This window comes from Acidimicrobiales bacterium (assembly GCA_035316325.1).
Classification (GTDB): Bacteria; Actinomycetota; Acidimicrobiia; order Acidimicrobiales; family VFJN01; genus DASXTK01.
Genome location: DATHJB010000036.1, coordinates 1 through 57,671 on the forward strand (window position 1 = coordinate 1; position 57,671 = coordinate 57,671).

The window sequence follows — 57,671 nt, forward strand, 5'->3', positions numbered from 1 at the left end:
TCGAGCTGGATGCGCTCGCGCAGACCGGCGAGCAACGTCGGCCCGTGTCCGGCAAGGACCGGCTGCACAAGGAACTCGTACTCGTCGATCAGTCCCAGATCTGCCAACGCCAGGGGGAGCGTCACGCCACCCACCCACAGGCCCTCGCCTGGCTCCTGCTTGAGCCGCTGAACCGCTTGCCCCAAGTCGCCTCGCACCAGCTCGGCATTCCAATCGACCCCGCCCAGCGTGCTCGACACGACGTACTTCTTCGCTCGGTCGATGGTCTCGGCGAACGGGATCTCCCACTCACCCATCCAGTCAGGCCACGTGCCCGTGGCCGGCCGCCGCCACGCCGACTCCATCATCTCGTAGGTCACCCGGCCGAAAAGCAGGGCATCGGCTCGTTCCATCTCCGCGGTCCAGTAGCGCATCGACTCCTCGTCCGGGGGGAGCCCTGCCTCGTGATGGCAGCAGCCGTCGAGCGTGACGTTGATCGAGTATCGAAGTGGTCTCATCTCGTTGCTCTCCCTTGATGGCGCGCCGCGCGTTCACCGGACCGTACTCAGACCACTGCCGGCGCCATTTCTCATCGGCGCCCCGATCCCACAGAAACACTCATAGGGGTACATGTGTTCGTGTAGTCTGGTGGTCGATGAGTGAGCTTCCGGTCGTCCATCCCAGCGGGGTGATCCCACAGGCCCTCGTCGACAAGGTCGTCGCCCGGCGCGGCGGCCGGCTCCACGTGCACCCTCCGCCCGACGGGCAGCGCACCGCGTTCGTCGTGGTCGACCTCGACGAGCACTCGTGCCAGCGGGCGGAGGCCGACGACGGGCTCTACCGCCCGGTGAACGCGGTCGCCGCGGCGGTGCGTGCCGCCGGCGGGACGGTGGCCTTCGTGACCACGTCCATCACGAGTCCCGAGGCGTTGGAGGGCACGCTCGGGGTCGAGCTCGCCGCCGAGTACCACGACGCGGCGGGTCCCGGTGGCGCGGGCACGCGCCTCGCCCCGGGCCTCGACGTCCGCCCGGGCGACCTGCGGGCGGTGAAGGCCCGGGCCAGCGCCTTCTTCCCGGGCAACTGCAACCTCCACTCCCGGCTGCGGGTCCGAGGCGTCGAGTTCGTGCTGATCGGTGGTCTGGTCACCAACGTGTGCTGCGAGTCGTCGGCCCGGGACGCCCACGAGCTCGGCTACCGGGTCACGATGGTGTCCGACGCGCTGATGGGCCAGTCGTTCGGGCTGCACGAGGCCTCGCTGGCCACGTTCTTCCGCATCTTCGGCGACGTCCGACCGAGCCGGGAGGTGGTCGCCCTGTTGAGCTGATCAGGCCGGGAAGCGATAGCGGGTCTGGGTGGCGGGCTCCCTGCCGAAGGAGAGGACCTTGGTGGGGGTCACGCCGAAGACCAGGCCGCGACGGCCGTCGGCGTCGCGGAAGGCGTCGCCCTCCACGCCGAAGTCCCAGTCGAGCTTCGACTTCCAGAGCGCCGCCAGGGCGTGGAGCTGCGGCTCGTCGGTCACGGCGACGGCGGTCCCCTCGACGACCACGTCGAGGCCCGACCGGAGCCGGTTGGTGCCGGTCGTGAGGATGCAACGGGGCTCCGACCCGAGGTTCTTGGACTTCTGTTCGGCATCACCGGTGCAGAAGTAGAGCGTGCCGTCGAGCCAGATCGCCGGGAGCGGCGTGACGTGCGGTCGCCCGTCGCCGCGCACGGTCGAGAGCCAGAAGATCTCGGAGGTCGTCAGCACGTCGACCACGTCGGCCCACGGTCGTGCGACGGCGCCCGGCTCGCTGAACCCTTCGTGGAGCTCCACCTTCGGTTCGTTGTCGGCCATCGACGCCCTCCTCTATCGGTTCCACGGATCGCCCGTCACGTCATAGACCTCGCCTGGGCCCGGAACTCATCGCTCGATCCCCGCCTGTTGCCACCGTCGGGTCACTATTCGCTTGGTGTATTCACTCGATGTATAGTCCGCCGGGTGAACATTCCGTGCACGCTGTTGGGGCTGCTCGAACCGGAGCCGGTCCACGGGTACGAGCTGAAGCGGGCGTACGACCATCGCTTCGGTCAGGACAAGCCGCTCCCGTTCGGGCAGGTGTACGCCACGCTCGGTCGGCTGGAGCGCGACGGGCGGGTCGAGGCCCGGGGCACCGAGCCCGGGTCGGGGCCCGAGCGCAAGCGCTACGCCATCACCGCCGAGGGCGTGACCGCGCTGGAGCAGTGGCTCACCCGGCCCGAGCCGCCCGAGCCTCACCTGCAGTCGGTCCTGTTCACCAAGGTCGTGCTCGCACTGGTGTCCGGGCGACCCGCCGACCGGTTCCTCGACGCCCAGCGGGCCGCCCACCTGGAGCGCATGCGCGAGCTGACCGCCCAGCGCCGGGCCGGTGGCCTGGGTCACGCCCTGCTGGCCGACTATGCCCTGTTCCACCTGGAGGCCGACCTCCGCTGGATCGACATGACCGAATCCCGACTCGACCAGCTCACGGCGGAGGTCACCACATGAGTGGCGGATTGCTCGTCGCCCGGGAGGTCACCCGGTCGTTCGGGGCGACGCCGGCGCTGCGGGGGGCCGACATCGCCGTCGCCGCCGGCGAGATCGTGGCGATCATGGGTCCCAGCGGCTCCGGCAAGTCGACCCTGCTGCACTGCCTGGCCGGCATCCTCACCCCCGACGCGGGTGAGGTGTGGTTCGACGGCGACCGCGTCGACGTGATGAGCGACAAGGCCCGCACCGAGCTGCGCCGCCGGCGGTTCGGGTTCGTCTTCCAGTTCGGGCAGCTCGTCCCGGAGCTCGCCGCGGTCGAGAACGTGGCGCTGCCGCTGCTGCTGGCGGGACGTCCCCGGGCGGAGGCGCTGGCCGAGGCGGCGCCGTGGTTCGACCGCCTGCGCCTCGGTGAAGGCATCGAAGGTCGGCGGCCCGGAGAGCTGTCCGGTGGCGAGGCCCAGCGGGTGGCCCTGGCCCGGGCGCTGGTCACCCGGCCCGACGTCGTCTTCGCGGACGAGCCGACCGGCTCGCTCGACTCCCTCGCCGGCGAGCTGGTCATGGACCTGCTGGTCGACGTCGCCCGTGACCAGCAGGCGACGGTGGTGCTGGTCACCCACGAGCCGCGGGTGGCGGCCTACGCCGACCGCGAGGTGGTCGTCCGTGACGGCCGGGCCCTCGACCGGGTCGCGACGTGAGGGTGGCGGCATGATTCGGCTTGCGGGACGGCTGACGGCCGGGGGTGGACGGGAGGCGGTGGTGCGGCTGGTGCTGACCGGTGTGGGCATGGCGTTGGCGGTTGCCATGCTGCTGTTCGCCGCGGTCGGGTTCCCGGCGCTGCACGCTCATGACGTCCGCCGGGGTTGGCTGGAGACGTCGGCCGACAACGACCGGCCGGCGCAGGACGAGAGCGCCACCGACCCGCTGCTGTGGCGGCTCGCCACCGGGCGCTTCGAGGGCCACGACCTGGTGCGCGTCGACGTCGCCGCCGAAGGCCCGGATGCACCACTGCCGCCCGGCCTCGAGCGTCTGCCCGGGCCCGGCGAGATCGCGGTGTCGCCCCGGCTGGACGAGCTGCTCGACGCCACCGACCCCGCGCAGCTCGCCGACCGGTTCCCGGGTCGGATCACCGCCACCGTCGGACGTGACGCGCTGGCCTCACCCGACGACCTGGTGGCGTTCGTCGGCCATGCGCCTGCCGAGCTGCAGGACGAGACGGGCGTCGTCACGGTGCGCAGCATCGAGTCGGCCCCGGCGAGCCGGGCCGTGACCCAGGAGATGCGCGTGGTGCTGGCCGTCGGCGGGGTCGGGTTGCTCGTGCCCGTCGTCGTGTTCGTGGCGACCGCCACCCGCCTGGCCGCGGCCCGCCGCGAGCAGCGCCTCGCCGCCCTGCGCCTGGCGGGCGCCACGCACCGCCAGGTCGGAGTGGTCGCCGGGGTCGAGGCGGCCGCCGCCGCGGCCGGCGGGACGGTCGTGGGGTTCGTGGGGTTCCTGGCGCTCCGCCCGTCGGTGGCCCGCGTCCCCTTCGATGGCGCCAGCTTCTACCCGTCCGACCTGCGGCTCTCGCCCGCCTGGGCGGTCCTGGTCGCCCTGGGGGTGCCACTGCTCGCCGTGGGTGCGGCCATCGTGTCGCTGCGCCGGGTCCGCATCTCCCCGCTCGGGGTCGCCCGGCGGTCCGTGCCCTCCCGCCCGAAGGCCTGGCCGCTGCTGCTGGTCGCCGCGGGCATGGCGTTCCTGGCCCTCGTGGTCGTCTGGTCCGGGCGCTCGAACGCCGAGGACGCCGAGAGCTACGCCGTCGGCCTGGCGTTCCTGGTGCTGATCGTCGGGATCGCACTGTCGGGCCCGTGGCTCACCGCCCTGGCGGCCCGGGGCATCGCCCGGTTCGGACGCCGGGCGCCGTCGCTGCTGGCGGCCCGCCGGCTCCAGGACGACCCCGCGGCCGGCTTCCGGGCCATCAGCGGCCTCACCCTGGCGGTGTTCGTCGGCACCGTGTTCAGCGGCATCGCCGCGAGCGTCCTCGCCGACGAGCACGTCGACGCTGCCGACCTGGCACCCGGCGTGGTCGCCGCCGCGCCCCACGCCGCGCGGCCCGAGCCGCCGCCGACGGGCCCGGACGCCGGCCCGGCACCACCGGCCGTCCCTCGGCGGCCCGAGCTGGACGCCGCCCGCACCACCCAGCTCGTCCGCGACCTGGCCAGGACAGACGGTGTGGAGCGGGTCGTCGTCGCCCGGGCGTTCCCCGACGACCTCGACCTGCTCACCGCGCTCGTCCGTTCGGGCGCCGACATCGGCGCTCCCGTCCTCGTGAGCTGCACCGACGCCGAGGCGCTGGGCTTCGAGCCGTGTGCCGGCACGACGGTGGTCGAAATGACGGGCCAGCACGTCGAGCCGACCGGCTTCGTCGCCCCGATCCCGGGCGATGCGCTCGAGGACCTGCCCCCGGTCGCCGTCGCCGCGGCCACCGACGGACAGGTGGCGACCATCGAGGCGGTGCGCACCCGGTTGGAGCTGGGCGTCCCGGGCGCACAGCCGATCACCCAGCGCGACATCGACGCCGAGAGCCGCAGCCAGCTCGACACCATGCAGCGGGTCAGCAACATCGGGCTCTCGGTCACCCTGGTGATCGCCGGATGCAGCCTCGCGGTCGCCGTGGCCGGCGCCATCGTCGAGCGCAAGCAGCCCTTCGCCCTGCTGCGCCTGGCCGGCACCCGGCTCTCCGACCTGCACCGGGTCGTGCTGGCCGAGGCGGCGGCGCCGCTGCTGATGATGGCCGGGGCCAGCGTCGGCCTGGGGTTGGTGGTCGCGGCGCTGGTCATGGCGGCCGGCAGCGGCGGCGACCAGACCTTCGTCCTGCCCGGCCTCGACTACTGGTTGTCCCTGGTCGGCGGTCTCGCGGTCGCCCTGCTGGTGGTGCTCGCCACCCTCCCGCTGCTCGACCGCCTCACCGCCCTCGACGCCACCCGCTTCGAGTGACCGGCGAGAGCCGCGGAACCTGCGGCACCGACACGGCCTACGTGGCGACGTCGACCGCCAGGCCGTCGCCGGTGACCCGGAGGCGGGCGACGTGGAAGTACCGGCTGCTGGGGTAACCGACGTTGGGCTCGGAGTAGGCGTGGAACGCCACCCACGGAGCGCCCGCGGCGTCGCGGAAGACCTCGACGCCGCCCGGCCCGGCGAGCTTGTGGCCCGACCGGAGCACCCGGCCGTCGGCGGGCTTCGTGCAGGGGCCGGCGGGCCCGGCGCAGACGGCGTACGCCGCGGAGTAGGACCGTGAGCTCCAGTCGCCCCCGGCGTACAGCAGGAAGTAGCGGCCGCCCTCCCGCAGCAGGGTCGGCGCCTCGACCACGCTGTGCTCGAAGGCCCGGTCCACCGTTATTAGCGGCCGGGCGGGGACGAACGCCAGGCTCCGGCCGTCGGGCGCCAGCGCCTGCGACCAGATCGTCGGCGCCCGGCCCCCGCCCTCCGACTTCCACAGCAGCGACAGGCGCCCGTCGGCGTCGACGAACGGGCTGGGGTCGATCGATCCGCCGTACTCGTGCTGGCACACCAGGGGTGCGGTCGAGTCGTCGAGGAACGGCCCGGCCGGTGACGATGCCACCGCCCGCGAGATGCACTGGAGGTGCGACGACGCCTCCCGGGCCGTGTAGTAGAGGACGTAGTGGCCGTCCCGGGCCAGCACCGCCGGCGCCCAGGTCGCGCCGGGCGAGGCCCACGCCGGCAGGGCGGCCAGGCCGTTGCCGACCAGCTCCCAGGTCTGCAGGTCCGTCGACCGGATGACCTGGACGTCGCCGGCGCCGGCGTTGGTGGAGTAGCCGTACCAGCGGCCGTCGCCCGCCCGCAGCACGAAGGGGTCGGCGAAGTCGTAGGGGAAGCGGGCGCCGGTGGCCAGGGCGAGGGTGCCGGCGCAGGGGCCGGAGGCGTCGCGCAGGGCGTCGACGGCCGCGTCGCTGTCGCCGCGCCCGTTGGCGTCGACGGCCCGGGCCACGCCGTCGAAGCAGGCCTGGGTCTCGCTGGAGTCGGCGGCGACCGCCATCCGCTGGAGGTCGATCTCCCGCTGGAGGGCGTCGACATCGGCGATCTCCGTCGTCGTCTCGCGTATGACGGCCTCGACCAGCTCGCGGGTGGCGACGGCGAAGTCGGTCTCCGACTGGATGAGGTCGACGGTGTCGCGGGTGAGGTCGGCGCGCACCTGCGTGCGGTCGACCTGGGTGCGGGCGTCGGCCAGGTCGGCCCGCGCGGCCTCGAGCCGGGTGCGGGTGTCGGCCAGGTCGGCCCGCGCCTGGCGGTACTCGTAGGCGAACACCGCGGTCACGACCACGACCAGCACACCGGCCACGATCGTCACCGGCCGGCGCCGCGACCGCAGCGCCTCCAACGGCGGGGCGACCAGCGCGGCCAGCGCGATCACAGCGCCACCCCGGCCTCGGTGCAGGTGCTCTCGATGCGGCGGACGGTGGCCGCCAGCCCGTCGATGTCGCTCACCGCGATCTGGTTGAGCGCCTCGGCCACGCCGACCAGGCACTGGTCGAAGGCCTCGAGCCGGTTCTGGCGCCCGGCCAGGTCGAGCCGGGCGACGGCGAGCTGGTTCTCCAGGTCGCGCAGGACGGCCTCGGCGGCGTCGAGCTCCCGCGCCACGACGTCGCTCTCACCGCGGCGGACGGTCAGCGTGTCGATTCCGTCGGCCAGCGTCGCCACTTCGTCGCCGAGCTCGGAGTCGGCTGCGGTCAGGTCGTCCCGGGTCGCCGAGATCTCGTCGTCGGTGTGCCGTAGGGATGCTTCGGCCCGGTCGGTGGCGTCGCGGGTGCCGAACCAGGCCCGCCAGACGACGCTCAGCACCACGAGCGTGACGACGATCCCGGCGGCCAGCGGGGCGATCCTTCGCGTTCGCTGACCCATCGGCCCACCCGCTCCTCCGGACTCGCGCCACGCTGTGCGGCCACGAGCTTAAGAGAGGGGGAACGGCGTGTCCGCGCGACTCAGGCCGGTTTTACATGGTGTTCTCAGCAGGGGTCCTGGCCGAGGAGGTCGAGGTCGACGACGCCGAGCCCGCGCACCACGTGGAGCACCCCGATGGCGACGCAGAGCAGGCCGAGGCCGGCTTCGAGAGTCGCCTGCTGCCCGGCACGGCGGCTGCGGACCAGCGCCAGGAGGCCCAGCACGATGGCGGGCGGGCCGAGGAGCAGCGGGGCGTAGTTGCGGTAGTCGCACTCGACCACGAGGCCGTTCTCCGTGCGGTGGTTGTGGTAGCTGAGCTCCAGCACGAAACCGACGGCCGAGGCGATCAGGCCGGCGAGGAGCACCGGGCTGAGGCGCCGGCTCGGCGGTGGGCCGACGGGAGGGGGTGGGCCGACGTGAGGGGGTGGCGCGGGCGGCGGGGACGGCGGTGACATGGCTCCACCATCGGACCACACGGCAGGCGCTGTGACCGGGCACATCCCCGTGCGCACCCCGGAGTGGCATATCGTCCCTCCCCGAGGGCGAGCCGAGGAGGAACGAAAGATGGATGTCGCCAGCCTGCACAGCCGTTCGGTGGCCGAGTTCACGCGGCGGCTCGAGACCGTCGGCAACCGCTGGGACGCGACGACGCCGTGCGGCGCCTGGAACGTCCGGGCGCTGGTCAACCACGTGGTCGCCGAGGACCTGTGGACCGTGCCGATGATGGACGGCGCCACGATCGCCGACGTGGGCGACCGCTTCGACGGCGACGTGCTGGGCGACGACCCCGTCGCGATCGGCCGGGCCGCAGCCGACGCCGCCACGATGGCGACCGCCAGCGCCGTGGTCGCCGGGCGGGTGGTGCACCTGTCCTTCGGCGACGCCCCGGCCGAGGAGTACGCCTACCAGCTCGCCGCCGACCACGTCATCCACGGCTGGGACCTGGCGGTGGCCACCGGTGGCGACCCGGAGATGGAGCCCGAGCTGATCGAGGCGCTGGCGACGTGGTTCGCGGCCCGCGAGGACGACTACCGCAGCTCGGGCGCGGTCGGTGACCGCCCGCCCGACGACGAGGCCGTGCTCGACGACGGCCCGCAGGGCCAGCTCCTCCGGGCCTTCGGTCGCGAGCCCGGCTGGTGCCCGCCCATCTGACCTGGACGAAGCCGCCGTCGTCGCGGCCGCCCGAGGGGAGGAGCTGGGCGGGGCGTATCACCCCATGGGGGTGGCGCCCATCGCCCGGGGGCGGCCGACGATGCGGCCGTGGGTCATCACGCTGGTGCGGGCGGTCCTGACCTTCGTGGTCGATCGGCGAAGCTGAACGCATGAGCGCCTGGCAGGCCCTGTTCTGGGGAGGGTTCTCGTCGTCGGCGTTGTACATCGGCGAGGCCCTGGCCGGCCCGATGGCCAAGGCCTACAAGGCGACAGGCCTGGTGATGGCGTTCGGCGCGGGCACGATGCTGAGCGCCGTCGCCTACGAGCTGGTGCCGGAGTCGAGCCTGCACCAGGTGACCGGGGTGGGCCTGGGGTTCGGGCTGGGCGCGCTCGTCTACTTCGTCGGCGACCGGCTGATCGACCGGGGCGGCGGCGACCAGCGACAGACCATCAGGGCCGGCACGGCGTCCGAGGGCTCGGGCGCGGCCATGTTCCTCGGCGCCCTGCTCGACGGCCTGCCCGAGGCGTTCGTGCTGGGCATCGGCATCCAGCTGGGCGGCACGATCAGCGTCGCGTTCGTGGTGGCGGTATTCGTGTCGAACATCCCGCAGGGCATCGCCGGGACCAGCAGCCTGCTCGAGGCCGGCAACTCCCAGCGCCGCGTCTTCTGGATGTGGACGGCGCTCAGTGGTGCTGCCGCGCTCACGGCCCTGCTCGGCTACCTGGTGGGCGACTCGATCGGGAGCTCGGGCATCTACGCCCAGGCGTTCGCCGCCGGAGCGGTGCTCACGATGCTGGCCGACTCGATGATGCCCGAGGCCTTCCAGCACGGCGGGAAGCTGGTGGGTCTGCTCACCGTGCTCGGCTACGCGGTGGCGGCGGGGCTGACGACCTTCGAGTGACCACCTTCACCCCGCCGGGGTGACGACGGTCGGCGAGGGCGTCGCCAGCCTGACGCCATGAGACGGAGACGTGTCGGTGTCGTCGGGGCCGGGTTGGGGCTGACGGCGATGGCCGTGCTGGGCGCCTGCGGTGACGACGAGAGCGCGTCGGACGAGGTCTGCGACGCTCGGGACGACCTCGACGAGAACGTCACCGAGCTGCGCGACCTCGACCTCGGAGCCACCAGCATCAACGACGTCCAGGACATCCTCGGTGACATCGACGACGACCTGACCGACATGCGCGACGCCGACGAGGACAGGCTCTCGCCGCAGATCGACGACCTCGAATCGTCGGTCGACGACCTCGGCAGCGCCGTCAGCGACCTGGGGTCGAGCTCCTCGCTGGACGCCGCCGCCGACACCCTCCGCGACGCGCTCGGCAACGTGGGCGACGCCGCCGAGGAGCTGAGGACCGCCGCCGCGAGCGACTGCGACTAGGGCGGTCCTAGGCGGGCGCGGCCCCGCTCCCGCTCTCGTCCGGGTTGACGATCTCCAGGGCGACGACGGCCAGGACGGCGAGCAGCACGACCACCAGCGCCGTCGTCACCGTCAGCGAAGGGAGCAGGAGCAGCGCGGCCGCGGCGGCGGCGACCACCGCCACCTGCAGCGGGCGCCGGTAGGGACCGATGGCGGCGAGCTGCGGGAGCCGGACGGTCGACGACGCCGGGCCGACGAGCCAGGCGCCGATCGCGAGCAGCAGCCCCAGCACCAGCAGCACGGCCGTCTGGCGGAACAGGGGAGTGAGCAGCCCGGTCCACACGTCGCCGGCGGCGCGGCGCCGGACGTCGCCGTCGATCTGGTCGAACAGCGCTCGCCGGCCGATGCGCAGCGCCACCGCCGTGACCACCATCGTCGCCACCATCCCGAGGCCGACGAGCACCACCATCCGCCGCCGGTCGACCGCCAGCACCACGGCCAGCGCCAGCAGCACCAGCGTCACGATCGGTAGGACGACCGCCAGCGTGCGCAGGGTGTCGACCGCCTGGCCCACGGTCTGGATGTCGTCGGAGGTCGCCACGACCACCCGGTCGATCTCCTCGATCGTCCTGCTGTCGATGATGTCGAGCCAGCGGTCGGTCAGCAGGCGGTCGGCCCGTTCGAGCACGTCGGTGAGCTGCAGGGCGATCGAGCCGTCGGCCCCGTCGATCACCTGGAGCGCCCGCCGGTGGGTCCGGCGCAGCGCCTCCGTCCAGATGGTGGAGAAGGTGTCGCTCTCCAGGACGTCACGCAGCGTGTCCTGCACCAGGCCCCGGGCCAGGCGGGTCACGGTGGCCACCACCAGCGGGTTGTCGTTCGGCAGCGCCTCCTCGATCTGCGCCTCGACGTCGACCCGGCTCATGATCCGGTCGGTGAGGGCGACCGCGAGGCCCTCGTCCAGGTCCCGGTCGTCGGCCAGCGGTGTCAGTGCGGCGACGAAGCGGTCGGTGTCGAGCGCGGTGAGCCGCAGCCACACCGTGACGTTCGCCAGGAGCAGCACCACGCACCCCACCACCAGCAGCGTCTTGGCCCCGAGGCGACGGGCGCGGCGGGGGCGGGCGCGGGTGGGGGTGTCCACCTCGTCGACTGTGGTGCCGGCCGTCCCCGGGCGGATCGCCCGCGGCGGGTGATGCGTTAGGCGACCAGCTCCGCCGAGCCTCTCCGCATGGCCGACCACCTCTCCGACCACGCGTTGGCCGCCGAGGCCTACGTCTACGGGTACCCGCTGGTCTTCGACCTCTCGGAGGTGCAGCGCTTCACCCAGATCGGGATGGGCAGCCTGGCCGCGGCGCCGTTCAACACGTTCAGCCACGCCACGAAGCTGGCCGGACCGGACGACAAGTTCGTCAGCGTCAACAACGACACGATCTACTCGATCGCCCAGCTCGACCTCAGCGGCGGGCCGTTGCTGCTCGACGTCCCCGACAGCGGCGGGCGGTACTACGTCCTCCAGTTCGTCGACGCCTGGACCGACAACTTCGCCTACGTCGGCACCCGCGCCACGGGGACGGCCCGTGGCAGCTACCTGCTCACACCGCCCGGTTGGGAGGGCGACGTGCCGGTGAAGGCCCGGCAGATCGCCGTGCCGACGGCCGTGGCGACGATCGTCGGGCGGTGGGCCTGCGACGGCGAGGCGGACGTGTCCAAGGTGGCGGTCCTGCAGGGCGGGCTGGTCCTGGAGCCCTACGGCGACCCGGGGCCGACCGCCGGGATCCCTTCACCTTCGGCCGGCGTCCCCGACGAGCTGGCGTTCTTCGAGAAGCTGCGGGTGTGGATGCAGGCGTTCCCACCGTCGGCCGCCGACCAGGACTTCCAGCACGTCCTCGGTCCGCTCGGCCTGCTCGACGCCCCGCCGGCGTCGCCGTCGCCCTACGTCGACCCGCCCGACTTCCTCGTCGCCGCCCTGGTCAACGGGAGGGAGGAGGCGATGGCGGAGATCGAGCAGCTGACCCGGGCCGGCACCACGGTGCCGCTGAACGGCTGGCACAACAACCCCCACCTGTTCGACTACAACGTCGACCACCTGGGCCTGGGGACCGTCGACCAGCCGCAGTGGCGGTTCGCCGACCGCCGCCGGGCGCGGCAGGTCCGGGCGGTCGCCGCCCGCGTCGGCCTGTGGGGCAACCACGGCTACGAGGCCGTCTACGCCCAGGTGTTCGAGGACGCCGACGGCCGGCAGCTCAACGGCGCCGACCGCTACACGATCACGTTCGCCGAGCCGCCGCCGGTCGACGCCTTCTGGTCGCTCACCATGTACGACACGCCCGACTACTACCTGGTCGACAACCCGATCGGCCGGTACTCGATCGGCGACCGCACGCCGGGCCTGCGCCACGGCGCCGACGGTTCGCTCACCGTGCACCTGCAGCACGACGAACCCCACGACGAGCCCGCCCGCAGCAACTGGCTCCCGGCACCCGAGGGTGACTTCCGCCCGATGCTGCGCCTCTACCAACCGCGCCCCGCCGTCCTCGACGGCAGCTACGTCCTCCCGCCCGTCATCCGCTCCCCCTGAGCCGAGCCCCGGGATCAGCGGGGGAGCGGGGGTAGGCCGGAGTGGGCCAGGGCGGCGGGGCCGAGGGTGAAGTCGGGATCGACCTGGGTGGCGAGGTCTTGGCCGGTGCGGTCGTTGCCCCAGCTGGTGGCGTTGCGCAGGTGGAAGTCGACCGCCTGCTGCTGGTAGCGGTGCCAGTCCTTGGGCGTGGCGTCGACGGCCCGGCGGAGGGTGTCGAGCACGGTCCGGTTGCCGACCTCGAGGAGGTCGATGGGCCGGGAGTCGCCGCGCTCGGCGGCCCGGACGTGGGCCGAGCGGCTGACCCACGCCACCAGGGCGTCGCCCAGCTGGTCGCGCAGGAAGGCCAGATCGTCGTCGTCGTGCACCTTGTTGCCGATCGCGGCGATGCGCACGCCGAAGCCCTCGGCGTGGTCGACGTACTGCCGGAAGACCCCGACGCTGCGGAGCGTCGGTTCGCACACGACGAACGTCATGTCGAACCGGGTGAACAGCCCCGAGGCGAAGCTGTCGGCGCCAGCCGTCATGTCGACCACCACGTACTCGTCGTGCCCGTCGACCATGTGGTTGAGCAGCAGCTCCACCGCCCCGACCTTGGAGTGGTAGCAGGCGACGCCGAGGTCGTCCTCGGAGAAGGGGCCGGTGACCGCCAGCCGGGCGCCACCGACGTGTCGGACGCACGCCGCGTACACGGGGTTGTCGCCGGTGACGTCGACCAGGCGCGACCCCGCGCCGGGTGGGGTGGTCTTGATCATGGCGTTGGCCGAGGTGATGCGCGGGTTGCTGCCCCGCAGGTGGTCCTTGACGAGGTGGAGCTGGCTGCCGAGGGTGGGGAGCGCAGCGGCCTCCGCCTCGCTCGCGCCGAGAGCCACCGCCAGGTGCTGGTTGATGTCGGCATCGACGGCGAGGACCGGGCGGTCCTGTGCCACGAGGTGGCCAACCATCAACGAGGCGAGCGTGGTCTTGCCGCTGCCGCCCTTGCCGACGAACGCGATCTTCACGGGACGAGCTCCAGTGCGAGGGAGAGGGAGAGGGAGGACATCGCTCCCTTAACAGTACTGATTCTCGTTCTCTACTTGGACCACTCTGAGTAGCGAAAGAAGTGCATGGACACAGACTAGACCCGTGCTACGGTGAAGTCCATGAAAACCACTGAAAAGGAACTAACTGCGCCGAGCGAGGATGCGGTACGTGTTGGTCATCCGGGGGAGGCGTCGGAGCAGCGGGGCGATGGCCTGGTCCGCCACCAGGGCGGCCACCATGAACGGCGCGAACGCGGCGAAGGTCGCGGTCCGGGCGGCCCGGCGGGCGGGCGTCAGCGGCGGCGCCCACGGCTGGCTGCCGGCGGGCGCCACCCGCCGGGCGAGCAGCCACATGGCGAAGGCCAGGTCCACGGTCTGGTGGGCCTCCGCCCGCTCGACGGCCACCACCGTGAACCCCCGCTGCTGCAACGCCTCGGTGAGGTTTCCGGCCGACACGAAGTGCTGGTGCTGCGGCTGGAACCACGGCCCCCACAGGGGGCCCAACCGGCGGCCCAGGCGGCTCTCGGGGTCGGGCACCTCGATCAGCAGGTGGCCGCCGCGCTCGAGCACCGTGCCGGCGGCATCCAGCTCGGCCTCGGGGTCGCGGGTGTGCTCCAGGTAGTGGTGCATGCTCACCACGTCGTAGGCGCCCACCAGGTCGTCCGCCATGTCGGGGAACATGCCCTTGTAGCCGTGCTCCACCCAGCCCCGGCGCTGCGCCTCCACCACGCTGTCGCTCAGGTCGAGGCCGTCGAAGCGGGTCTCGGGCCACACCTCGCGGGCACACAGGCAGAAGTGGCCGTGGCCGGCACCCACGTCGAGCCAGCGCTTGGGCTGGGCCACGCCCGCCAGCATCAGGGCGCGCTGCAAGTACGAGCGCCCGCCCATCGAGAACGAGAACGCGGTGTCGTTCTCACCCAGGCCGTCGTAGAAGTCCTTGTAGTAGACGTCGAGCCCCTCCAGCGACAGCCGGGGGTTCTGGAACACGTGGTCGCACTCACGGCACTCGTCCAGGTGGAACTGCCCCGGCTTGCGCTGGAGCATGTCAGGCACGTCGATCAGGCCCTGGAGCTCGTCGCTGCCGCACCACGGGCACGTCACCCGGCGCGGCTCGAACAGGCGGGCCGGGTCGTCCAGCATCCGGGCGTACTCCTCGCGCTGGGCGGCAGCCTGCTCGGCGTCACGTTCGGCCCGGGCCTCCACCGCCGGCGGCGGGATCGCCCGCAGCGCCCGCACCATGTCCGCCACCTGGCGTGCCGGCCGGCCGAGCGCGGTGTGCACCCGCAGGTCCCGGGGCTTCACGGCCAGCCGGATCGTGGCGACGAAGGGCTGCGCGACGTAGGCCGCCAGCGCCGCCGTCCCCCAGATGCGGCTGGCCTTGGGTCCCACCGTCACCGCCGCCGCCACGGCGGTCGGGGCGCCGCCGAACGCGGGCATCGGCGGTCCGTAGATGGCCTTCAACCGGGGCAGGCGCCAGCCCACGTCGGGCGTCACCGCGGTGAGCCGGGGTGCCACCACCAGGTCGCTGGTCGTCGGTGCGTAGTTCTTCAGCTGCACCATCGCCTCCACGTACTCGACCGGGTCGAGGTCGGCGGTGCGGGGCAGGTGCACCCGGGGCAGCAGGGTGGAGCGGACGAGGGTGGCATGGCCGGCGCCGCGGCCGGCGACCATCGGGTCGTCGCGGTAGGTCTTCGGGTTGACGAGCCGCATCAGCTCCAACAGGTCGGCGACGGGCAGGTCGGCCGGCACCAGGTCGACCACGTCGAGGTCGTGGAAGCGGGCGTAGCGCACCGCGGCGCGCAGGGTGGTGTCGTCCACGGTCACGCCTTCGGCCGTCACGAGCTCGAAGTCGTCGTCGAAGGCGCCGGGCAGCTCGGTGACGCCGTTGCCGGCGAGGAAGTCGTCCAGCACGGCGAGCTGGGTCAGGCGCGCGCGCAGGCGCAGGCTGTTGGCGACGATGCCGGCCGTGGCGATCGCCCACGGGGCATGGCGGGTCAGGGGGCGGGGACGCATAGGGACTCCAATCGGATCGCCGCGGCAAGCGCGCCACCTGCCGCCTCGAAGGACAGTCGGATGTCGCCCGCCGCAGTGCGGAAGGTCGGCTCGTCGAGCACGGTGTGCACGGCCTTGCGGAGGTCGGCGGGCAGGACGCGGCCGAAGCGCACCCGCACGCCCGCCCCGGCCTGCACCACCTGGTCGGCCACCACCGGCTGGTCGTCGCGGATCGGCGCCAGTACCAGCGGCAGCCCGTGGGCCAACGTCTCGCACACCGTGTTGTGGCCCGCGTGGCACACCACGGCGTCGAGGTGGGGGAGCAGTCCCAGCTGCGGGACGCGCTCCCGGACGAGGATGTTCGGCGCTTCCCCCACCAGGCTCGGGGGAGCCACGAACACCGCCTGCAGGGCCTCGCCGGCCAGCGCTTCGGCGGCGACGCCGAAGAACCGCTCGCCGGCCTGGGTGTTCACCGTGCCGAGCGACACCAGCACGTGGGGCTGCTCGGGGTCGAGCCAGTCCCAGGGGAAGTCGTCGGGCTCGGGCCGGTCGGAGATCGACGGTCCGACGAAGGCGAAGTGGTCGGGGAAGTCGTGATGCTCGCCCACCAGCCGCCGGGTGCTGAACACCAGCACCAGATGCTCGGAGACGCGCAGGCCGTGGGTCGACACCAGGTCCGGCGGCATGCCGATGTCGGCCTGGAACCGGACCACCTGCTCGTCCACCCACTGCTCGGCGAGGGGCAGTCCCGCCAGCACGTCCACCAGCTCGGCCGTGGTCGTGGCCGACGTCGCCCAGCGCAGCCCCCGGCGCCGCGCCACCGCGCCGCCGGCCAGGGTCTGCTGGTCGGCCACCAGCACATCGGGCTGCCACTGCTCGACCACCCGGTCGACGCCGTCGACCATGGCGTAGCCGAGCGGCAGCAGCACGTTCTCCCAGAGGAACTTGAACGCCGCCGCCGCCCGCAGGCCGCGGGAGCGCAGGCGCAGGTCGTCCACGTGCTCGATGGCCTCGGGCGAGCCGGCCGGCAGGAAGAGGGCGTCCGGGGGCAGCAGGGGGTCCACCGCCCCGGGCAGGCCGGCCCAGGCCACGTCGTGGCCGCGCCGCGCCAGCTCACGGCCCACCGACACCGTCGGGTTGACGTGCCCCGACAACGGCGGCACCACGAAGAGGAACCGGGCCACCGTCGGTCAGCTCGCCCGCGTCGGCAGGGTCACGGGCGTGGCCGCGTCCCGCACCCAGGCGACGGTGCGCTCGCGGACGAAGGCCGTCGCCTCGAACAGCACCGAGTGGGTGCAGCCGGGCACCACGTGCAGCTCGCAGCCGGCGACGTGCTCTCGAAGGTCGTGGGCACGATCGAGGATGTCGGAGCCCTCGCCGTAGATGGCCAGGGTCGGGCAGGTGATGCCGGCCAGCGCCCGGCGGCTGAAGGGTCGCTCCCGCTGCAGGTCGTCGATCAGCGACGTCTCCATCAGCAGCTTCTCGCTGTGCCGCGCCAGCCGGCTCAGCTTGCGACCGGCGTTCTCGTCGAGCCACTCCTTCACGCCGTCCTCGTCGAGGCCGAAGGCCGCCAGCGCCAGGCTGCCGGCCATGTGCTCGCCCCAGCCCTCGGTGGCGAAGTGGGCCTCCACCAGCACCAGGCTGGCCACCCGCTCCGGGAAGCGGTGCGCGAAGGCCAGCGCCACCACCCCACCGAAGCTGTTGCCCACCAGGTGCACCGGGCCTGCCGGGTCCCAGGTGGCGAGCAACGCCCGGAGGTCCTCCACGTGGTCGTGGACGGTGTAGCCGGTGCGGGGCATGTCGCTGCGCCCGTGGCCCCGCAGGTCGTAGAGGTAGGTGTCGGCCACGAGGCCCACCGGGTTGGCGATCGTGTAGTAAAAGCTCGACAGGTTGTCGGCCACCAGCCCGTGGAGCATCACCACGGTCGGCCGGTCGGTCGCAGCGCCGTCGCCCAGGCGCTGCACGTGGAAGTGCAGGCCGTTGGCCTCGACTCGGGGCATGGCCGGAGGTGTCCTCGCTGCTCGCTGCCGACGGCCGGTCAGGCGGCCGAGCTGGTGTCGTCGGTGTCGCTGGTCGACGTCACGATGAACGCCACCAGGTCGCCGACGCCGAGGGAGATGATCTCGTCGAGCTCCATCGTCGCCAGCCAGGCCACGAAGTCGACCTGGCCGCCGTAGTGCTGCAGCAGCCGCTCGGCCAGGGCCACGAACTCGAGGCTCTCGAGCTCGAGGTCCTCGTCGAACGACGTGTCGAGTCCGATGGAGAGGTCGATCAGGTACTCGGGCCCGATGACGTCGACCAGCATGTCCTGCACGACCTCGAGCACGTCCGTGACGTGGTCGGATGGCGCCGGGTCGGTCGTGTCCTCGTAGGTGTCGTAGTCGCCGTAGCCGGCATGGCCGGGGGTCCCATTGGTTCCGTGGGTCCACGCCTCAGCGATCGGTGACGGTCCAGGCAACGATGTGCTCCTTCCGGGGGAGAGGCTCGGGAGTGGTGCTCGGGGGGAGCCGTTCGAAGGCGATCCAGCGGTTGCGGATGCGCAGGCGGCTGCCCCGGCGCTCGAGGACCTCGAAGTCCTTGGGTCGGCCGCCGAGCCCGTGTCCGGTGGCCTTGGCGGCGGCCTCCTTGGCCGCCCACAGCACGGTCAGCCAGGCGTCGCGGTCGTAGCCGTCGGGAGCCGGGATCGTCCGCTCGGCGCCGGTGAGCACCAGCGCCTCGAAGCTGGGCCGGCGGGCTTCGATCCGCTCGACGTCGACGCCCACGTCGACGCCGTCGCCCACCAGCGCCACGCCCACGCCCTCGACGTGCGAGAGCGACACTCGCAGGTCGTCGTCGAAGGGGCCGCGCACCAGGGGACGGCCCGACGGGTCGTTGGCGACCGCCACCTCGGCGGGGAACAGGGGCCCGTGCTCGCGGGACCACAGCCAGCGCCGCACCGCGTCCTTGACGGCGATCCGGCCCAGCAGGAACTGCCGCTGCGCCAGGGGGTTGAGCCGCTCGTAGTCGGCCTGCTCGTCGCGGCTCAGGTAGCGCCGCATCACCAGCGAGCGGGTGGCCGAATCGGGCCAGCGCTCGTGGATCAGGGTGTAGCCGGAGTGCTCCACCGACATGCCGGCGCGCTCGGGCCACTTCAGCGTCTCGAACACCAGCGGGTCGGTGGCGAAGCGCCGGTCCTCCCAGCCGGAGATGCGGCACCACACCCGGTCGTCGACGACCAGGACGTGGTCGCCCCGCAGCACCTTGTCGTCGAGGTGGGTGATGGTGACCGTGCAGTCGACGAGCGTGTCGGGCGGCGGCTGGGGGCCGAAGAGCTCGACCCGGGCGATCGAGGTGGGCAGCACGAGCCGGTCGGCCTCGGCGTGCGCCGACAGCCAGTGGCCCATGAGCTGACCGGCGTTGTCGAGCAGGGCGCCGGGGGCGGCGAGGCTCTTGAGAATGGCCCGGGAGCCGTCGTCGCCCAGCGCCAGGAACGCCCGGACGCCCTGGTAGGCGGGGCCGTGGAACATGTGGCGGTCGCTGTAGAAGCGGGACGCCTCGATGTGGCTGGGCCGCTCGTTGCGGAGGGGGACGGGGGCAGCCTGCGGCGGATCCGGGTAGCGCGGTGCCAGGACGACGGTGGCCCGGGCGTGGCCGTCGACGCTCGCCTTGACGTGGACGCGGCCGTCGGGGCCGCTGTCGACGGTGGTCGCCCGGACGGTCACGTCGACGGGCGGGTCGACCGCCAGCCAGCGGAACGCGGCGATCTCCTCGATGGCGACCACCACCAGCCCGGGATGGAGCTCCCGGGCCGTCTCGGCCAGCAGCTCGATGATCCCCGTCATCGGCACCAGCGGGAACCGGTCCTCGGGGTACGGCCACCCCTCCCGCTGCCGGAAGAACGCATGGTCGGCCCACGCCGGCTCGACGTCGAGCCCCACCCGCCTCCGGTACACCAACCCCGCAGCCCCGATTCCGTTGCCCGGGGTCTCAGCCGCGGGGGGTGTCGTCGTCGTTGGCAGGGCGTCCGGGCTGGTCCCGGTGCCACTGGTGAGGGGGGTGAGGGTGCGGATGAGGGGGGTGCCGAGAGGGAGCAGGCGGTCGGTGGGGCTGGGTGTGGGGCTGGGTGTTGGGGTGGGGCTGGGCGTCGACGGCTCGGCGGGCGAGCGCCCGGGCCGGGCCGCGGGCGTCGCGGGGGGGACGCGATGTGCCTCGGCGGACCGGCCCGAGCCTGTGACCTCACCTGGTGGGCTGGTGAGGCGATCGCAGGCCACGTCGACGCCCTGCACCCACAGCGCCCCGGCGACCTGGCAGAGCTGCTCCATCCCCGAGCGCTTGGGGGTGTTGGCGGCGACGGCGACCACCTCGAGGTCGCCGAGGGTGTCGTCGACGAAACCGGGGAGGTTGCCCACCCCGACCTGCACGAACACCCGGGCGCCAGCTTTGTACAACGCCTCCACCAGCTCCCGGAACCGCACCGGCTCCACCAGGTGGCGAGCCGCCAGCTCCCGCACCTCGTCGGGATCCGACGGGTAGGGAGCGCAGGTGGTGGCCGACCAGAGCGGCACCTTCGGGCCCTCGATCGTTAGCTCGGCGAACGCCTCCCGCATCGCCGGCACGTGGGCGGCGAACAGCGGCGAGTGGAAGCCCGACCGGAACGGCAGCTCCTGGGCGAGCACCCGCAGCTCCCGGCACCGGTCGGCCACGAGGGCGATCTCGTCGGCCGGCCCGCACACCACCGACTGGTGCGGGCAGTTGTCGTGCGACACGGCCGTGTGCTCCAGGCCGTCGAGCAGGTCCTCCGCCGCCTCGACACCGCACCCGAGGGCCAGGAACGTCACGTCGGCCACCTCGACGGCACCGGGACGCAGCCGCTCGACGAAGTCGTCGAACCGGTCCTCGGCGATCACGCCCGTGGCGATCTCGCCCGTCCACTCGCCCAGGCTGTGGCCGGCCACCATGTCGGGCCGCACGTTCAGCTCGCCCAGCGCCCGGTGCAGCAGCCGGCCGACGGCGATGATGCCCCGCGACTGGCGCTCCAGGTCGGAGAGGTCGCCGCCGTCGGCATCACCGTCGCCGCCGGCAGCCTGCAGGGGCGCCATGAGGGCCGAGAGCCCGAAGTGGCGGGCCACGTCGTCGACCTTGGGGTCGAACGCCGGCTCGACCCCCGGGAACAGGAACGCCAGCCGCCCGCCGGCGCTCAGCAGGCCGGAGGGCTCGAACCACACGCCGTTGCGCCCCCGCCAGGGCTTGCCCTGGGCCACCACCTTCTGCGCCAGCTCCAGCCGGCGGGGCGTGACGTCGACGATCGCCAGCCGGGTGGGGCCGGGAGACTCCGGCACGTCGGCGATCGACGGGCGGTCGGCGTCCTCGGCTGCCAGCGCCGTCACCCGGTCACGCAACCGGGTGGCCAGCCCCTGTGGGCTGCCCGCCGCCATCAGCAGCACCGCCGGCAGCGGCGACAGCCCCACACGGACGCGGGACGCCGGTGCGTCGGCAGGCTCGGCCTCCGGCATGGCGCCGATGGGATGGTCGACCGGGCGCTCCGAAGCCGGCGGGCGACGACGGGGGACCGCACGCCGCGGTCCGCCCGACGCATGCTCCTCCAGCACCAGGTGGGCGTTGATGCCGCCGAAGCCGAAGGCGTTGACGCCCGCCCGGCGGGGCCCGGCCGGCGCCGACCACGGCTCGGCCTCCTGCAGCAGCCGGAAGCGGGTGGACTCGACCAGCGGGTGGGGGTCGTCGGCGTGGAGCGTCGGCGGCAGCACCTGGTGGTGCAGCGCCAGCGCCGCCTTGGCCAGCCCCGCAGCCCCGGCAGCCGGCATGGCGTGGCCGATCATCGACTTGATCGATCCCAGCCCGGCCCGCGCCTCGTCGGCCTCGGCCTTGCCGAACACCAGCCGCAGCGTCTCCAGCTCGGCCTCGTCGCCGGCCGGGGTGGCCGTGCCGTGCGCCTCCACCAGGCCGACCGTGGCCGGGTCGAGCTGCGCCGCCGTCCACGCCCGCTGCAGCGCCAGCGCCTGGCCCGAGACGCTCGGACTCATCAGGCTCCCCGAACGCCCGTCGGAGGCGACCGCGGAGCCGGCGACCACGGCGTACACCCGGTCGCCCGCCTGCTCGGCGTCGGCCAGCCGCTTCAGCACGAAGAAGCCGGTGCCCTCGCCGACGAGGATGCCGTCGGCCTGACGGCTGAACGGGCGGATCTGCTGCGTGGGCGACAGGGCCTTGAGCTGCGTGAAGACGCTCCACAGCGTCACGTCGTGGCAGTGGTGCGAACCGCCCGCCAGCACCAGGTCGCAGCGCCCGGTGGCCAGCTCCCGCACGGCGTGGTCGACCGCCACCAGCGTCGACGCGCAGGCGGCGTCGACGGTGAACGCCGGCCCCTGGAAGTCGAACCGGTTGGCGATGCGGGAGGCGACGAGGTTGGGCACCAGGCCGATCGACGCCTCGGGCCGGTCGGGGCCGAGCTGTTGGACGAACTCCTCGCGCACCTGGTCGAGCCGCTCGGCCGGCAGATCGGGCAGCAGGGACCGCAGCGCCTCCACCAGCTGGCGGGCCACGCTCACCCGCTGGTCGAGCCGGGCGATGCCGGGGGTGCGGTAGCCGCCCCGGCCGACCACGACCGCGACCCGGTCCGACGGGACGCCCTCGTGGGCGTCGCCGCTGTCGGCCAGCGCCGCGGCGGCCTGGGCGAGGGCGATGAACTGGTCGGGCTCGCCGCCGTCGACGGCGATCGGCATGATCCCGAAGGCCGCCGGGTCGAACCGGGCGATGTCGTCGACGAAGCCGCCCCGCCGGCAGTAGAGGCGGTCGGGGCTGCCGTCGGGCGCGGCGCCCTCGGCGAGCGGCGCGTAGAAGGCCGGGTCCCAACGGTCCGCGGGCACGTCGCCGATGGCGTCGACGCCCTCGCACACGTTGCGCCACAGGTCGTCGGCCGTGGGCGCGCCCGGGAAGACGCAGCCCATGCCGACGATGGCGATCCGATCGACGCGCGGGTCACCCACGTTCGGTGAGGTCCTCCAGCGTGAGGCCACCGGGCAGGGCGAAGCCGTCGCCGCCGTCGCCGGGCTCGGGTGGCTCGTCCAGCTCGGTGTCGGTGGGCGTCCACGACCCCGGGGCGCTGGGTGGGCGGCCCTCCATCGTCGCCGGCTCGGCGCGCATCACCACGACCTGCGCCGGCTCGCCGGGGAGCGTGCCCATCTCGGTGAGCAGCGCCCGGACGCCCTCGTCGGGGTCGACGAGCCCGACACCCCGGCGGGCGTACTCCCGCTCCAGCTCGGGCGACACCATCCCGGTGCCCGACCACGGGCCCCAGTCGATGCTGACGACCCGGCGGCCCTCGGCACCGTCGAAGCGGAGGGCCAGCTCGTCGAGCGCGTCGTTGGCGGCGCTGTAGTCGACCTGGCCCCGGTTGCCGAACACGCCACTGACGCTGCCGAAGAACACCACCAGCCGGACGTCGTCGCCGAGGTGGTCGAGCAGCGTGCGGGCGCCGTCGACCTTGGTGGCGAACACCCGGTCGAAGCCGGCGTCGGTCTTGTCGCGGGCCAGCCGGTCGTCGAGCACGCCGGCGCCGTGGACGACCGCGTCGATGCGACCGTGGTACTCACGGATCTCGCCCAGCACCCGGGCCAGCGCCTGGCTGTCGCGCACGTCGACCGAGTGGTACGTGGTGGGGCTCCCGACCGCCCGGAGCTGGGCCATCGTGGCCCGGATCTCGCGGTCGGCCGTGATGCGGTCGATCGCCGGCTCGATCTCGGCGGGGGTGCGCAGCTCGCCGGCCTCCAGCAGCACCCGACGCAGCGCCGGGCGGTCGAGGGCGGCGGCGGTGCGCAGGTCCTCGTCACCGGGCAGCGACGAGCGGCCCAGCAGCTCGATGCGGCACTGGCTCTCGCGGGCGATGGCCAGGGCGGCCTTGGCGGTGATCCCGCGTGCCCCGCCGGTGAGGACGACCACCGACTCGTTGTCGAACGGCGCGGCCGGCACGTCGGGGCCGAGGTCGGTGCCCTTGGCGACCCGGCGGGTGGTGCGCTTGCCGTGGTTGTAGGCGACCGAGACGGGGCCGGCCGGGTCGAGGATCTCGTCGGCGAGGAGCCGGGCGACGACGCCGGCGGGCTCCATGCGGTCGCTCAGCTCGACGGCCCGGACGTGGTGCTCGGGCAGCTCGCGGGCGATAGAGCGCATCAGGCCCGGCACGCCGCTGACGACGTTGGGGGCGGTGCGGACCCCCCGGGCCACGGCGGCGACGAGGGTGGTGGCCCGGCCGGTGATGGCGGGCTTGAGGGCGGCGAACACGTCGCGGGCGTCCACGGGGGCGACGGCGTCGGCGGCGCCGAGGTGGACCACGCCGTCGACCTGGGCCAGGCGGGCGGCCACGGCGTCGGGCAGGGGACGGGAGGGGACGCCGCGGTGGGTCGCGACCACCTCGACCGTGGCGCCCGACCGCTCCAGCAGCCGGCGCAGCTCGTCGAGGCCCTCCCACGGGTCGCTGACCAGGATGAACGTCTTCCCGGCGGCGGGGGCGACGGGCAGAGCCGGCGCCAGCATGGCGGTCTCGAGGACGAACCGCCGGGTGGGCGGCAGGGTGGCCACCGCCACGTGGCTCTCGGCCTGGGTCGGCCCCGGCCGGTTGCCGTTGCCGGCCCGGTTGCTCCGGACCAACGACGCCGCCCCCACGACGACCCCGGCGGGGTCGGCAGGCACGGCGGCGGTGCCGGGGGCGTCAGGGTGGCCGGGCTGACCGGCGGCGCCGGTGGCCGGGAGGCCGGTGGCGGGGGTGGCGTCGGCCGGGATGCCGGTGGCGCCGGGCTGGGCGGCGGGGGCCGGTGTGCCGGACGGGCCGATGCCGGCGGGCGTCGGCGGCGTCGGCCAGGGGGCGAGCACGGTGGGGTCCAGGTAGGCGGCGCCGGTGGCGGGCGGGGGAGCGAAGGTGGCGGCGTTGTCGTCGAGCCAGGCGACGATCGCTCGGAGGGACTTGAGCTGGGCGAGCTGCTCGACGACCGACTCGTCGAGGCCCATGGCGTCGTCGCCGGCCAGGCCGACCCGCTCGGCCAGCTCGCCGATGATCTCGATCCGCTTGATGGAGTCGATGCTGAGGTCGGCCTCGAGGTCGAGGTCCGGGTCGAGCATGTCGAGCGGGTAGCCGGTCCGCTCGGCGACGACGGCCAGGATCACCGCCAGCAGCTCGTCGCCGCTCGGGGCGACCGGTACCGGCGCCGGCGTCGCCAGCGGCAGGGACTCGGGCGTCGCCAGCGGGGCCAGCACCGGCGCCGCGGCGGTGACGACCTCGTGGCGGCCGTTGCCGTGGGAACCGTTGCCGGAGCCGTTCCCGGATCCGGAACCGTGGCCGTTGCTGTGCGGGACCGACGCCGGGTACTCGACCGGCAGGACCGGGAGCTCGGGAAGCGCCGGGAGGAGGGCGTTCAGCTCGGGCGGCAGCTCGCCCAGGTAGCGGAGCATGACCTCGCGCTGGGCGCCGACGATCTGCTGCACGCTGCGCAGGTACTCGAGGACGGCCGCGTCACGCGCCCGGTCCGTCGTGGTCGCGGCGCCCGCCTCGGGGGCCTGCGCCGGGCCGCCGTGGTTCATCACTACCTCCGGAATGCGGTCGGCGGGCTGGAGGCCGCCGCTGACCGGCTCGCCGTCGTTGGTACAGACAAGGTGGCCGTTGACCCGCCAACCAGGCGCCGCCACCGGGAGCGCCGTCGTGTCCACCCGCCGGGCCCGTCCCTCGAAGAGCGGCCGGACGTCCACGGCCACGCCGGCCTCGGCCAGCGATGCCAGGGCCCGCAGCAGGTGCTGCACACCGTTCTCACCCGCCGCGTCGCAGGCCACCGCGGTGTGCGGCCGGTCGCCGAGGATGCGCCCCACGAGCTGGGTCAGCACCCGGCCGGGCCCGACCTCCACGAAGACGCGGGCGCCCGCGGCGTACATCGCCTCGACCTGCTCGACGAACCGCACCGGCTGCCCGAGCTGCGCCGCCAGCCCGGAGCGGATCGACTCGGGGGTGCCCTCGTAGACCGTCGCCGTGGCGTTCGACCAGACCGGCAGGTGCGGTTCGCCCAGGTCGACCTCGGTGAGGCAGTCGGCGAACACGTCGGCGGCCCGGGCGACCAGGGGACTGTGGAACGCCGCCGCCACCGGCAGTCGCTTGGCGGAGATCTTCTCGTCGGCCAACGCCGCGACCAGCGCTTCGACCGCCGCCGTCGGCCCGGCCACCACCGTCTGCCGCGGCCCGTTGTGGTTGGCGATCACGACGTCGGGCCCGAGGCGGGGCGCCAGCTCGTCGGCGGCCAGCGCGACCGCGGCCATCGCCCCCGGGTCGTCGCCCAGGGAGGCGGCTGCGGCCACCATGGCGGCGCCCCGGGCCTCGCTGAGGTCGACCAGCGTGTCGTCGTCGAACACCCCGGCGGTGGCCAGCGCCGCCAGCTCGCCGTAGCTGTGGCCGCCGGCCATGTCGGCCTCGACGCCCAGGTCGGCCAGCAGCCGGGTGAGTGCCAGCGCGGCGATCCCGAGGGCCGGCTGGGCGACCCGCGTGTCGGTCAGCGCCGCCACCTGGGCGTCCCGTTCGGCCTGGGTGAAGGCGGCGCCGGGGAACATGGCGTCGGCCCAGCGCTCGTTGCCGCTCCGCAGCACCGACTGGAGGTGGGGGAAGGCCACGAACAGGTCGGCCAGCATCCCGACCCGCTGGCTTCCCTGGCCGGGATGGAGGAACGCCACCTTGCCCGGCTCCGCCGTCGACCCGGTGGCCGATGCGAGCTGACGAGCCAGGTCGGCGAAGTCGGTCGCGACGACGGCGCAGCGCACCGGCCCCGTGCCCGACGACGACACCGTCCACGCCAGGTCGCGCAGGCGGTGCACCAGACCGTCGGGGTCGGCCTCGACCACCCGGGCGACGACGGCCTGCAGGTCGGCCACCCGCGCCGCCAGAGACTCCGCCGACTCGGCCCGCAGCAGGAAGAGCTCGGCGGGCCACTCGGCCAGCCCGTGGCGCGGCCGCTCGTCGTCGGCGTGGGCCCGCAGCACGGCATGGAAGTTGGTGCCGCCGAAGCCGAAGGCGCTGACCGCCGCCCGCCGCTCGACCGCCGGCCAGGGCAGCGCCCGACCGAGGAACCGGAACGGGCTCGACTCGGCCTCGTAGTAGTCGTTGGGCGTCTCGACGTTGCGGGTGGGCGGCAGCACGCCCGTGTAAACCGACCGGGCCGCCTTGATCAGCCCCGCCAGCCCGGCGGCGCACTTGGTGTGCCCGATCTGCGACTTGACGGAGCCCAGCACGGCGCCGCCGACCGACGCCCCCGAGGCGGAGAACACCTCGGTGAGCGTGGCCAGCTCGGTGCGGTCGCCGACCACCGTGCCGGTGCCGTGGGCCTCGACGAGCCCCACCGACGAGGGCGCGACGCCCGCGCCCGCGTAGGCGCGGTCGAGGGCCCGGACCTGGCCGTCCTTGCGGGGCGCGGTGAGGCCCAGGTGGCGGCCGTCGCTCGATCCGCCGATGCCTTCGATCACGGCGTAGATGCGGTCGCCGTCGCGCTCGGCGTCGGCCCGGCGCTTGAGGACCACGCAGGCGATGCCCTCGCCCAGCGCGATGCCGTCGGCCGACGAGTCGAACGTGCGGCAGCGCCCCGACGGCGACAGGGCGTGGACCGACGAGAACATGAGGTAGTCGTTGATGCCGTTGTGGACGTCGGCGGCCCCGCAGAGGACGAGGTCGCTGGTGCCCCCGACCAGCTCCTTGCAGGCCGCGTCGAGCGCGGCCAGTGAGGCGGCGCAGGCGGCATCGACCGTGTAGTTGACGCCGCCGAGGTCGAGCCGGTTGGCGATGCGGCCGGCGATCACGTTGGTGAGCACCCCGGGGAAGGAGTCCTCGGTGGGCGCGGGCAGGAAGGCGTCGAGCGACGGCGGCAGCGAGCCGACGAAGTGGGGGAACGCGGCCCGGAACCCGTAGGCGCCGCCCAGGTCGTTGCCGCCCTCGGAGCCGAAGATGACCGACGCCCGCGAGCGGTCGAACTCCCGCCGGTCGTAGCCGGCGTCGGCCAGCGCCCGGTTGGCGGCCTCGAGGCTCAGCAGCTGGACCGACTCGATCGCGGCCAGCGACCGGGGCGGGATGCCGTAGGCCAGGGCGTCGAACGGCACCCAGGGCAGGAACCCGCCCCAGCGTGACGGGGTGCGGTGCCCTGCCGAGGCGCCGGTCGCCGCCGGGTCGTAGAAGACCTCGGGGTCCCAGCGGTCGCGGGGCACCTCGGTGACCGCGTCGATGCCGGTCACGATGTTGGCCCAGTACCGCTCGGTGTCGGCGGCGCCGGGGAACATCCCGGCCATGCCGACGATGGCGACGTCGAGCGGCTGGGCGGCGTCGTCGGCCTCGATGGCCCGGTCCCGTGCCGCCACCCGCAGGTTCCGCGTCCGCCGCTCCTCGGCGACCAGCGACGCCAGGTGCGCGGTGGCGCCGGCGGTGACCTCGTCGTGCAGGGCGGCGACGGTGGTGGGGTCACGCCGCAGCGACGCCACCTGGCCGATCATGTACATGCCGTCGTGCAGCTGGGTGGTGGCGTCGACGGGGACCAGCGCCTCGCCGGCCCGGGTGACGCCCTTGCTGGCGATCCGCAGGCGCCCCAGGTTCAGGGACTCCAGCTCGGCCCACATGTCCTTGGCGGGGGTGCCGGCCGCCGCCAGCTCGGCCTTCCGACTCGCGAAGGCCCGCACGTAGTCGGTCTCGACGCAGCGGGTGGCGTGGCCCGGCGAGGTCTCCAGCAGGACGGTGGTGGAGCACGAGCGGGCGACGTCCTGGAACGTGCCGGTGATGGCGCCGCTGTCGACCGCCTCCTCCGTGAACAGGTAGGCCGTGCCCATCAGCACCCCGATGCGGGCGCCCCGGGCGACCAGCGGCGCCGCGATCGCGGCCACCATCGCCGCCGAGCGGGCGTCGTGGATGCCACCGGCGAACAGCAGGTCGACCTCCGCCAGCGCCGCGTCGTCGAGCGCCAGCAGCCGCTCCACCTGCGCCTCCCACAGCGGGAAGCTGGCCCGCGGCCCCACGTGGCCGCCGCACTCGCGCCCCTCGAACACGAAGCGGCGGGCGCCGTCGCGCAGGAACCGGTCGAGCAGCCCGGGCGACGGGACGTGCAGGTAGGTGGTGATGCCGGCCGCCTCGAGCGGCTGCGCTTGCGAGGGCCGGCCGCCGGCGATGAGCGCAACCGGCGGCCGGACCTCGTGGATGACCTCCAGCTGCTCGGCGCGCACCTCGGGTGGTACGAAGCCGAGGACACCGACCCCCCAGGGTCGGTCGCCGAGCAGTTCGGCGGTCTGCGTGAGCAGGGCCCGCACCTCGGGGCCCGGGAGCAGAGCCAGGGCGAGGAAGGGCAGCCCCCCGCCGGCGGCGACGGCCGCGGCCAGCTCGGCCTTGTCGCTCACCCGGGTCATCGGGCCCTGGACGACGGGGTGGGTGGCGCCGTGGGTGGTCGACACGCCGGCGCCGGGGGCGAGCGGCCGGTGCTCGACGGCGGCGGCCAGCTGGGAGTCGATCGCGGCCCGCAGCGCCTGGACGACGCCGCCCACGGTGACGTAGCGGTCGGCCAGCCCGGCGGCGCAGGCCGCGTCCTGGCCGAGCGGCAGCAGGTCGTCGTGCAGGTCGGGGCCGAGGCGCTCGGCGACGCTCCCGAACGACGTGACGGCATCGTCGAGCCCGGCGGACGGCAGGTCGGGCCGCACGTAGACCCGGTGGCCGCCGACCACCCGGGTCTCGCTGCCGTCCATGGCACCGACGGCGGCGCGGGCGTCGTCGCCCAGGCCGGACTCCCGCAGCAGCGCGAGCTGACCGTCGAGGAGCACGCCGCAGGCGCCACCGGCGACGGCGCCTGCGGCCGTGCGAAGGCCGACGCCGCCCTGGACCCAGTAGGGGGCGTCGAGACGGGCGATCTGCTGGGCGAGCACGAACGACTCCACGTCGCCCACCCGCCCGCCGGACTCGCAGCCCTTGGCCACGAGGCCGTCGGCCCCGGCGACCAGCGCGGCGGCGGCCTCCTCGGCGGACACGACCTCCACCAGCACCCTTCGGCCGGCCCAGGCGGCGACCGCGGCCCGGAGGCCGTCGGGCGTGTGGGGGCCGGCGACGACGATGGTGTCGACCTGCTCGGGCAGGTCGGTGGCCTGGTCGCCCCGGCCACCCGAGCCGCGCAGGTGGCGGGGGCCACCGCCGTCGGCCGCGGCGATCCGCACCGCGAACGGCGAAGTGCTGCGACGCGTCACGTCGGCCAGCAGCTCCGCGACGGCGTCGGCCGCCCCGTCGCCACGCACGGTGGCGACGTCGAGGATGCCGACGGCCCCGGCTCGGAGCGCGGCGACCACGAGGGAAGGATTCGGTTGTGCGCAGGGATCGGCCACCAGGACGCGATCACGGGAAGGAGTGCTCATGCGGACGGTGCCCATTCTTGTCTCGCGGGGTGACCCAAAAACCACGGAAAGAGGCACTTTTCTCGCCGCCCGCGCGCCTGGCCGCGTGCGCGGAAGATCACTTGGGTCAGCACGGTCGACGGCTACCTATCCCTGAGAACGCGAATGATGTCCGCGGGGCGCAACGGATCGTGGTGCTGCCACCGCGTCAAGTGGCGGAGCTTAGATGCTCGGGGACCACCCGGCGCGCGGGTGCGTGCGCGCTGCGTCGCGCCCGAGGTCACAGGCCTCAGCGGGCCCGGCGGAGGCTCAGTGGCTCAGGGCGAGGTGTAGACGTAGCCGGGGTCGACGAAGACCTCGGTGGTGTCGACGTCGGGGATCACGTCGTAGGTGGTCACCTCGACGTCGGCCTCCGGGGCGCTCTCGAACGCCGCCGAGCCCCATGCTCCGCCGACGATGTCGCCGCCGGCGTCGCGGAAGACCACGTAGGTCGACGGGTAGCCCACCTCTTCGACCGTGTAGGTCGAGACGAGGTGGAAGCTGGTGGTCATGTTGTACTCGTCGTTCGTGGTCTCGGTGCCGGTGATCTCGAAGCCGCCGTCGGGCACGTCCGCCGGGTCGGCGGCGGCGTCGGAGTGGTCGCGCACCTGGACCTCCAGGTGGTCGATGCCGTCCTGGACGTCCTCGCCGTACATCTCGTCACCGAAGCCCATCTGCTCGCCGGGCCGGATCGTGCCGATCGAGAAGTCCTTCGTGGTGATCACCCGGTCGCCCGAGCCATAGATGACCACCTGCGTCTCCACGCTCTGCAGGATGTCGTCGCCGGTGTTCTCGAGGATGAAGCCGAACGACCCGGCGGAGTCGCCAGATGTGCCCTCGAAGTTGGAGAAGCCCTGGTCGACCACCTGGACCGGCCCGTCGTTGGCGGGCGGCGGATCGTCGCCGGGGTCGGTGGTGTCGGTCGGCTCGGTGTCGGGGGTGTCGGTGCTGGGCGGCAGGGTGGTGCGGTCGCTGGGGTTCTGCGGATCGCCGCCGTCGTCACCGCTGGAGAGCAGGAAGAACAGCAGCACGACCGCGGCCGCGCCGAGGATGCCGAGCACCACGAACAGCGGCGTGCGGTTGTTGTCGCCGACGCCGGGGGGCGGGGTGCCGGGCGGCATGCCGTAGGGGTTCGACGGCTGCCCCGACAGGGGCGGCGGCCCGGGCACCGGGGCGGTCGGAGGCGCCGAGGGGTAGCCACCGGAGGTAGGAGGGGCACCGGGCGGGGCGCCGAACGGGGGAGCGACGGACCCCGGCATCGCCCCGGGCGCGGGGGCCGGTGGCGGCCCGACGACCTGGGTGGCGGCCGGCTCTTCGCCCGGCATCGCCGGACGCGGTGGCGGGTACCACTTGTCGTCTGATGCCTGCCACCAGCCGGGCCCTTGGGGTGTGTCGCTCATCGTCCCGTCCTCGCGTGCCAGCGGGCCGCGAAGGGGATCTGTTCCTGCGCCCGCTGGACTCGTGCCTTACTACGAGTGCGGAACTCTAGGCCACGCGCCGCCCACCACTGCCCGCGCGGCCCGGCTCGCTCCCGCCGCTCTCCCTAGGCGAGTGTCTTGGCGAGGCGCTCCATGGCGTCGTCCTCGGAGATGTCGAGGGAGAACGCGAGCTCGGACACCAGCACCTGGCGGGCCTTGACGAACATCGACTTCTCGCCGGCCGACAGGCCCTTGTCGGCGTCGCGCAGCGCCAGGTTCCGGACCACCTCGGCCACCTGGTACACGTCGCCCGACTTGAGCTTCTCCTGGTGGTTCTTGAAGCGCCGCGACCAGTTGGTGGGCTCGCGCACGTCCTTCTTGGCCAGGACCTCGAACACGTCCTCCACGTCCTCGACGCTGATCGGGTAGCGCATCCCGATCTCCTCCGCCTTCAAGACCGGCACCTTGAGCGTCAACTCACCGTGGGTCATGCGAAGGACGAAGAACTCGACCTTCTCACCGTCGGGGTTGGGTCTTACCTCGGTGGCCTCGATGACGGCGGCACCGTGATGCGGGTAGACCACCCGATCTCCGACGCGAAACGACACGCGCAACTCCTCGAACGTCTGTGGGGGTCATCACAGGATGCCATCAATCCGAACCATCGTGACGCATCGATGACGGCTACCTGCCGCGATCCGGCAGAAAGTAGTGTCGTTGCACGGAAACTGCGAGAACCGACGGGAGCCTGCGATGTTCGAGTGGTCCGAGGAGCAGCAGATGGTGCGTGCCGCGGTGCGCGACTTCATCGCCAAGGAGGTCGTCCCGCACCACCGTGAGCTCGAGCACGGCGACCTCCCGCCCTACGACATCCTGCGCAAGCTCTTCACCACCTTCGGGATGGACGCCATGGCCCGCGACCGCTTCGAGCGGACGATGGCCCGGGAGTCGAGCGAGTCGAGCGACGAGTCGTCCGGCGAGTCGCCCGGTGAGGCGCTGACCGGCGGCGGGCGCGACGCCAACGCCATCGCCTTCCAGATGATCCCCATCATCGAGCTGTGCCGCTGGAGCCCCGGGATGGTGACCGCCATGGGCGTGTCGATGGGGCTGACGTCGGCGGCGATCCTGAGCCGCGGCACCCCCGCCCAGAAGCAGCGCTGGGCGCTGCCGCTGCTGACGATGGAGAAGATCGGCGCCTGGGCGATCACCGAGCCGGGGTCGGGGTCGGACGCCTTCGGGTCGATGAAGTCGACCGCCCGGCGTGACGGCGACGAGTACGTCCTCAACGGCTCCAAGACCTTCATCACCAACGGCCCCTACGCCGACACGATCGTCTTCATCTGCAAGTTCGACGAGGGCAACCCGCCGGCCGAGCGCAAGATGCTCAGCTTCGTCCTCGACCAGGGGACGCCCGGGCTGGAGCAGTCGAAGCCCCTCAAGAAGATGGGGCTCCACTCGTCGCCCACCGGCGAGCTGTTCCTCACCGACGTGCGGGTCGGGCGCGACCGCCTCATCGGCGAGACCGAGGACGTGCCCGCCGGCGGCCGCACCGCCGCCAAGGCCACCTTCAACATGGAGCGCTCCGGCGTCGCGGCCATGGCGCTCGGGATCATCTCGCAGTGCCTGGAGCTGTCGGTCGACTACGCCAAGAACCGGGTGCAGTTCGGCCAGCCCATCGGCGAGTTCCAGCTCATCCAGGACAAGCTGGCCCGCATGGCGGTCGCCCGGCTCAACGTCGAGAACCTGGTGTTCCGCTTCATCGAGGTGAGCGCGGCGGGCAAGGACCTGACGCTGGCCGAGGCGTCGGCCATGAAGCTCTACTCGGCCCGGGCCGCCACCGAGGTGGCGATGGAGGCGGTGCAGCTGTTCGGCGGCAACGGCTACATGAGCGAGTTCCAGGTGGAGCAGCTGGCCCGCGACGCCAAGGTGCTGCAGATCTACGCCGGCACCGACGAGATCCAGATCACCCACATCGCGAAGGACCTGCTGAGATGACGATGAAGTTCGGCGTGTTCTTCGCCAACACCGGTCCGTACGGGACGGTGGCCGACAGCGCCCGGGCGCTCGGTGCCGCCGCCGAGGCCGCCGGGTTCGAGTCCGTGTGGACGGTCGAGCACGTCGTGGTGCCCAAGGGGTACGAGTCGACCTACCCGTACGACCCGTCGGGCCGGATGCCGGGGCCGGAGGAGAGCCCGATCCCCGATCCGCTCATCTGGCTGTCGTACCTGGCCGCGGCGACGTCGACGCTGAAGCTGGCCACGGGCATCCTCATCGTCCCCCAGCGCAACCCGCTGGTGCTGGCCAAGGAGTGCGGGACGCTCGACCTGCTGTCGGGCGGGCGGCTGCTGCTGGGGGTGGGCGCCGGCTGGCTGGAGGAGGAGTTCGACGCCCTGGGCATCCCGTTCGAGGACCGGGGGCGCCGCCTCGACGACCACATCGGCGCGCTGCGGGCCGCGTGGGGCGACCAGCCGGCGAGCTTCAAGGGCGAGTTCACGTCGTTCGACGACGTGTACGTGCAGCCGCAGCCGGTCGACGGGTCGGTGCCGATCATCGTGGGTGGCCACAGCGCGGCGGCGGCTCGACGGGCGGGTCGGCTGGGCAACGGCTTCTTCCCGGGCCGGGCGCGGGACGAGGACCTGTCGTCGCTCATCGGGACGATGCGCGCAGCGGCCGAGGAGGCGGGGCGCGACCCGGACGCCGTCGAGGTGACCGCCGTGGGACTGGCCGTCCTCGGCTCCGACCCCCTCGCCGCGGTCGAGCACTACGCCGAGCTGGGCATCAGCCGCCTGGTCATCCCGCCGCTGTCCTACGACGCGGCCGCCGTGGGCGACACCCTCGCCGACTTCGCCACCCGGGTGATCCACCCTTCGGCCTGAGTCTCCTGTGGTCGCTCGGACGAGCTCGAGTCGTTTCTGATCGGTCTCCGATCTCAAACGACTCGAGCGTGCGACGGCGACCACAGACGACTCGGGCCGGGCTCGACGCGGCACGGGGCAACCGTTGCGGTCGTCTACAGCTCGATCACGTACCCGTCGGGGTCGGCGACGTAGGCGAACGGGCTCTCCGGGGCGTGCTCGCCCCGCTCGACCAGCCGTCCTCCCGCCTGCTCGACCTCGGCGACGGCGGCGTCGAGCTGTGACTTGTCGACCAGCCGGAAGCCGAAGTGGTCGACCCCGCCCGCCCGACCAGCCTTCTCGGGGACCTCGTTGAGCGTGACGGTGTCGGAGCTGTTCGGCGGCCGGAGGAAGACCATCGTCGGCCCGTCCCGGAACAGCTCCTCGAACCCGAAGACCTCCCGGTAGAACCTCAACGACCGCTCGAGGTCGGCGACGAACAGATGGATGTGCGTCAACCCCTCGATCTCGATCACGGCTCCACCAACTGGGAAGTGAGCTTGGCGACGAACCTGGGTAGGTGAGGGTCGAGGCCGGAGGGATCGGCGGTCGCCAGGGCGGCGAGGTCCCACCACCGGGCGTCGCTGAACTCGGTGGGGTCGGCGTCGATCGGCACGCCCGCACGACCGCGGATCCACGCCAAGGCGTCGGCCCGATGGGTGGTCTCGACGTCGTCCCACGGCGCGATGGCCCGGAGCGCGGTCTCGGCGGCGGCACGACCCATCCCGTCAGCTTGCCTCAGGTCACGGGTCGGTGCCGGTGGGGAAGGTGGTGGAGAGGTCGAGGAGGGGGGTGAGGGCGTCGGGGGTGAGGACGGATTGGAGGGCGCCGTGGAGCCAGAGGTCGGCGAGGCCGTGGACGTTGGCCCAGAGGACGGCGGCGACCTGGTCCCGGGGGACATCGGGGTGCCAGCCGTCGGCCTGGGCATCGGCGACGAGGCCGGCCAGCTGCTCGAACGACGCCAACCCCGCGGCCTGGTAGGCGGGGTCGCTGGTGTCGGACAGGTCCGGGCGGAACATCACCGCGTAGACGCCGGGCTGGGCCAGGGCGAAGCGCACGTAGCCGTGGCCGGCGGCGGCGATGCGGCGGCGGGGGTCGTCCTCGCCGTCGATGGCGTCGGCCACCGAAGCGATGAGCTGCTCGAACCCCCCGGCGCTCACGGCGGCGAGCAGCGAGGCCAGGGTGGGGAAGTGGCGCAGCGGCGCCCCGTGCGACACGCCGGCCTCCCGGGCGATGGCCCGCAGCGTCAGCCCGCCGACCCCGTCCCGGGCCACGACCTGCCGGGCGGCCTCCAGGAGTCGCTCCCGGGGCGTCGTCGTCGAGGCCATCAGGCGGTGAGGAGGCCGACGCCGGTGGTCACGACCCCGACGGCCAGCAGCACGGCCCCGGCGTAGAGCAACCAGACGAAGCGGTTCGGCCGCTCGGCGCCACGGGACAGCACCGAGAAGAAGAAGCCGCCGGGGATCAGCAGCGCCGCGATCGGCACGCCGGAGCGGGCCAGCCAGGTGAAGCCGTCGGACATGTCGGTGGCCTCGACGTAGAGCTGGATGACCAGCGCGAGGATCACCAGCACGCCGGCATGGGCGTGGCCGGCACGGAAGAACGACTTCTGCAGGTCGGTGGCCGGTTCCTTGCCCTGCACGACGCGGAGCATGAACACGCCGCCGAACTGGATGGTCACGATGCTGAGGAGGAGGATCCCGGCCAGGTTCCGGGTGGCGTCGGAGAGTTCCATGTAGACGGTGTCTACCGGCGGATGTAGACAATGTCTACTTGTCATCGCTGTAAAGCTCGGCGGGCCCGGCGGACTGTGTAGGGGTTGGATGGTCGACGCGGACTACGACACGGTGTTCCGGGCGGAGCACGACGCCATCGTGCGCAGCGCCTTCCTGGTCACGGGCGACCGGGAGACGGCCCGCGAGGTGGCCCAGGAGGCCTTCGCCGAGCTCCACCGGCACTGGCGCAAGGTGCGCCACTACGACCGGCCGGGTGCCTGGCTGCGCCGGGTGGCGATCCGCAAGGCGGTGCGGGTGAAGCAGCGCCGGCCTGACGTCGGCGTACTGCCCGACGACCTGACGTCGGCAGGCCCCGAGGTCGACGTCGGCGCCGCCACGCTCGACGTGCTCCGGGCGCTGCGCCGGCTCAGCCCTTCGCAACGGGCCGCGATCGTCCTGCACTACTTCGAGGATCGCCCGGTGGGCGAGGTCGCCGAGGCGCTGGGCTGCAAGCCGGCGACGGCGAGCGTCCACCTCCACCGGGCCCGCAACCGGTTGGCCGAGCTGCTCGGCGAGGAGGTCGAGACCGATGTCCCTGGATGAGCGCCTGCGTCACGAGCTGCGCCGAGCCTCCCGCCTGGCCGTGGTCGACCCCGAGGGCGACCACCGGGCGGGGCAGGCGCGGGTCGAGCGGGGCCGCCGTCGGCAGCGGGTGCTGCTGGCGGCAGCGGTCGTCGTCCTCGTCGCCGGGGCCGCGGTCACCGCGATCCAGCTGACGGACGACGGCTCGGGTGACGACACAGTCGCCGGCCCCGGCCCCGGCCCCGGCCCCGGCCCCGGCCCCGGCCCCGGCCCCGGCCCCGGCCCTGGTCCCGCCCAGCCTCGGCCCACCGCACCGCTGCCAGAGGGCGACGCACCGCCGAACGTCGTCGTGACGTCGGCCACCCGGACCGTCGAGCTGCGACCCTTCACGTACTGCTGGACCACCATGTGCGCCGACGGCGTGCCGCCCGACCCGCCCGAGGACCTCGGCGCGGACGACGAGCTCGAGGTCGCCTTCGCCCTCCCGGACTGGGAGCTCACCGCCACCCTGACCGCCGTCGGCCAGGAGCGTCCCCGCTACTTCGAAGTGCCCCTGGAACCGACGGGCGACGGGACGTTCCGGCTGCCCCCGGCCGGCCCTGCCGGTGCCTACGACGTGTCGCTGTTCGGTCGGGGTGAGGGTGGCGACGTCGTCTACGCCTTCCGCTGGACCACGACCGCCGACGGCCCGCTGCCCGAGCCCACCGCCCGGCTGGCGGTGCTGGCCGACAACGACGGCCGGGTCGACAGCTACGGCGTCGAGCTCGAGGTCCGCCAGCTGGCCGAGACCCCGGCGCAGGCCACGGCGACGATCACGGTGCGGGCCCCCGACGGCGGGGAGGTCAGCTTCGCCGCCCCCGGGAACCCCGACCAGCTGAGCACCGAGGGCACCGTCTACTGGTCCGGTGGGATGGAGGACGGGCAGGCCGCGGCGGCGCTGGCCGATGCCGGCCCCTTCACCTACGAGGTGACGCTCGTCCTCGACGGCGTGACCCACCGGGCGACGGCCACCTGGCCCGACGACATGATCGTCGGCAACGAGCCCTCGGTCGCCCTCCACTTCGACCCGGCACTCCCGCCGATGGCATAGCCATGGCGTCCGCCTCTGGTTGGCTCCGCCGGCTCCGCCGGCCAGAGGGTCGGTCGGGCCGGGAGGGCGGTGCGGCGAGCAGGTCAGGTCATGACGGGGCGAGCGCCACCACCTGGTTCGGCGACACGCCGACGTAGAGCCGCCCGTTGCTCACTGCCGGCGCGCCGGTGATGGGAGCGCCGAAGTTCCGGTGCCACAGCGGGTGGCAGGTCGGCCTCCCGCACCCGGCGGCGCGCAGCGCCACCACCCGCCCGGCATCCGTGCCGACGAACACCAGGCCGCCGGCCACCGCCGGCTGCACGCCCGGAGCGCCCACGTCGGCCCGCCACGCCACGTCGCACGCGGCGGCCCCGCAGCCACCTGCCGGCAGCGCCACGAGGTCGCCGTCTTCGAGCGCCACGTAGACCCAGCCCTCGGCCAACGCCGGGTCGGCCGACGGCGCCGCGCCCAGCGCCGCGCTCCACAGCACGTGGCCGTCGGCGGCGTCGAGCGCCAGGAGCGTGCCGTCGTCCGTGCCCACGTAGAGGACCGACTCGTCCGGTGCGAGGACCGGCGAGGTGACCGGCATGCCCGCGGTCGGCGTGGCCCACAGCGGGCAGGGAATCGGGCTGAGGACGATGCCCTCCGGCGGTAGCGCGCAGGGCGCCGGCGGCGTCAACGGGAAGGCCCGGACGCCGACGACGTCGACCAAGGGGACGTAGGACGTCGTGGCAGTGCCCGCGTAGTACAGGCGCTCGCGGCCCAGCGTGGCCGGACGGGCGGGGGCCGGGGCCGAGCCGAAGTGCACGATGCGGTTCCACCCGAACGTCGGGTCGGCCAGGTCCTGCACCTGGAGCGAGAACAAGGAGATACCGGATGCCGGACTGCCGCCCCGCGAGTAGGAGGCCAGCCAGGAGCCGCGCCGCCCGGTCACCCGGTTGCTGGGCACGTCCTCCTGGAAGACGCCGGTGCGGGCGTCCAACCACGCGGTGTCGGACACCCACGCACCCCCGAACCCGACCGTGATGCCATCGGTGAACAGGACGCGATCGCCGTCGACGAACGGGTCGCCGACGGCCCCCGCGACCACCGGGGTCTCCGGGTAGTGCCACCGCTCCGCACCGGTGGCGGCGTCGAACGTGTGGATCATCGTGCTGTCGCTGACGTGGACGTCGGCGTTGGACACCACGGGCGGGCCGACCCGACCGCCGTCGACGTCCATGGTGGCGGTCCACACCGGGGCCAGCGACCGCACCGTGGCGGGCGTGATCACGGTCTCGAACGGGTTGTAGGCGCTGCGGTCGGGCCCCTGACCGGGCGCCGGCCAACAGCCCGTGGCCGCGAGAGCCAGCACCACCGCAGCAGCCACCAGCGCGGGCTTCGAGAATCCGTCCATGAGCCCCCCTCTCGGCCCCGCCGCATCGAGGTGACGGGGCCGCCGCGGCCCAGGCTACGCCGGTCTGCTCCGTTGCGTAGGCGATTCACCACCAACCACTCGGACTGGCCCCGAGCGGTGAAGGGCTACGCCTTCGCTGTCACACTGTCGGCACGTCGGATGCTCCTTCCTCCTCCCAACTCGTGGTCGTGGTCGCTGGTGGCGACCCGCCGTCGCCCCACGCCGCCGACGGGCTGCCGGGCGATGCCTACGTGATCGCGGCCGACTCCGGGCTCGACTACGCACCGAGCCTGGGCCTGCGGGTCGACCTGGTGGTCGGCGACCTCGACTCGGTGAACCCGGACGCCCTCGTCGCCGCCGAGGCCGCCGGCATAACGGTCGAGCGCCACCCTGTCGCCAAGGACCAGACCGACCTGGAGCTCGCCCTCGACCGGGCCATCGCCCGGGCGCCCGAGCGGGTGGTGGTGATCGGCGGCGCCGGCGGCCGCTTCGACCACGTCGTGGCCGGTGTGTTGCAACTGGCGCACGAACGTTACGGCCACGTTGCGATGGAGGCCCGCTTCGGTGCGGCCCGCCTGACCGTCGTCCGAGGCGAGCAGGAGCTCCACGGACAGCCCGGCGACCTGCTCAGCCTGCTCCCCGTCGGCGGTCCCGCCCGGGGCATCACCACCACCGGCCTGCTCTACCCCCTCGTCGACGAGGACCTCCTGCCCGGCACCAGCCGCGGCGTCAGCAACGAGCTGGAGGCCCAGGTAGCGACCGTGAGCGTGAGGGACGGCGTCCTCCTCGCCGTCCAACCCGACGCCCTCGGGTAGCCCCCGGTTTGGGGGTGGTCACCGAGGGCGCGCGACGATCGCTGCGTGGATGTGACCGCCGAGCTCGTGGCGCCCTGCGGGGTGGAGGAACTGTTCACCTGGGTCGGTGACCTGGTCCGCTACCCGGACTGGCTCGACATCGTGCCGACCGCGGTGCCGGCCGAGCCCCACCCGGACGATCGGGGGCCGGCCTGGTCGGTCGACCTCCGGGGCCAGATGGGGCCGTTCGCCCGGTCGAAGCGGCTGCGCATGGTGCGGGTGACCCACCAGCCCCCGCTGAGCGTCCGCTTCGAGCGTGTGGAGCACGACGGGCGCCACCACTCGGACTGGGCGCTGCAGGCCGACGTCGTCCCGCTCGACCCCGAAAACGCCCATCCCTCAAGCCTTTTGCGCATGCAGCTGCACTACGGCGGGGCGCTCGGGGGCCCCATCGTGGAGAAGCTGCTGGCCGACGAGATCACCCGCTCGCGGCCCCGTCTGATCGAGCTCGTCGAGGGCTCGCAGCTCGCCTGAGGCCGACTTCCACAGCTACCCGCAGCGGCGCGTTCGCAGACGCCGGAGCCGCGTGGTCAACGACACGGATTTGTAATACTCGTCATCAAAGCGAGATAAGGTCTCGCCCCCATGCGCCGAGTGAAGCTGATTCCACTCGCCATGGCGGCGGTTCTCGCTGGGGCGATCAACATCATCGGAACGAGCTCAGGGGCCACGGTTCCGCCCGGGGCGGTGGAACGCGAGCTGCGGTCCAAACAGGTCTCGTCGACCGACGAAGCGGCCCAGTCGCCGTTCTTCCTCCTGACGTCGAAGGCCGGGATGGCGGCCGCGATCGCGGCGGCGTCGGCGTCCAGGCCGGGCACGACGGTGCCGCCCACGACCACCACCACGGCTCCTCCCACCACGACCACGACGGCACCCCCTCCGCCGCCGCCACCTCCTCCTCCGCCGCCGCCCCCGCCGCCTCCCCCTCCGCCGCCGCCCCCCGCCGCCCCCGCCGTTCCTCTGTCCGGTGCAGGGCGGCGGCCTCAACTTCGTCGACAGCTGGGGCTACGCCCGCTCCGGCGGCCGGGGCCACAAGGGGACCGACATGATGGCGGCCTACGGGACGCCGACCGTCGCTCCCGTCAGCGGTCGGGTGGAGCACCGCTCCGTCAGCCTCGGCGGCAGCGCCTGGTTCCTCTACGGCGACGACGGCAACACGTACTACGGCGCCCACCTGTCGGGGTACGAGAGCGTCGGCGTCGGCTGGGTCCCCCAGGGCGCGGTGATCGGCTACGTCGGCAACAGCGGCAACGCCGCCGGCACCGCGCCGCACCTGCACTTCGAGATCCACCCCGGCGGCGGCTCGGCCGCCAACCCGTTCCCGACCGTCAACCCGGCCTGTCCCCGGTGACGGGCCGGGTACAGGCCCAGGTCGCGGCCACGGCGAGTAGCAGGTTGGTATCGGAACGGGCGCGCCCCTACGGTGTCGCCCGTGCGCATTGGGATCCTGGGTGGAACGGGCCCGGCCGGCAGTGCTCTCGCGGCTCGGCTGGCGTCCGTGGGCTTCGATGTGGTCGTCGGCTCCCGGTCGAAGTACCGGGCCATGGAGGCCGTCGACACGCTGCTGGACCGCTGGAGCGACCGGAAGCTGTCGATCTCGGCGGGCGACAACTCGGGTGCGGCGGCCGCCGACCTCGTGGTGCTGGCCACGCCGTGGGACGGCGCCACGCAGACCGCGCACTCGGTCGGCGACAAGCTGCGGGGCAAGGTCGTCATCTCGATGGCCAACGCCCTCACCCGCATCGGCAAGGAGTTCCAGCCGCTGGTCCCGCCCCGCGGGTCGGTGGCGGCGAGCGTGCAGGCCGCCGTGCCTGACTGCATGGTGGCCGCGGCCCTGCACCACGTGCCGGCAAAGGAGCTGGGCGACCTCAACGAGCCGATCGAGAGCGACGTGCTGATCTGCTCCGACCACCCCCGCGCCGGGGAGATCACCAGCGAGATCGTCGCCAAGATCCCCAACATGCGACCCCTCGACGCCGGCGAGCTGGCCATGGCGACGCCGATCGAGTCGTTCACCGCCGTGCTGCTGCAGCTGAACATGCACTACAAGACCCGTGTGGCGGTGAAGTTCACGGGCGTGCCGGAGCAGAAGCGGGTCGTGCCGGCTCCGGCCCCGGCCGCTTCCGAGGCGGCCGCCGCGCCCAAGGCCCCTCCCGCCAAGTCCGCCAAGTAGTGGCCGCCATGCGGCTGTACGACACCGCCCGCCGCGAGGTGGTCCCGTTCGAGCCCGGGCCGGTCGTCACCATGTACACGTGCGGCATCACGCCGTACGACGCCACCCACCTGGGGCACGCCGCCGTCTACCTGACCTACGACGTGCTGCAGCGGCGGCTGCGCGACATCGGCCACGAGACCCGCTGCGTCCGCAACGTGACCGACGTCGACGACGACATGCTCCGCAAGGCGCGGCAGCTGGGCGTCCACTACCTCGACCTGGCCGCGGCGGAGACCGCCCGCTTCGACGACGACATGCGGGCGCTCGACGTGCTGCCGTCGTGGAGCGAGCCGCGGGCGACCTCGGCGATCGCCGACATCCGGGGCTTCATCGGCATGGTGCTCGACCGGGGCTTCGCCTACACGTCCGGAGGCGCCGTCTACTTCGACGTGTCCAAGTGCGAGCGGTTCGGGAACCTGAGCCACCTCTCCCGGGAGGAGATGGTGGTGCTGGCGGCCGAGCGGGGCGGCAACCCCGACGACCCCGACAAGGACGACCCGCTCGACTTCGTGCTCTGGCAGCCGTCGGCCGAGGACGAGCCGGCCTGGGAGTCGCTGTGGGGACCGGGACGTCCCGGCTGGCACATCGAGTGCTCGGCGCTGGCGCTGCGGGAGCTGGGCACCACCATCGACCTGCACGGCGGCGGGACCGACCTGATCTTCCCGCACCACGAGTGCGAGGCCGCCCAGTCGGAGGCGGCGACGGGGGAGCCGTTCGTGCGCCACTGGATGCACCAGGCGATGGTGCGGATGGACGGCGAGAAGATGTCGAAGTCGCTGGGCAACCTGGTGTTCGTGTCGGAGCTGCGCAAGGAGTGGGACCCCCGGGCGATCCGCCTGGCGATCCTGCAGCACCACTACCGGCACAGCTGGGAGTGGCGTGAGGACCTGATGGCCGAGGCCTTCGAGCGCCTGCGCCGCTGGGAGGCCGCCGGCGACGGCGACGGTGCGCTCGACGAGGTGCGCGCGGCCCTCGACGACGACCTCGACACCCCCGCTGCGGTCGCCGCGATCGACGAGGTCGTCGCTGCCGGCAAGGGCGCAGCGGCGTCCGCGGCCCTCCTCGGCGTGACGCTCTAGCCGACGCCGGTAGCGGGTCGGCCCGGCATAGGGTCGGGACGTGGGGGAGAGGGGCCATCGCCGGTCGCGGATCGGGGCCGTCGTCGTCGCCGGGCTCGGCGTGCTGCTCGGCGCCTGCATCGTCACCGTCAGCCGCCTCGACCTCGGCATCGACCTGGGCGATCGCTGCCGGGAGTCGTCCCAGGAGATGATCGCGGCTGCCGCGGCGGGCGACCGGGAGGCCCTTGCCGCTCAGCTGGACGACGGCGCCGATCCGAACCTCGACGTCGGTGGCAGGACCCCACTGTCGTGCGCGGCCGCGGCGGGCCGCCAGTCGACCGTTCGCCTGCTCCTCGCCTCAGGGGCCCGGCCGGGCCCCGACGCCCTGGACGCGGCGGTGCGGGGACAGGCCGGGCTCCTGATGACGTTCGAGCCGCCCGTTGCCGACCCGGGGCGGACGGCGGTGGCGGAGCTGCTGCTCGACCGGGGCGTCGATCCCGACGGCGGGCCCGAGGGACCGAGCCCGCTCCTCTACGCCGCCTGGAGCGGTCAGACGGAGCTGGTGTCGCTGCTGCTCGACCGGGGCGCCGGCCCCGACCACGGCGGCGAGGTGTCGGCGGCCTACGTCCTGCTCGCCCAGGGACAGGTGCCGACGAGCGTCCCGACGTCGCTGCCGGCACCGCGGGGCGACACGGTCGACAACGTGCCACCGCTGGTGGGTGCCGCCTGGGGAGGGCACCTCGAGATCGCCGTGGTGCTCCTCGATGCCGGGGCCGATCCGAACCTCGCCGCCGACGGGACGTTCTCACCGATGCTCGCCGCCACGGCACGCGGTGACCGGGCGATCGTGGACCTGCTGCTGGCTCGTGGGGCGGCCCCGCCGCGGGAGCGCGGAGAGTGAGGCAGAATCGGGGAGTGGCAGACCAGGAGGAACGGCGGGAGTTCGGGTGGTTGTACCCCGCCGCGCGCCTCGTGGTGGCGCCGACGGCCCGGTTCGCGTGGCGCATCAGGACCGAGGGGCTCGACCACCTGCCCGACGACGGGCCCGCCATCCTCTGCCCCAACCACACCTCGGTGCTCGACTCGTTCATCCTCCCGTCGGCGCTGCCGCGGCGGATCACGTTCGTCGGCAAGGCCGAGTACCTCGACAACTGGAAGACCCGCACCCTGTTCCCGGCGCTCGGCATGATCCCGATCGACCGGTCGGGCGGGAGGGGCGGCGAGCGGGCGCTCGACATGGCCGCCGGGCTGCTCGACCAGGGCGAGCTGTTCGGCATCTACCCCGAGGGCACCCGCAGCCGTGACGGCCGCCTCCACAAGGGCCACACCGGCCCCGCCCGGCTGGCGCTGCGCACCGGGGCACCGCTGGTGCCCGTCGGCCTCGTGGGCACCCGGCGGATCATGCCGCCGGAGGCCAGGTTCCCCCGGCTCTTCGCCCCCGCCGCCGTCCGCATCGGCCGGCCGATCCGGGTCGACCACTACCAGGGGCACGGCGACCACCGGCTGGCGCTGCGCCAGATCACCGACGAGCTGATGTACGAGATCCGGGCGCTGTCGGGCCAGGACTACGTCGACGAGTACGCCACCAAGCGTCGCTCCGACCCCGAGGCCGAGGTCCCGATCGCCCGCTCGTCCGCGGAGGTGCTGCCCCGGGCGGTGTGACCGGGCGCGGGCGGGCAGGCACGATGAGGGCAGGGGCGATGAGGGCAGGGGCGATGAGGGCAACGGCCGCGGACGACGTCGACGTCATCGTCGACCTGCGCGAGCCGGGCGAGGGCACGTCGACCCCCTCCCGGAGGACGGGAGCGGTGGTCCTGGCGGTCGCCGTGCTCGTGCCGCTGCTGCTGTTCGGCTGGCGGGCGCTCCAGGCACCCGTCAACTTCGACGGCGCCATGAACCTCCAGGTCGCGGCCCGCCTGGCCGACGGCGACGGCTACACCCGCAACTACGGGGACGTCGAGGAGTTCCCCCACGAGGTGCAGACCAACGGGCCGTACATCTACGCGGCGGCAATGGGGATCGCCCTCCTGGGCCACGACCAGCTCGGCTACCAGGCCGCCAACCTCCTGTTCGTCGCCGGCTTCGCGGTGACCGTGGCGCTGCTCCTCCGCGCCCGACCACGGTGGCTCCGGGCGGCGGGGCCGGTGGTGGTATTGCTGGGCGTGCCGTCGATCGGGGTGTACGCCCTGGGCGGCCTGGGCGAGGTGCCCACCACGTTCTTCCTGTTCCTCGCCGTGCTGGCGATCGCCGCGGCCCTGCGCTCGATCGAGCGGGCGCCCCTGTGGGTGCTCGGGGCGTCGGTGGCGTTCGGCGCCGCGCTGGCCACCAAGACGTTCGCGGTCGGTGCCGCCGCGGCGCTGGCGGTCGGGGTCGCCGCCGTGCTCCTCACCGTGCCGACGCGGCGGACCCGGGTGCAGGTGGTGCTGGCGACGGCCGGGGTCGCGCTGGTGCCGGCGGTCCGTGAGCTCCACAAGCTCGTGAGCCTCGGGTCGCTGGGCGAGTACCGCGCCTGGTGGAACGTCGAGCGCAGCGCCGCCGCCGACCAGTCCGGCCTCGAGGACACCGGCGGCAGCCTGTTCAGCACCTTCGGTGACCACCTCCAGGAGCTGTCCCGCCAGGTCGACTTCCCGGCGCCGCTGCTTGCCGTGGTCCTGTTCCTGCCGCTCGCCTGGGTCGGCCTCCTCGTCGTCGCCCGGTGGCGCGCCGACGGACTGGGCCCCACCTTGAGCGACCCGCACCTGGCCGTGCTCGTGATGCTGGCCGGCCTGGCGGGCCTCTACATCGCCTGGTGGCTGTGCTTCCTGCCCGAGAGCAAGCTCTGGGTGCGGCGGATGCTGCCCGGCCTGTTCGCCCTCCACGTCCTCTACCTGTTCATGGTCCCGGGGCTGGTGGAGACCGTGCGCGCCCGGCAGCGCGCGGTAGGCATCGTCGCCGCGCTCGGGTTGGCGGCGGTGGTCGTCGCGGCCGTGCCCTACGGCTGGGCGCGGGTCGACGACAACACCCGCGACCTGGTCGACGGCGAGCAACCGTGGCTCGAAGCCGACGAGGACGCGGCGACCTACATCCGTGAGCACCAGGACCTCCGCTGGTACGGCGACGGCTGGTGGTCGGCGCCGGCGGTGAGCCTCATGGCGCGCACCGACCTCCGGGACCTCTCCGAGATCGACGTCGAGACCGGGCCGTGCGACCTCGACCCCGACCGCGACCGCCTCGTGTGGGACCTCGACGCCCGCGGCGTCGCCGGCACCCCCTCCACCCGCGACGGCACCTTCGTGTTCACCGAGGTGGAGAGCTACGACGGCTACGTGCAGATCTACGCCGTCGGCTGCGGCTGACCGGCGATGGTCGTGACCAGCTCGTAGGCGACGGCGGCGGCGTCGGCGGCACGGACGACCGACGTGGGGCGGCCGGTCGACGACTTCGCCAGCAGGGCGTTCCCGGGCATGCCGTGGACGGAGAGGCCCAGCGTCGCCCGCGTCTCGACGTCCGGGGCGACGACGCCGACCACCGCGAGCGGGTCGTGGAGGCGGACGTGGGCGACGTCGGGGTCGTCCGAGCGGCTGCGCAGGAACGACACCCAGCCCTCCATCTGCTCGTCGAGCGCGGCGCCGAGGTCGCCGGCCGCCGCGATCGCCGCCCGGTCGTCCTCACCGAGCACCAACACGTTGGTGACGTCCTGCGGCACCAGCCGCAACGGCAGCGGCAGTCCCAGGCACACCGCGGCGGCCAGCGGGTCGCCGTTGAGGTTGAAGTCCGGGATCGCCGGCAGGAGGGGCCCGCCGGGGATCAGGCCGTAGGGCCCCAGGCAGCCGCCCATCAGGTGCACGGCCGCCACCGCCTCGTGCAGCTCCGGGTGGGCGGTCAGCACGGTGGCCACGTTGGTGAAGGCGCCGACCCCGCAGACGTGCACCGGGTCGGTGGCACCCCGCAGCACCTCCACCATCACGTCCTCGGCGGAGGGGGCGTCGTCGGCCACCTTGCCCAGCGGCTCCCGGGCGACGATGCCGACGGGCATCGTCGACGACGCCTCGCCCAGCGGATCGGCGGCCCCCAGGCCGACGGGCACGTCGCCCCGCCCCATCAGGTCGAGCAGCCCCTGGGCCAGGGCGGCCCGCCGCCGGACGTTGCCGTTGACGGTGGTGACGCCCAGCAGCCGGCACCGCGGGTCGCGCGCCAGGAACGCCAGGGCGATCGCGTCGTCGCAGTCGGTCCCCAGGTCGGTGTCGAACAGGATCGGGACGGGCGCCGGGGAGCTCACGACGCGGCCCCGGACCGGGACCACACGAGGGGGAACTGGTCGTCGTGGTCGAGCCGGTCGCCCGGCTGGTAGGCGGCCTGCTCCTCCCGGGTCCAGGTCCACGCCCCGGGCCAGCTCGTGGCATCCGACCGGTCGAGCGTCGTCCCGTCGGCCATGTACACGATCGACATCGCCCGGCGGCGCCCGTGGGTCATGTTGGCCCCGGCGCCGTGGGCGATGAACCCGTTGTGGGCCACGGCGCCGCCGGCCGGCAGCGGGCAGAAGACGGGGTCGACACCCGCCCACGACGGGTTCGCCTCGAACAGCCCGCCCAGGTCGCTGCCGATGTGGGCGTTGCGCATGCTCTGCTCCTTGTGGGTGCCCGGCAGGTAGGCGAGGCAGCCGTTGTTCGGCGTGGCGTCGTCGAGCGCCACCCAGAACGAGACGCAGTGCGAGCTGTCGAAGGCGAAGATCGGCCCGTCGATGTGGAACGCCGTCGGATGCCCCCACGGCTCCTTCACCAGCGCCTGGTCCTGCCAGATGCGCACGGCGTCGACGCCCTCCAGTTCGGCGCCCAGCCGGGCCAGCTCGACGTCGAACACCAGCTGCCGCATCCGGTCGCTGGACTTCCAGAGGAAGAGCCGCTGCGTGAACACCCGGTTGTAGTACTCGTAGCCGGCCCGCTGCTCCGGCTCGAGCTTCGCCAGCAGCTCGGGTCGGTCGCGGCGGTGGGGGACCCGCAGGTCGGCCCGCTCCACCACGGCCTCGTCGAACGCCGCGCGCCACTCGTCGAGCTCGTGGTCGTCGAGCAGCTTGTCGATCACCAGGAAGCCGTCCTCCCGGTACCGCGCGACCTGGTCGTCCGTGACCTGCGTGTGCATGGGCGCCTCCCCCCGACAGCAGACGACATGCTCGCACGTCCGTCGTCCGACCGCCCGGTGGGCTCCGGCGCGAGACTGTGGTTGGCTGACAGGCAAAGGGAGGGTGAACATGGGTGGACTCGACCGGCGGACGTTCCTGGCGAGCGCGGCGGCGGGAACCGCCACGGCCGCGACCCTCGGAGGCTTCGCGGGGTTCCTCGCCGGCCCGGCGGCCGCGACGCCGCAGCCGACGCTGGGCCCGTTGCCGGACGAGCGCGACGGCATCGTGCGCCTGTGGCTGCCACCGGGGTTCGCGTACCGCTCGTTCCACGACACCGAGTCGCCGGTCGTGCTCGACGACGGCACGGTCCTCCCGGGCCGCCACGACGGGATGGCGGCGTTCCGGGGACCGCACGGCAACGTGGTGCTCGTCCGCAACCACGAGGTGAACGCCCCGGGACCGGCGTTCGGCGACGCCGGCAAGGCCTACGACCCGATGGCCCAGGGCGGCACCACCACCGTCGAGGTCACCCGCCACGGCGAGGTCGTGTCGGCCCGCACCAGCCTCAACGGCACGCAGATGAACTGCAGCGGCGGGCCGATGCCCTGGGGCAGCTGGATCACCTGCGAGGAGACCGTCAACGGCCCCGACGTGGGGCCCGACTTCACCGGCGTGTCCAACGTGCCGTTGACCCAGCGGCACGGCTTCGTCTTCGAGGTCCCGGCGCACGGCGAGTCGAACCGGGAGCCCATCACCGCGGCCGGACGCTTCCTCCACGAGGCCGTCGCCGTCGACCCCCTGCACGGGGTGCTGTACATGACCGAGGACAACTTCGGCTTCCCCTCGGGCTTCTACCGGTACAAGCCGAAGCGCCACCCGCTGCTGACACGGCGGATCGACAACCAGGGCCGCCTGCAGATGCTCGCCGTCGTCGGCCGGCCCGGCGCCGACCTCGCGGCGTCGCAGGCACCGGGCGCCTCCTACCGGGTGCGGTGGGTCGACATCGACGACCCCAACCCGAGCTTCCCCTACACGCCCGGCCAGACCGCTCCGACCGCCAACGACACCGCGCTGAACCACGTGGGCAGCCAGGGGCGGGCCCAGGGTGCGGCCCGCTTCTCCCGGCTCGAGGGCGCCACCTACGACCGGGGCGTCGTGTACTTCACCTCCACCCAGGGCGGCGGTACGCCGGAGCCCGGCCCCAGCGACCCGGTCGGCGGCTGGGGCAACGGCAGCGGCCAGGTGTGGGCCTACGACACCCTCCGCCAGCGGCTGCGCCTCGTCTACGAGTCGCCGGGGCCCGATGTGCTCGACCTGCCCGACAACGTCACCGCCAGCCCCGGAGGGACGCTGGTGCTGTGCGAGGACAGCAGCGGCGACAACTACCTGCGTGCGCTCACGCCGCAGGGGAAGATCTGGAACCTCGCCCTCAACCGGCTGGTGAGCAGCACCGGCACCCCGCGGTTCGGCGACGAGTTCGCCGGGGCGACGTTCAGCCCCGACGGCAGGACACTCTTCGTCAACATCCAGGCCAGCCGCGGCGTGACGTTCGCGATCTGGGGCCCGTGGTCCCGCGTCGGGATCCGCTAAGACCACCAAAGGGTTCGGGGCGGGTGCCGGCGGGTCGGTAATCTCGCCCCTCATGGCCGAGATCCACGTGACGCTGCCCGACGGTTCCCAGCGAGAGCTGCCCGTCGGCACGACGGCGGGGGATCTCGCGGCCTCGATCGGGTCACGGCTGGCCAAGGCCGCCGTGATCGCCGAGGTCAACGGCGAGGAGCGCGACCTCGTCACCGAGCTGCACGACGGCGACCGCGTCGCCATCGTCACCGCCGACTCGGCCCAGGGCCTCTACACCATCCGCCACTCCACCGCCCACGTGCTGGCGCAGGCGGTGCTCGACCTGTTCCCGGGGGCCACCTTCGGCATCGGGCCGCCGGTCGAGGACGGCTTCTACTACGACTTCCAGCTCCCCGGCGGTGCCACCTTCAGCACCGAGGACCTGGAGCGCATCGAGGCCCGCATGCGCGAGCTCATCAAGGAGCACCAGCCGTTCGTGCGCGACGAGATCGACGCCGAGGCGGCCCGCGCCATCTTCAAGGACCACCCGTTCAAGCTGGAGATCATCGACAACGCGTCGACCGACCCGATGTCGGGCACCAGCGCCGCCGGCCAGGTCCGCACCTACGAGAACCCGCCGCCGAAGCCCAAGGAGCACCCGCCGTTCCAGGGCGTCGACGGCTTCGTCGACCTGTGCCGCGGCCCGCACGTGCCCGACACCGGCAAGCACCTGGGCCACTTCAAGCTCATGCGGGTGGCCGGGGCCTACTGGCGGGGCGACGAGCGCAACCCCCAGCTCCAGCGCATCTACGGCACCGCCTGGGCGTCGAAGCAGGCGCTCGAGGACCACCTCCACCAGCTGGAGGAGGCCGCCAAGCGCGACCACCGCAAGCTGGGCGCCGAGCTCGACCTGTTCAGCTTCCCCGAGGAGATCGGCTCCGGCCTGGTGGTCTTCCACCCCAAGGGCGGGCTCATCCGGCGGCTGATGGAGGACTACTCCCGGCAGCGCCACGAGCAGGCGGGCTACGAGTTCGTCTACTCGCCGCACATCGCCAAGGAGAGCCTGTACCAGATCTCCGGCCACCTCGGCTGGTACTCGGAGGGCATGTACCCCCCGATGCACCTCGACGAGAAGCCCGGCGAGGAGGCCCACACCGGCGACCGGTACTACCCGAAGCCGATGAACTGCCCGTTCCACATGCTGATCTACCGCCACCACCTGCGGTCGTACCGGGAGCTGCCGCTGCGGCTGTTCGAGTTCGGCACGGTGTACCGGTACGAGAAGTCGGGCGTGGTGCACGGCCTGATGCGGGCTCGCGGGTTCACCCAGGACGACTCCCACATCTTCTGCACCCCCGAGCAGCTGCAGGACGAGCTGGCCAGCCTGCTGAAGTTCGTCATCGACCTGCTGCGCGACTTCGGCTTCGAGGACTTCGAGGCCGAGCTGGCCACCCGCCCCGAGAAGTTCGTGGGCGACCCGGCCGACTGGGACGAGGCCGAGACGGCGCTCAAGTACGCCATCGAGTCGGCCGGCGTGCCGTACGTGCTGGCCGAGGGCGAGGGCGCCTTCTACGCCCCGAAGATCGACGTGCACATCCGCGACGCCGTCAAGCGCCGCTGGCAGATGTCCACCCTGCAGGTCGACTTCCAGTTCCCGCAGCGCTTCGACCTGGAGTACATCGGCCCCGACAACCAGAAGCATCGCCCGCGGGTGATCCACCGGGCGCTGTTCGGGTCGGTCGAGCGGTTCTTCGGCGTGCTCACCGAGCACTACGCCGGCGCCTTCCCCACCTGGCTGTCGCCGGTGCAGGTGCGGGTGCTGCCGGTGCGCTCCGACCACCACGACTACGCCGGCAAGCTGGTCGAGCGGCTCAAGGGCGACGGCTTCCGGGCCGACACCGTCGAGGCCGACGAGCCGCTGGGCGGGCGGATCCGCAAGGCCAAGCTGGAGAAGATCCCCCACGTGCTGGTGGTGGGCGACGACGACGTCGCCGGCTCCACCGTCGGCGACAACCCGCGGGGAGGCGCGGTCGAGCGCGATCTGCCCGTCGACACGTTCGTCGAGCGGCTCCGCGCCGAGATCGCGGCCCGCAGGTGACCCTCGACCGCATGTGGGCCGGCTGGCGGACGGCCTACGTGGCGGCGGCCGGCAACGGTGAGATCGCGGGCACGGGCTCGGTGTTCCGCCGCATCCTCGACGCGGGCCTGCCCGACGAGGAGGCCTACATCGTGTGGCGGGGGCGTGAGGTGTTCGCCATCCTCAACGCCTACCCCTACACCAGCGGACACCTGCTGGTGATGCCCTACCGCGAGGTCGCCGAGCTGGAGGACCTCACCGAGAGCGAGGCCGCCGAGCTGTGGGCCGGGGTCCGCGCTGGGGTGCGGGCGGTGAAGACCGCCTACGGTGCGCAGGGCGTGAACGTCGGGATCAACCTCGGGGAGGCCGCGGGGGCGGGGGTGCCCTCGCACCTGCACGTCCACGTGCTGCCCCGGTGGATGGCCGACTCCAACTTCATGACGTCGATCGCCGAGACCCGTGTCCTGCCCGAGGCGCTGCCCGCCACGTGGCGCAAGGTGCGGGAAGCGTGGCCGGTCGCGTGACGTCCGACGGGTGGGAGTGGCCGCAGCCCCCACCGCCACCGACGCCGGGGGTGCCACCGGGAGCTCCGGGCCGACGTCCGGGACCACCACCAGGTCCTCCCGGTCCTCCTGGCCCGCCGCCGGGTCCGGCTCGACGCCAGCGGCAACCGCAGCCGCCGACCCAGTGGCCCGCCGGGCCGCAGACCGACGCGGGCGGCTACGGCGACGGCGTCTGGGACGACGAGGCCGGCAGCTACCTGCGGCGCCGCCGCGAGAGCCGCCAGGCCGCCCGCCAGGCCCGTGACGAGCGCCCGCCGCCCGAGCGGGAGCGGCCCGAGCGAGCGCCCCGCACCACCCTGTGGCTGACGCTCGGGGTGGCGCTGCTGTCGTTCGGCCTGCGGGCCTACACGGCGCTGGCCAGCTTCGAGACCGCCGACGAGCGCGGCTGGATGATGCGGTCGTCGCGCTTCTGGGGTGCGCTGTCGTCGTTCGACTTCAAGGGCACGGCCGCCTCCGCCCAGGGCCAGGGCGACTCGCTGCCCGGCATCACCACCATGTGGGTGGGCACGATCGGGCGGGGGATCTGGGCCGCGGGCGCCAGCTTCGGCCTGTGGGACTCGACCGACCCGGCGTCGCGGGGCGGGGCCAGCGGCTTCACCTACACGCGCAGCGGCCTCGACGTCGCCCAGCTGACGATGGCCCTGTTCACCAGCCTGCTGCTGGCCGTGGTGGTGCTGCTGCTGGTGGCGTGGGTCGGGCGCCTCGCCGCCGGCGTGGCCGGGGTGCTGATCGCCACCGAGCCGTTCCTCGTCGCCCACGGCGCCGTGCTGCACACCGACGAGCTGCTCGCCCTGCTGGGCCTGGCCGCCCTGGTGGCGGCGGCGCTGGCGCTGGGCCTCCCCAACGTGACGCAGTGGGCGGGCCAGCGGCGCACGGGCGCACTCGCGGGCGCCCTCCTGGTGGCCGCGGTGCTCACCAAGGCGACGGCGGTGCTGCTGCTCGTCCCGCCGCTGGGCCTGATGGTCCTGTGGGCGACCTGGCGGGCCCTCGGGCGCCGGGGCGTGGGCTCGGGGTGGCGGCCGCTGTTCCGGGTGCTGATCTTCGCCGGCCTGGCCGCCGGCGTGCTGTTCGTGCTGGGCAACCCGGCCCTGTGGGGCGACCCAATGGGGCAGCTGCGGCTGCTGGCCAAGGCGGCCCTGGGCAGCGACGCCGGCGGGCAGCGCCAGTTCTTCCTGGGCGACTCGGTGCTGACGCCCGGCCCGACCTTCTACCTGGTCGCCCTGCCGTTCCGGATGACGCCGTGGCTCATGGTCACCGGCGTCGTGTCGCTGCTGGCGGTGTGGCTGCAGCCGGCCACCCGCGGGTTCGCGCTGGCCGTGACGCTGATGGCCGTCCCGCCGCTGGCGTGGCTGAGCATCTCGGCCCGCCAGTTCGACCGCTACGGCCTGATGCTGGTGCTGCTGGTGGCGGTGGTGGTCGGCGTGGTGCTGGCGGGGGTGGTCGACGCCTTCGCCGCGGGTGACCGGCCGGATCTCCTGCGCTGGGTCGCGGGCGGTGCCGCGGCGCTGCTGGGGGCGCACGCGTTCCTGGTGTCCCCGTGGGGGCTGGCCTACTTCAACCCGGCGCTGGGCGGGTCGGGCCAGGCCACCGAGACGCTCCGGGTGGGCTGGGGCGAGGGCGTGGAGCAGGCCGGAGGGCTGATCGCCGAGGTGGTCGAGATGGGCGGCGGCAGCTGTGACGACGTCACCGTCGACGGCTACTGGGCGCTGGTGTCGCAGGAGCGCTGCGGGCGGCTGCCGGTGGTGGGGGAGGAGCCCGACTACGTGGTGGTGTACGTGAGTGCCCGGCAGGGCCAGCCGGGGCTGACCGCCCGCCGTACCGAGGGCCGCGAGGTGGTGGCCGACAAGTCGATCCGCGGCATCACCTACCTGCAGATCTACGGCCCGCGCACGCCGTCGGCCGCCGAGGTCGAGGCACCCGCTCCCGAGTCGCCCGCTCCGTGACGGCCTGGCTACCCTCGCACGGTGCCTGAGGTGCCCGAGGTGTCGGAGGAGACGGTCCCGAGCGACGACGAGGTCGTCGACGAGCTCCCGGAGGACCTCGACGCGGCCGGCTACGTCGGCCCGTACATGTTCCCCGACAACAACCGTCGGCGGATCCCGGGCTACCTCTACCTGATCGTCGCCGCGGCGGCGGTCGCCGTGTGGGCCACGGTCGACTCGCCCTATGTCAACGACGGCTTCCTCTACGCCGCCGCGCTGCTGGCGGCGTTCGGCCTCTACCACCTGGTGGCGGGCTGGAACCTCCGCGTCGACGAGCGCGACGCCCTGGTGGCCGCCAGCCGCGAGGTCGGCTTCCCGGTGGGCCACGCGTCGGCCCAGCTCGGCTGGCGCGGGCTGCTGAGCCGCCCGACCTGGCGCATCCTCCTGTACTCCGCCGAGGCGCCGCCCGAGAAGCGGGGCCTGGTGCTGGTCGACGGCGTCGACGGCGCCATCGTCGAGCACTTCGTGGAGGACAACCCCGAGGATTGGTCGGACCTCGACGCCGAGGCTGCGTCCTAACCCGGCGAAGGCCGGTCCGGCAACCTGCGGAAAACGCCTACGTTTGGGGCCCGATGACGTTGATTCCGCTGTTCGCGCTGGTGTTCACGATCGCCGCCTTCTGGTGGGTCTTCCTCCGTCGGGGGCGGATCACCACCGCGGCGCCGGACACCTACGCGACACCGCCCGGCCCCACGTTGCGGCTGCGCTTCCCCTTCGTGCTGCTCAACACGGGTGCGGTGCCGATCGTCGTCGCCGACCTGCGCCTGATCGTCGACCGGGTGCACGAGTTCCACTGGTCGAGCGTCCGCAAGAAGGTGTCGCCCTCGATGGACGACTTCCTCGACGCCGCCGCCCCCTTCGCCGTGAAGGGCCGTGACGCCGTGCAGGTGTTCGCCGAGTTCGGCCAGGTGCCGCCGGAGTGGCGCCCCGACCCGGGTCAGGCCTACACGGTGCGCCTCGAGGTGAAGGACCAGCGCGGCCGCTGGGTCCCGTGCGTCGACTTCGAGTGGTGGGCGCCCGTCCGCGCCGATCTCATGACGGCCACGGTCGCCCACCGCAACGCCGCCGCCGGCGGCCCGCTGCTGTAGCCCCTGTAGCCCGGCGAAACCTCGACAGAGCGCGTCGCTATGGCGCCACCTCTGTCGAGGTTTCGGTCGTGGCGCTAGGCCCGGACCTCGTTCAGTGTCAGCTCGGCGGCCCGAAGGTGGGTGACGCCGGCGTCGACCGCGCTGCGGACGATGTCGAGGGCGCTCACGCGGCGGGCGCTGCTGTCGTCGAGGAGGCCGAGGCGCTCCCAGTCCTTGGCGGCGACGCCGTCGACGCGGTCGGCCAGTGCGTTGGCCTCCAGCCCGAGCTCGGCCAGGCGCTCGTGCACCGGGCCGGTGGGCGAGCCGGGGCGGTCGCGCAGCGCCGGGTCGACGTCGCTCGGGTCGAGGTGCGGGGTGTCCTCGCGGAGCACCCGCTGCAGCGCCCGGTCACAGGCGGCGATCGCCCACGCGGCCGCCACCACGTGCTCGACCCCGGTCCACCCGTTGCTCGCCTTCCGGTGCGCCACCTCGTCGGGCGACTCGTCGTCGCCGAGACCCGTGAAGAGGGCCCGGTACCGTCGTTCCAAGCTGCGCAACGCCACCACAGCGTCCGCCGGCGCCAGCTTCGACATGTCCATGCCGGGTTTCTAGCGCGATGGCGCCGGTAGCGTGCGACGTCATGGCAGACGAGAGCTTGTACGACACCCCCATCCACGCCCTCAACGGGTCCGACCTGGACCTCCACGGCTTCGAGGGCGAGGCCGTCCTCGTCGTCAACGTGGCCTCCCGCTGCGGGCTCACCCCGCAGTACACGGGACTGGAGGAGCTGCACGAGCGCTTCAAGGACCACGGCTTCACGGTGCTGGGCGTGCCCTGCAACCAGTTCATGGGCCAGGAGCCGGGCACGGCCGAGGAGATCGCCGAGTTCTGCAGCACCACCTACGGCGTCACCTTCCCCATGACCGAGAAGGTGGAGGTCAACGGCGAGGGCCGCCACTCGCTCTACCAGCAGCTGGTCGACGTGCCCGACGCCGAGGGCCACACCGGCGACATCCGCTGGAACTTCGAGAAGTTCCTGGTGGCACCCGGCGGCAAGGTCGTCGCCCGCTTCGCCCCGCAGACCGAGCCGCTCAGCGACGAGGTCGTCGCCGCCGTGGAGGCGAACGTCCCGAGCTGACGCCCCCGTAGCGCGGGTGACCGGTGGGCTACGTTCACCCGCTGGTGACGCGGCCGAACAGCTCCCTCACGGTGGTGGTCGGCCTCACGGCGCTGCTGTCCATCCCGCTGGCGGTGGCGGCCGGCGTGGCCCACAGCCCCCGGTGGTACCCGCTCTACGACCTGGCGATGACCGAGATGCGGGTCCGGGACGTCGGCCTCGCCCACCCGCCGCTGGTCGGCCTGCCCGGACGGCTCGGCGGCTTCGGCCTGCAGGGGAGCCACCCCGGCGCCCTCAGCTTCTACGCACTGGCCCCGACCTACCGGCTCCTCGGCTCCACGGCCTGGGGCATGGAGGTCGGGGTGGCGGTGCTGAACGCCGTCGCCGTGGGTGTCGCCCTGGTGATCGCCCGGCGCCGCGGTGGGCTGTGGGCCTGCCTCGGTGTGGCCGCGGCGCTGGCGGTCGCGATGCGGGCCTTCGGCCCCGAGATCATGACCCACGCCTGGAACCCGTTCATGCCGGTGCTGTGGTGGGTGGTGTTCCTGCTCGCCGTGTGGTCGGTGCTCGACGACGACCTGCCGTGGCTGCCGGTGGCGGTGTTCGCCGGGTCGTTCTGCGCCCAGACCCACATCTCGTACGTGGTGATGGTGGGCGTGCTGGGTGGGTTGGCGGTGGCGTCGGTGGTCGGGCGGGCCTGGCAGGAGCGGGGAGAGCCGGCGCAGGTACGGCGGGCGGGCGTGTGGCTGGCGGGGTCGGCGGGGCTCGCGCTGCTGCTGTGGGCGCCGGCGCTCGTCGAGGAGCTCCGGAGCGGCACCGGCAACCTGACGGTCGTCGTCGAGGGGTTCCGCGACCCGCTCACCCCACCGATCGGCCTGCGGGACGGCCTGGAGATCTGGTTCTCGCGCCTCGATCCGTGGGGGTTCGTCACCGGCGAGGCGCACGGCGGGCCGGGGGCGACGCTGCGGGCGGTGGCGTTGCTGCTGGCCTGGGCGGCGTCGGTGGTTCTGGCCTGGCGCCGGCGCGACGAGTCGCTCCTGCGGCTGGACCTGGTCCTGGCGGTCTCGCTGGTGGTCGGGCTGCTGTCGCTGACCCGGATCTCCGGGGTGCC

General features: G+C 73.3%; 52 protein-coding genes (1 of these 52 running past the window's edge). 28 read left to right on the forward strand and 24 right to left on the reverse strand.

The window, feature by feature from the left end; translation table 11 throughout:
* The coding region (locus VK611_05065; GenBank protein ID HMG40674.1) for a dihydrofolate reductase family protein at positions 1–497 on the reverse strand (497 nt) is incomplete at its 3' end.
* A 137-nt stretch (positions 498–634) separates the two neighbouring features.
* Between VK611_05065 and VK611_05070 the strand changes: the two genes are divergently transcribed.
* Positions 635–1,303 carry an isochorismatase family cysteine hydrolase gene (locus VK611_05070; GenBank protein ID HMG40675.1) on the forward strand — a complete coding sequence of 223 codons (669 nt, stop codon included), beginning with the start codon at positions 635–637 and terminating at the stop codon, positions 1,301–1,303.
* Here the strand turns inward: VK611_05070 and VK611_05075 are convergent, their stop codons facing one another.
* The gene (locus tag VK611_05075; GenBank protein HMG40676.1) at positions 1,304–1,813 is read right to left on the reverse strand and encodes a pyridoxamine 5'-phosphate oxidase family protein; all 510 of its coding nucleotides are present in this window, start codon (positions 1,811–1,813) and stop codon (positions 1,304–1,306) included.
* A gap of 144 nt (positions 1,814–1,957) precedes the next feature.
* Between VK611_05075 and VK611_05080 the strand changes: the two genes are divergently transcribed.
* The 3 genes from VK611_05080 to VK611_05090 are packed head-to-tail and all read left to right on the forward strand — an operon-like array spanning position 1,958 to position 5,434.
* Positions 1,958–2,482 (forward strand): PadR family transcriptional regulator, encoded by a 525-nt coding sequence (locus tag VK611_05080; GenBank protein ID HMG40677.1) that lies wholly within the window; start codon positions 1,958–1,960, stop codon positions 2,480–2,482.
* Positions 2,479–3,159, forward strand: a complete 681-nt coding sequence (locus VK611_05085) for an ABC transporter ATP-binding protein (protein HMG40678.1) — start codon at positions 2,479–2,481, stop codon at positions 3,157–3,159. The genes VK611_05080 and VK611_05085 overlap by 4 nt, the downstream gene beginning before the upstream one ends.
* 10 nt (positions 3,160–3,169) lie before the next feature.
* Positions 3,170–5,434, forward strand: coding sequence for an FtsX-like permease family protein (locus VK611_05090; GenBank protein HMG40679.1), 2,265 nt, complete (start codon positions 3,170–3,172; stop codon positions 5,432–5,434).
* A 37-nt stretch (positions 5,435–5,471) separates the two neighbouring features.
* Here the strand turns inward: VK611_05090 and VK611_05095 are convergent, their stop codons facing one another.
* The 3 genes from VK611_05095 to VK611_05105 form a co-directional block, all read right to left on the reverse strand.
* A complete protein-coding gene (locus VK611_05095; protein ID HMG40680.1) occupies positions 5,472–6,869 on the reverse strand; it encodes a glycoside hydrolase family 43 protein in 1,398 nt (465 codons plus the stop codon).
* Positions 6,866–7,357: a hypothetical protein gene (locus tag VK611_05100; GenBank protein ID HMG40681.1), complete on the reverse strand. Its 492-nt coding sequence runs from the start codon at positions 7,355–7,357 to the stop codon at positions 6,866–6,868. Before VK611_05100 ends, VK611_05095 begins: the two co-directional genes overlap by 4 nt.
* Before the next feature lie 104 nt (positions 7,358–7,461).
* Positions 7,462–7,851 (reverse strand): hypothetical protein, encoded by a 390-nt coding sequence (locus VK611_05105; protein ID HMG40682.1) that lies wholly within the window; start codon positions 7,849–7,851, stop codon positions 7,462–7,464.
* Between the two features lie 109 nt (positions 7,852–7,960).
* On the opposite strand from VK611_05105, the gene VK611_05110 reads away from it, so the two are divergent.
* The 3 genes from VK611_05110 (at position 7,961) to VK611_05120 (ending at position 9,930) form a co-directional block, all read left to right on the forward strand.
* Positions 7,961–8,548: a TIGR03086 family metal-binding protein gene (locus tag VK611_05110; protein ID HMG40683.1), complete on the forward strand. Its 588-nt coding sequence runs from the start codon at positions 7,961–7,963 to the stop codon at positions 8,546–8,548.
* A 170-nt stretch (positions 8,549–8,718) separates the two neighbouring features.
* Positions 8,719–9,450: a hypothetical protein gene (locus VK611_05115; protein ID HMG40684.1), complete on the forward strand. Its 732-nt coding sequence runs from the start codon at positions 8,719–8,721 to the stop codon at positions 9,448–9,450.
* Positions 9,451–9,507: 57 nt separating this feature from the next.
* Positions 9,508–9,930, forward strand: a complete 423-nt coding sequence (locus tag VK611_05120; protein ID HMG40685.1) for a hypothetical protein — start codon at positions 9,508–9,510, stop codon at positions 9,928–9,930.
* 7 nt (positions 9,931–9,937) lie between these two features.
* On the opposite strand, the gene VK611_05125 is transcribed toward VK611_05120, so the two are convergent.
* Positions 9,938–11,047 carry a hypothetical protein gene (locus VK611_05125; protein HMG40686.1) on the reverse strand — a complete coding sequence of 370 codons (1,110 nt, stop codon included), beginning with the start codon at positions 11,045–11,047 and terminating at the stop codon, positions 9,938–9,940.
* Positions 11,048–11,134: 87 nt separating this feature from the next.
* Here VK611_05125 and VK611_05130 point away from each other — a divergent pair, with 87 nt between their 5' ends.
* Positions 11,135–12,484 carry a DUF1254 domain-containing protein gene (locus VK611_05130; protein ID HMG40687.1) on the forward strand — a complete coding sequence of 450 codons (1,350 nt, stop codon included), beginning with the start codon at positions 11,135–11,137 and terminating at the stop codon, positions 12,482–12,484.
* A gap of 14 nt (positions 12,485–12,498) precedes the next feature.
* Here the strand turns inward: VK611_05130 and VK611_05135 are convergent, their stop codons facing one another.
* The 9 genes from VK611_05135 to VK611_05175 form a co-directional block, all read right to left on the reverse strand.
* A complete protein-coding gene (locus VK611_05135) occupies positions 12,499–13,482 on the reverse strand; it encodes a hypothetical protein (protein ID HMG40688.1) in 984 nt (327 codons plus the stop codon).
* Positions 13,483–13,644: 162 nt separating this feature from the next.
* Positions 13,645–15,516: a class I SAM-dependent methyltransferase gene (locus tag VK611_05140; protein ID HMG40689.1), complete on the reverse strand. Its 1,872-nt coding sequence runs from the start codon at positions 15,514–15,516 to the stop codon at positions 13,645–13,647.
* The gene (locus VK611_05145; GenBank protein HMG40690.1) at positions 15,498–16,679 is read right to left on the reverse strand and encodes a glycosyltransferase; all 1,182 of its coding nucleotides are present in this window, start codon (positions 16,677–16,679) and stop codon (positions 15,498–15,500) included. The genes VK611_05140 and VK611_05145 overlap by 19 nt, the downstream gene beginning before the upstream one ends.
* A gap of 6 nt (positions 16,680–16,685) precedes the next feature.
* Complete coding sequence (locus VK611_05150; protein HMG40691.1) at positions 16,686–17,495, reverse strand: alpha/beta hydrolase; 810 nt, start codon at positions 17,493–17,495, stop codon at positions 16,686–16,688.
* 38 nt (positions 17,496–17,533) lie between these two features.
* On the reverse strand, positions 17,534–17,953 hold the full coding sequence (locus tag VK611_05155) for a hypothetical protein (protein HMG40692.1): 420 nt from the start codon (positions 17,951–17,953) through the stop codon (positions 17,534–17,536).
* Positions 17,928–22,475 (reverse strand): beta-ketoacyl synthase N-terminal-like domain-containing protein, encoded by a 4,548-nt coding sequence (locus VK611_05160; GenBank protein ID HMG40693.1) that lies wholly within the window; start codon positions 22,473–22,475, stop codon positions 17,928–17,930. The genes VK611_05155 and VK611_05160 overlap by 26 nt, the downstream gene beginning before the upstream one ends.
* On the reverse strand, positions 22,468–29,814 hold the full coding sequence (locus tag VK611_05165; GenBank protein HMG40694.1) for an SDR family NAD(P)-dependent oxidoreductase: 7,347 nt from the start codon (positions 29,812–29,814) through the stop codon (positions 22,468–22,470). Before VK611_05165 ends, VK611_05160 begins: the two co-directional genes overlap by 8 nt.
* 362 nt (positions 29,815–30,176) lie before the next feature.
* Positions 30,177–31,298, reverse strand: coding sequence for a hypothetical protein (locus VK611_05170; GenBank protein HMG40695.1), 1,122 nt, complete (start codon positions 31,296–31,298; stop codon positions 30,177–30,179).
* Positions 31,299–31,441: 143 nt separating this feature from the next.
* Entirely contained in the window at positions 31,442–31,924 is a 483-nt protein-coding gene (locus VK611_05175) for a CarD family transcriptional regulator (GenBank protein HMG40696.1), read from the reverse strand.
* A 145-nt stretch (positions 31,925–32,069) separates the two neighbouring features.
* Here VK611_05175 and VK611_05180 point away from each other — a divergent pair, with 145 nt between their 5' ends.
* Together VK611_05180 and VK611_05185 are read left to right on the forward strand one after the other, a co-directional pair.
* On the forward strand, positions 32,070–33,311 hold the full coding sequence (locus tag VK611_05180; protein HMG40697.1) for an acyl-CoA dehydrogenase family protein: 1,242 nt from the start codon (positions 32,070–32,072) through the stop codon (positions 33,309–33,311).
* On the forward strand, positions 33,308–34,192 hold the full coding sequence (locus tag VK611_05185) for a TIGR03619 family F420-dependent LLM class oxidoreductase (GenBank protein HMG40698.1): 885 nt from the start codon (positions 33,308–33,310) through the stop codon (positions 34,190–34,192). The genes VK611_05180 and VK611_05185 overlap by 4 nt, the downstream gene beginning before the upstream one ends.
* A gap of 134 nt (positions 34,193–34,326) precedes the next feature.
* Here VK611_05185 and VK611_05190 read toward each other — a convergent pair whose 3' ends face one another.
* Genes VK611_05190 through VK611_05205 form a run of 4 tightly spaced genes read right to left on the reverse strand, consistent with a single transcriptional unit; the run spans position 34,327 to position 35,945 of the window.
* Positions 34,327–34,686 (reverse strand): VOC family protein, encoded by a 360-nt coding sequence (locus tag VK611_05190; protein ID HMG40699.1) that lies wholly within the window; start codon positions 34,684–34,686, stop codon positions 34,327–34,329.
* Positions 34,683–34,934 carry a hypothetical protein gene (locus VK611_05195; protein ID HMG40700.1) on the reverse strand — a complete coding sequence of 84 codons (252 nt, stop codon included), beginning with the start codon at positions 34,932–34,934 and terminating at the stop codon, positions 34,683–34,685. The genes VK611_05190 and VK611_05195 overlap by 4 nt, the downstream gene beginning before the upstream one ends.
* A gap of 19 nt (positions 34,935–34,953) precedes the next feature.
* Positions 34,954–35,538 (reverse strand): TetR/AcrR family transcriptional regulator, encoded by a 585-nt coding sequence (locus VK611_05200; protein ID HMG40701.1) that lies wholly within the window; start codon positions 35,536–35,538, stop codon positions 34,954–34,956.
* The gene (locus tag VK611_05205) at positions 35,538–35,945 is read right to left on the reverse strand and encodes a hypothetical protein (protein HMG40702.1); all 408 of its coding nucleotides are present in this window, start codon (positions 35,943–35,945) and stop codon (positions 35,538–35,540) included. Before VK611_05205 ends, VK611_05200 begins: the two co-directional genes overlap by 1 nt.
* 88 nt (positions 35,946–36,033) lie before the next feature.
* On the opposite strand from VK611_05205, the gene VK611_05210 reads away from it, so the two are divergent.
* Positions 36,034–36,528, forward strand: coding sequence for a sigma-70 family RNA polymerase sigma factor (locus VK611_05210; GenBank protein HMG40703.1), 495 nt, complete (start codon positions 36,034–36,036; stop codon positions 36,526–36,528).
* Entirely contained in the window at positions 36,515–37,597 is a 1,083-nt protein-coding gene (locus tag VK611_05215) for a hypothetical protein (protein HMG40704.1), read from the forward strand. The genes VK611_05210 and VK611_05215 overlap by 14 nt, the downstream gene beginning before the upstream one ends.
* A gap of 88 nt (positions 37,598–37,685) precedes the next feature.
* Here VK611_05215 and VK611_05220 read toward each other — a convergent pair whose 3' ends face one another.
* Positions 37,686–38,972 carry a PQQ-binding-like beta-propeller repeat protein gene (locus tag VK611_05220; GenBank protein HMG40705.1) on the reverse strand — a complete coding sequence of 429 codons (1,287 nt, stop codon included), beginning with the start codon at positions 38,970–38,972 and terminating at the stop codon, positions 37,686–37,688.
* 182 nt (positions 38,973–39,154) lie between these two features.
* Between VK611_05220 and VK611_05225 the strand changes: the two genes are divergently transcribed.
* The gene (locus VK611_05225; protein ID HMG40706.1) at positions 39,155–39,787 is read left to right on the forward strand and encodes a thiamine diphosphokinase; all 633 of its coding nucleotides are present in this window, start codon (positions 39,155–39,157) and stop codon (positions 39,785–39,787) included.
* Positions 39,788–39,832: 45 nt separating this feature from the next.
* Complete coding sequence (locus tag VK611_05230; GenBank protein HMG40707.1) at positions 39,833–40,300, forward strand: SRPBCC family protein; 468 nt, start codon at positions 39,833–39,835, stop codon at positions 40,298–40,300.
* A gap of 56 nt (positions 40,301–40,356) precedes the next feature.
* Here VK611_05230 and VK611_05235 read toward each other — a convergent pair whose 3' ends face one another.
* Positions 40,357–40,692, reverse strand: coding sequence for a hypothetical protein (locus VK611_05235; protein HMG40708.1), 336 nt, complete (start codon positions 40,690–40,692; stop codon positions 40,357–40,359).
* A 101-nt stretch (positions 40,693–40,793) separates the two neighbouring features.
* Between VK611_05235 and VK611_05240 the strand changes: the two genes are divergently transcribed.
* From VK611_05240 to VK611_05265, 6 genes are all read left to right on the forward strand, one after another.
* Complete coding sequence (locus tag VK611_05240; GenBank protein HMG40709.1) at positions 40,794–41,177, forward strand: M23 family metallopeptidase; 384 nt, start codon at positions 40,794–40,796, stop codon at positions 41,175–41,177.
* A gap of 81 nt (positions 41,178–41,258) precedes the next feature.
* Positions 41,259–41,999 carry an NADPH-dependent F420 reductase gene (npdG, locus tag VK611_05245; GenBank protein ID HMG40710.1) on the forward strand — a complete coding sequence of 247 codons (741 nt, stop codon included), beginning with the start codon at positions 41,259–41,261 and terminating at the stop codon, positions 41,997–41,999.
* An 8-nt stretch (positions 42,000–42,007) separates the two neighbouring features.
* Entirely contained in the window at positions 42,008–43,120 is a 1,113-nt protein-coding gene (gene cysS, locus VK611_05250; GenBank protein HMG40711.1) for a cysteine--tRNA ligase, read from the forward strand.
* A 40-nt stretch (positions 43,121–43,160) separates the two neighbouring features.
* A complete protein-coding gene (locus tag VK611_05255) occupies positions 43,161–44,000 on the forward strand; it encodes a hypothetical protein (GenBank protein ID HMG40712.1) in 840 nt (279 codons plus the stop codon).
* Positions 44,001–44,014: 14 nt separating this feature from the next.
* Positions 44,015–44,761 (forward strand): lysophospholipid acyltransferase family protein, encoded by a 747-nt coding sequence (locus VK611_05260; GenBank protein HMG40713.1) that lies wholly within the window; start codon positions 44,015–44,017, stop codon positions 44,759–44,761.
* A 53-nt stretch (positions 44,762–44,814) separates the two neighbouring features.
* The gene (locus VK611_05265; protein HMG40714.1) at positions 44,815–46,434 is read left to right on the forward strand and encodes a hypothetical protein; all 1,620 of its coding nucleotides are present in this window, start codon (positions 44,815–44,817) and stop codon (positions 46,432–46,434) included.
* Here VK611_05265 and VK611_05270 read toward each other — a convergent pair.
* Together VK611_05270 and VK611_05275 are read right to left on the reverse strand one after the other, a co-directional pair.
* Complete coding sequence (locus VK611_05270; protein ID HMG40715.1) at positions 46,413–47,357, reverse strand: nucleoside hydrolase; 945 nt, start codon at positions 47,355–47,357, stop codon at positions 46,413–46,415. The genes VK611_05265 and VK611_05270 overlap by 22 nt on opposite strands.
* A complete protein-coding gene (locus VK611_05275; GenBank protein HMG40716.1) occupies positions 47,354–48,217 on the reverse strand; it encodes a phytanoyl-CoA dioxygenase family protein in 864 nt (287 codons plus the stop codon). The genes VK611_05270 and VK611_05275 overlap by 4 nt, the downstream gene beginning before the upstream one ends.
* Positions 48,218–48,326: 109 nt before the next feature.
* Here VK611_05275 and VK611_05280 point away from each other — a divergent pair, with 109 nt between their 5' ends.
* Genes VK611_05280 through VK611_05305 form a run of 6 tightly spaced genes read left to right on the forward strand, consistent with a single transcriptional unit; the run spans position 48,327 to position 55,467 of the window.
* Complete coding sequence (locus VK611_05280) at positions 48,327–49,787, forward strand: alkaline phosphatase PhoX (protein HMG40717.1); 1,461 nt, start codon at positions 48,327–48,329, stop codon at positions 49,785–49,787.
* A 52-nt stretch (positions 49,788–49,839) separates the two neighbouring features.
* Positions 49,840–51,855, forward strand: a complete 2,016-nt coding sequence (thrS, locus tag VK611_05285) for a threonine--tRNA ligase (protein ID HMG40718.1) — start codon at positions 49,840–49,842, stop codon at positions 51,853–51,855.
* The gene (locus VK611_05290; GenBank protein ID HMG40719.1) at positions 51,852–52,358 is read left to right on the forward strand and encodes an HIT domain-containing protein; all 507 of its coding nucleotides are present in this window, start codon (positions 51,852–51,854) and stop codon (positions 52,356–52,358) included. Before thrS ends, VK611_05290 begins: the two co-directional genes overlap by 4 nt.
* Complete coding sequence (locus tag VK611_05295) at positions 52,343–54,340, forward strand: hypothetical protein (GenBank protein ID HMG40720.1); 1,998 nt, start codon at positions 52,343–52,345, stop codon at positions 54,338–54,340. Before VK611_05290 ends, VK611_05295 begins: the two co-directional genes overlap by 16 nt.
* Positions 54,341–54,361: 21 nt before the next feature.
* On the forward strand, positions 54,362–54,898 hold the full coding sequence (locus tag VK611_05300) for a hypothetical protein (GenBank protein HMG40721.1): 537 nt from the start codon (positions 54,362–54,364) through the stop codon (positions 54,896–54,898).
* Positions 54,899–54,951: 53 nt separating this feature from the next.
* Positions 54,952–55,467, forward strand: a complete 516-nt coding sequence (locus VK611_05305) for a hypothetical protein (GenBank protein HMG40722.1) — start codon at positions 54,952–54,954, stop codon at positions 55,465–55,467.
* A 74-nt stretch (positions 55,468–55,541) separates the two neighbouring features.
* Here the strand turns inward: VK611_05305 and VK611_05310 are convergent, their stop codons facing one another.
* Positions 55,542–56,045, reverse strand: a complete 504-nt coding sequence (locus VK611_05310) for a hypothetical protein (protein ID HMG40723.1) — start codon at positions 56,043–56,045, stop codon at positions 55,542–55,544.
* A 41-nt stretch (positions 56,046–56,086) separates the two neighbouring features.
* On the opposite strand from VK611_05310, the gene VK611_05315 reads away from it, so the two are divergent.
* Both VK611_05315 and VK611_05320 read left to right on the forward strand, forming a co-directional pair.
* Complete coding sequence (locus VK611_05315; protein ID HMG40724.1) at positions 56,087–56,584, forward strand: glutathione peroxidase; 498 nt, start codon at positions 56,087–56,089, stop codon at positions 56,582–56,584.
* Between the two features lie 44 nt (positions 56,585–56,628).
* Positions 56,629–57,671: the 5' portion of a hypothetical protein gene (locus tag VK611_05320; protein HMG40725.1), read on the forward strand. 745 nt of this gene lie beyond the right edge of the window; 1,043 of the gene's 1,788 nt are visible here — the first part of the coding sequence; the start codon lies at positions 56,629–56,631; the stop codon falls past the right edge of the window.

Coding starts and splice junctions, on each gene's coding strand:
- VK611_05070 (HMG40675.1), top strand. CDS start 635: ATGAGTGAGCTTCCGGTCGTCCATCCCAGCGGGGTGATCCCACAGGCC.
- VK611_05075 (HMG40676.1), bottom strand. CDS start 1,813: ATGGCCGACAACGAACCGAAGGTGGAGCTCCACGAAGGGTTCAGCGAG.
- VK611_05085 (HMG40678.1), top strand. CDS start 2,479: ATGAGTGGCGGATTGCTCGTCGCCCGGGAGGTCACCCGGTCGTTCGGG.
- VK611_05090 (HMG40679.1), top strand. CDS start 3,170: ATGATTCGGCTTGCGGGACGGCTGACGGCCGGGGGTGGACGGGAGGCG.
- VK611_05100 (HMG40681.1), bottom strand. CDS start 7,357: ATGGGTCAGCGAACGCGAAGGATCGCCCCGCTGGCCGCCGGGATCGTC.
- VK611_05105 (HMG40682.1), bottom strand. CDS start 7,851: ATGTCACCGCCGTCCCCGCCGCCCGCGCCACCCCCTCACGTCGGCCCA.
- VK611_05110 (HMG40683.1), top strand. CDS start 7,961: ATGGATGTCGCCAGCCTGCACAGCCGTTCGGTGGCCGAGTTCACGCGG.
- VK611_05115 (HMG40684.1), top strand. CDS start 8,719: ATGAGCGCCTGGCAGGCCCTGTTCTGGGGAGGGTTCTCGTCGTCGGCG.
- VK611_05120 (HMG40685.1), top strand. CDS start 9,508: ATGAGACGGAGACGTGTCGGTGTCGTCGGGGCCGGGTTGGGGCTGACG.
- VK611_05130 (HMG40687.1), top strand. CDS start 11,135: ATGGCCGACCACCTCTCCGACCACGCGTTGGCCGCCGAGGCCTACGTC.
- VK611_05140 (HMG40689.1), bottom strand. CDS start 15,516: ATGCGTCCCCGCCCCCTGACCCGCCATGCCCCGTGGGCGATCGCCACG.
- VK611_05150 (HMG40691.1), bottom strand. CDS start 17,495: ATGCCCCGAGTCGAGGCCAACGGCCTGCACTTCCACGTGCAGCGCCTG.
- VK611_05170 (HMG40695.1), bottom strand. CDS start 31,298: ATGAGCGACACACCCCAAGGGCCCGGCTGGTGGCAGGCATCAGACGAC.
- VK611_05180 (HMG40697.1), top strand. CDS start 32,070: ATGTTCGAGTGGTCCGAGGAGCAGCAGATGGTGCGTGCCGCGGTGCGC.
- VK611_05185 (HMG40698.1), top strand. CDS start 33,308: ATGACGATGAAGTTCGGCGTGTTCTTCGCCAACACCGGTCCGTACGGG.
- VK611_05195 (HMG40700.1), bottom strand. CDS start 34,934: ATGGGTCGTGCCGCCGCCGAGACCGCGCTCCGGGCCATCGCGCCGTGG.
- VK611_05200 (HMG40701.1), bottom strand. CDS start 35,538: ATGGCCTCGACGACGACGCCCCGGGAGCGACTCCTGGAGGCCGCCCGG.
- VK611_05205 (HMG40702.1), bottom strand. CDS start 35,945: ATGGAACTCTCCGACGCCACCCGGAACCTGGCCGGGATCCTCCTCCTC.
- VK611_05210 (HMG40703.1), top strand. CDS start 36,034: ATGGTCGACGCGGACTACGACACGGTGTTCCGGGCGGAGCACGACGCC.
- VK611_05215 (HMG40704.1), top strand. CDS start 36,515: ATGTCCCTGGATGAGCGCCTGCGTCACGAGCTGCGCCGAGCCTCCCGC.
- VK611_05220 (HMG40705.1), bottom strand. CDS start 38,972: ATGGACGGATTCTCGAAGCCCGCGCTGGTGGCTGCTGCGGTGGTGCTG.
- cysS (HMG40711.1), top strand. CDS start 42,008: ATGCGGCTGTACGACACCGCCCGCCGCGAGGTGGTCCCGTTCGAGCCC.
- VK611_05265 (HMG40714.1), top strand. CDS start 44,815: ATGAGGGCAACGGCCGCGGACGACGTCGACGTCATCGTCGACCTGCGC.
- VK611_05275 (HMG40716.1), bottom strand. CDS start 48,217: ATGCACACGCAGGTCACGGACGACCAGGTCGCGCGGTACCGGGAGGAC.
- VK611_05280 (HMG40717.1), top strand. CDS start 48,327: ATGGGTGGACTCGACCGGCGGACGTTCCTGGCGAGCGCGGCGGCGGGA.
- thrS (HMG40718.1), top strand. CDS start 49,840: ATGGCCGAGATCCACGTGACGCTGCCCGACGGTTCCCAGCGAGAGCTG.
- VK611_05305 (HMG40722.1), top strand. CDS start 54,952: ATGACGTTGATTCCGCTGTTCGCGCTGGTGTTCACGATCGCCGCCTTC.
- VK611_05310 (HMG40723.1), bottom strand. CDS start 56,045: ATGGACATGTCGAAGCTGGCGCCGGCGGACGCTGTGGTGGCGTTGCGC.
- VK611_05315 (HMG40724.1), top strand. CDS start 56,087: ATGGCAGACGAGAGCTTGTACGACACCCCCATCCACGCCCTCAACGGG.